Genomic DNA, 56993 nt, shown 5'->3' with positions numbered 1-56993 from the left:
CTCCTCGCCGTACGGCTCGAGGTCCTGAGCGTTCTGATCAAGAATGTCCAGGTTCACCGTATTCGGCCACCACTCGTGGTCAGATCCAGCCATCATAACCCAATTACTACTTTTGCATATTAAGATTTTCTACTTCAGTAACGAGACCTTCGTTAGATGAAAAGAGATCTTATCGAACCGTGAATTCTTATCACTGCCGGACGCAGACCGAGTCTCTAGTATAACTGTAACGACCGTCGCTGAATGAGCTGTTCACCGAATCCAATTGGGCGCTCTTACAGTACCCTGTCTTCGCGTTCGTGTGTTGAGCTGTCATCGCTGATAAATGGGGGATCTGCCTGATGACATCGAATCCGTGACTCCAGTCGAAGGCCAGGAGAAATCAAAACCGAACGGACTGCTATTCCTCTTCTTCGGGTGTGTCGGCAACGTCACTGTCGATCCGGCGGCTGACGTCGACCTGATAGTTCTCGAGGATGTCCCGACCGAGCAAGACGGGATAGTCCATGTGACCGCGGTCCTCGACGCTCGCCGTGACGGTGTGTTGGTTGCCGCCGACGCCGACGACGACGTCGACGACGGGCCGGCTCTTGGCCTGTTTGCTGCTTCCAGATCGAATCCGGGTGATGGATTTGATCGGCCCGGCACCGATATCTGCGGCGAGGCTCGTGTCGATGCTCGTCCGCGTCGCGCCGGTGTCGGATTTGGCCAGTACCGATTTCGAACCGCTCGTGCCAGAGAGGACGACCTCCTCGGTGTAGCCGATCACGGCTGGTTCGGTATCCTGTGCGATCGCTTCCGTCGGCTGGGCCGTCGGCCGGGAGTCGTCGAGAACGTTCGAGAGATCGTGTACGCGGTCGTCGTCGACCTCGCCGCCGGCACGTTCGATCGCCAGTTTGGCAATGTAGGGTGCGGGGCTGACCTGTGTCGCCTCGTAGAGTCCCTTGAAGCCGGCCGTCGGGTTGACCTCGAGGACGAACCAGCCGCCGTCGCCCTCGACGAGATCGACGCCGGCGTAATCGAGATCGACGATGTCAGACGCACGGCGGGCCATCTCGGCAGCTTCCTCGGGGAGGTCGTCGGTCGCGTTTTCGACGGAGCCGCCGAGAGCGACGTTGGTTCGCCAGTCGTTATCCGGCGCGTAGCGATACATCGCGGCGACGACCTCGCCGCCGACGACGTAGACGCGCAGGTCGCGGTGGCGGACGTCCTCCTGATCGACGAGTTCCTGCAGGAACGCATACCGGTTGCCGACCTTGGCGTTGATCGGATCGTCGGGGCCGACCTTCCACGTCCCGCCGCCGTGGGTGCCAATCGCCGTCTTGTAGACCGCCTCCTCGCCGTACCGACTCCGTGCGGCATTCAGTTGATCGCCGCTTAGCGCGAGTGTGACATCGGGTGTCCGGACATCGTTCCCAGCGAGCGCGGTCGCCGTCGAGAGTTTGTGGATCGCGGTCAACACGGAATCCGGCTCGTTGAGCGTCGGCACCAGCTGGGAGAACGTGTTCGCAAGCCCAAGTTCTTCGGCGGGCTGTTCGGTATTCGAGAGTAACATCCGGTTTGCGATCACGTCGACCTCGGGCTCGAGGACGGGAGTGCCGTCGGTGACGCTGATCGACGTATTTTCCGCGCGAAGCCACTCGGTATCGTGTCCGAGATCCTCGACGGCGTTGAGAATTGCTTTCGTTTCCTTGCTCGTATGAAGACTCAATACCCCGACGGTCACGGGATCTGCACCGGCCATACCGGCTAGACTCCCACCCATCGGATAAGTATTGGCAGTTCGGTCAGTCCGCGTCGGGAGGTGAGACCGTCCCACACTGCACTAACTGATGACCGACCGCACCTGTCCCGGATCGACCAGCCCGCTTACCACCGCAAGCAGCGCCCAAGTGATTGCACCGATCGCGATCGCACCACCCAGCATGAACAGACTCGAGACCAGCGGGGTCACGAGCAAGACGGTGACCGCCATTACACCCGTAATCGCACAAATCAGTCCCGTCGTCCGGGCGAGTCGCCCGACGTTCAGTCCGAGTTCGGTGTGGACGACGTAGAGATTCACCGCCACGTACACCGTGTGGGTCGCGACCGTCGCGATCGCCGCACCGACGACGCCGATCCACGGAATCAACAGGATGTTCAGTCCGAAATTAGCGACTGCCGTTGCGCCTTTGGCCATGGCACGCGCTCGAGCACGCCCGAGATAGTCTAAGCTGTCGCTGGTCAGATTCGTAATCGCCTGTAACACGACGAAGCCCGCAAGCACCTGCAACACCGGCACCGCAGCCGCATAGTCGGACCCGAAGATCATCGTCAGAAACGGCCCCGCGACGATCGCCAACCCGACTGCCGCCGGAATGTAGAGCAACAACACGTTCGTCAGCGAGGTCTCGTATATCTGTCTGGCCTTCTCGAGTTCGCCAGCGGCTTTCTGTTCGCCGAAGTTCGGTGAGATGGTAAAGCCAAGCGACTCAGCGGGTGCGAGGACGAAATCCGTAATCTGCTTTGCGAGGGTGTAGAACGCGACTGCAGCAGGGTTGAGGAAGAGTCCGACCAGCACGATGTCGATCTGCTTATCGATGACGTTCGCACTCTGAGTTGCCGTCAGCGGCACGCTGTACTCGAGGAGCCGTTGCGAGAGCCCATCCTCGTACTCGTCGGCCGGGTCGTAGCGCTTGTAGAAGCCGACATAGAGGATGCCCATGCCGACGACGGCAGCCAGCGCGTAGCCGACGATGTATCCGAAAAACGCACCGAGCGCCCCGAAGCCGGCGAGGACGAACGCGACGGCGAAGAGCAGCCGTCCTGCGCCGCTGATCGCCTGGACGATCGCGCTGTAGCCGAGGTGATTGAAGCCCTGAAACGCCACCTGTGAGAAGGTGCTGAACGAGAAGACGACGAGATAGACGACGCCCGCCGCGAGGAAGGGGATCGCGTCCGGTTCGCCCAGCGCGGTCGCGATCCACTCGTGGTAGAGCAAGAGGACGTACGCAACGAACGTGATCAAGACGAGCTTGGCCGCAACCGTCGTCTTGAGGAGGTACGGCACCTGCCCCGGATCAGTCTCGCGATACTCCGAGAGATATCGGGCGACCGACCGCGAGAGCCCGAGATCCGCAAAGAGCTGGATGATCGCCAGCACCCCGATCGCCCAGTACAGCGCGCCGTACCCATCCGGATCGAGCAGGAACCGCGCCAGGACGAACATTAACAGCGCGCTTGAAAGCATGTAGACCGCGCGCGCAACGAGCGTTGCCTTGAAGCCGTGAATGATGTGATCTTCCCTGTTCATTCGACGTACTCACCCCGATGAGACATCCGCAGTCATCCGACGGTGCAGCCGAGAGCGACCCACGTACTTCTCGCAGCGACGGCTCGACCAATTGTAATGCGGAGACAACAGACGGAGCACAGTCGTTACGAGAACAGTGATACTCGATTTTCCAGCACGGGAGCCGCCTCAGATCGCGTTCCGACCTGCCTGGGAACGTAGCCGCTGGTAACGGGGTGCAAACAGCTGAAAGACAACCGTACACATCGAATAGACACTCGTTACAGTGGCTCGCGACCGGTGTGACCGACTGGACAACACACGGATGAGAACGAATTCGAAGTCGTCTAGAGGTGCGCGGAGTCCCACCGGGTCGCTTTTCGCCGGTTCCCGCAGTTGTTACACTCGATCCGCCCCATCGCGTCCATCGCGTTATCGATCGACTCACAGTTCCCACAGAGCCAGGCGTAGCGTTCCGACCGATCTTCGGTCTGGTAGGCCGTGTAAAACGGTGCCTTCGAACCACGGGCCGCTTCGCCGTAGCTCACGTAGACCGTCTCACCGTCGGCCGTGACCTCATCGATCGCACCCCACTCGTCGTCGTCCTCGAGGTCGCTTTCGACGTAGACGTTCTCCGTGAACGTCTCCGAGCCGATCTCGATCTCGCGCTGGCCGGCCTGCTCGAAGCCGTGAGTGCGGTAAAACTCGTTGCCGACCTCGTTGTCCTCGAGCACGAAACACTGGATCTCGTCGGCTCCTTTCTCGAGCAGCGTCTCGCGGGTTCGAACGAGGAGGCGGACGCCGGTGCCGCCGTCGCGGTGGTCGGGATGGACGTGCAACCAGAGGAGATGGCCGGTGTGTGTCTGTTGGCCGATCAGTTCGCTCTGGGAGAACGCGACGACCTCGCCGTCGTCTTCGACGACCAGAAAGACCACGCGGTCGTCATCGAGGTCGTCGACGAACGAATTGCCGTACCATTGCTCGATCGCGTCGTCGATCGTCTCCCCGGCGAGGAACGACGTGTACGTGGAGTTGAGCGAGTCGTGTGCGATGGTGCGAATCGCCTCAGCATCCGATGCTGTCGCCTCTCGAATTTCCATGGGTGCCTATAGCATGGCCTGGTACAAAACGTATGCCCACAACTCCAGATTCTGCTATCCGTTGTTCGAACGAACCTGGCGTTCGCCGCGAAAGTGACACGAAACGGCTCGAGCACCTGTCAACGACGACGTTCTGGGTCGATGGACAGTCACCTCGAGCGACAGAGAAGGGGGAAGATTCACGGTGATGCCCCCGGAGAACCTTCTATGAGCGACGACACGGCGACCGAACCGCCCGACGACGGACGCGAAACCGACGAGATGAACGAGCCGTTTACGTACAACGGCGGACGCGTCGATCCCGGCGAGTCGGCGAACATTCGGTACGGTATCAGCGAAACGTATCTCGGGGACCCTGTCAGAATTCCCGTCACGGTGATCAACGGTGAACACCCGGGGCCGACGGTCTTTCTCTCGGCGGCGGCCCACGGCGACGAACTCAACGGGATCGAGGTCGTCCGGGAGGTCGCCCACGACTGGGACCACTCCATCCTGCATGGGACGCTGGTTTGTCTGCCCGTGATGAACGTCCCCGGCTTCATCGCACAGGAACGGTATCTGCCGATCTACGACCGGGACCTGAACCGGTCATTCCCCGGGCGCGAGGGGTCAACCAGCGCCAGACGGATGGCCCACCAAATCTTCACGAACTTCATCGAACCCTGTGATCTCGGCGTCGACTTCCACACGTCGACCCGCGGGCGGACGAACATGCTCCACGTTCGGGCCAACATGGAGCGACCGGACGTCGCCAGACTCGCCAACGCGTTCAGTTCGAACGTTATCATCGCGGGCGAAGGCCCATCCGGAACGCTGCGCCGTGAAGCCAGCGAAGCCGGCATTCCCACGATCACCGTCGAGATGGGCGAAGCCCACCGCTTCCAGCGCCGGCTGATCGATCGCGCGCTCACTGGCGTCGCAAGCGTGTTCGCCGAGTTCGGCCTCCACCGGGAGTCGTCAGTCCACTGGCCCGGTTGGCGCACCGTCATCGATACCGACGACGAGAAGACCTGGCTCCGCGCCGACGCCGGTGGCATCGTCGACATGAAACGCGGCCGGGGCGCACTCGTCGAGGAAGGCGAAGTGATCTGTGCTATTACCAACCCGTTCAAAGAAGAAGAGGACATCGTCACCGTCGAAGCGCCGTTTACCGGTCTCATCGTCGGCGTCCTCGAGAACCCCGTCGTCTACCCGGGGAACCCGCTCTGCCATCTGGTTGGGCTCTCGCCGGATACGCTCACCGCGCTCTCGCGCGAGCGGACGACCGAGAGTTCGCGATCGGAACTCTGATACGGACTCCTGTCAGTGAGTACCGGTGCAACCGCGACCCGCACTGCGGTCCCACCGAGACATCGGGACAGCAGACCGTATGAGACCGCGCTGGCCGCTGTCGATGGCGATCCCACACAGCGCCAGCAGCGAGTCGACCGCACCGGCCCGAACCGGTTCGGCGCTCGGCGAAAGCTATTATCGCCCCATCATATATTGGGTGGACTGAGAGTGACGGTGACGAGATAAAAGTAACTTCTATACCCCCGCGGTCTAACGGACCATATGAGCGTATGAGTCAGTCTTACAATCGCGGTCTCGTCGAGGACTTCGGGCGCTGGAAGGAGTTCTCGGCCGGGATGTGGGCATGGATCTTCCACAAGTTCACCGGATGGATCCTGATCGGCTACCTGTTTACCCACATTTCCGTGCTGAGCACTTCTCTCGGCGCAGCCGGTAACGAAGCGGCAATCATGAGCGAAACGGACGTCTACACCACGACGCTACAGGGACTCGAGAGTCTGTTCCTCATCCGACTGCTCGAGATCGGCCTGCTCGCGGTGGCCGTCTTCCACATCTTAAACGGCCTCCGCCTGCTGATGGTCGATCTGGGTATCGGACTCGAGGCACAGGACAAGAGTTTCTACGCCTCGCTGATCCTGACGGGTGCGATCACCGTCGCCAGCGTTCCGACCTTCCTGACGGGGGTGGGTCTCTAATGGCAGAACGATACTCCTCGTTTACGCCCGGCGGGACCGGCTGGTTCTTCCAGCGACTGACGGCGGCGTTTCTCGTCGTCGCTCTCGCCTTCCACTTCTTCCTTCTGCACTTCGTCAACCACGCGTACGAGGTAACCTTCTTGGGAACGCAGGCCCGAATGGAGAATATCGGCTACCTCCTGACGATGATCCTGTTCCTGGTCACTGCCGCGTTCCACGGCGTCAACGGCGTCTACAACGCGCTGGTCAACCAGGGTCTCAAGGGCACCCAGAAGAAGGTCATCCTGGCGGTGCTGACCCTTGCCGGGCTTGCACTCGTCGCACAGGGTACCTACGTCGCACTCGTGATGGGGGGAATGATCTAACATGAGCACGCAACAAGCCGAACCCGAAACGCAAGACGCACCGGACGACCCGGCGATGAAAGGCGCGGAGTCGCCGGCAGCCGAGAAACAAAAAGGCGGCGACATGGTCGACGAGCGTGACGAAAGTCAGGCCGAGTTCGATGGGGAGACGGTCCACATCAAGGTGTTCCGCTACGACCCCGAGGTCGAAGCAAAGCAGGAACCCCGGTTCGACGACTTCCACGTCCCCTTCGAGAAGGGGATGACCGTCCTCGACTCGGTCATGTACGCCCGCGACGAGTTCGATTCGTCGCTAACCTTCCGCCACTCCTGTCGGCAGGCGGTCTGTGGTTCCGACGCTTTCTTCGTCAACGGCAAGCAGCGACTGGGCTGTAAGACCCAGATCTCCGATCTCGAGCAGCCGATCCGCATCGAGCCGCTGCCACACCAGGAGGTCGTCAAGGATCTGGTCGTCGATATGGACCACTTCTACGACCAGATGCACGCCGTCGAGCCGTACTTCAAGAGCGAAGATACGCCCGACGCAAGCGAACTCGAAGAACAGCGTCAGTCGCGTGAAAACCGCGAGAAGGTCAAGATGTCCACGCGCTGTATCTGGTGTGCATCTTGTATGTCCTCGTGTAACATCGCGGCCGGCGACAACGAGTACCTCGGCCCTGCGGCGATCAACAAAGCCTACAAGTTCGCGATGGACGACCGCGAGGAAGAAGACATCAAAGAGCACCGACTCCGCATCTTAGAACAGGAACACGGCGTCTGGCGGTGCCAGACGCAGTTCTCCTGTACCGAAGTGTGTCCGAAAGACATTCCGCTCACCGAGCACATTCAGGAGCTCAAGCGGGAAGCAGTCAAGAAAAACCTGAAGTTCTGGTAACCATGTACGAACACGACGTCATCGTGGTCGGCGCCGGCGGTGCCGGCCTCCGAGCCGCGGTCGCAGCGCACGAAGCGGGAGCCGACGTGGCGATGGTCACGAAGCTCCACCCCGTCCGTAGCCACACCGGCGCGGCGGAAGGTGGGATCAACGCCGCCTTACAGGAAGGCGACGACTGGGAACTCCACGCCTACGACACCATGAAGGGGTCGGACTACCTCGGCGACGCGCCGGCGGTCGAGACCCTCGCCCAGGACGCCCCCGAAGAGACGATCAATCTCGAGCACTGGGGGATGCCGTTCTCCCGCGAGGAAGACGGCACCGTCTCACAGCGACCGTTCGGTGGGCTCTCGTACCCACGGACGACCTACGCCGGTGCAGAGACCGGCCATCACCTGCTGCACACGATGTACGAACAGGTCGTCAAACGCGGCATTCAGGTCTACGACGAGTGGTACGTCATGGATCTGGCGACGACCGACGAAGACGACCCCAACGACCGCGAGTGTCACGGTGTCGTCGCCTACGACGTCCAGTCCGGCCAGATTGAAGGGTTCAAGGCCAACGACGGCGTCGTCCTCGCAACCGGTGGCCCCGGCCAGGCGTTCGACCACACGACCAACGCCGTCTCCTGTACCGGCGACGGACAGGCGATGGCCTACCGGGCGGGCGTACCCCTCGAGGACATGGAGTTCATCCAGTTCCACCCGACGTCGCTGCCGTCGACGGGTGTCCTCATCTCCGAGGGTGTTCGTGGCGAAGGTGGCATCCTCTACAACAACGAGGGCGAACGCTTCATGTTCGAGCACGGCTACGCGAACAACTCCGGCGAACTCGCCAGCCGCGACGTCGTCGCTCGAGCAGAGCTCACGGAGGTCAACGAGGGCCGTGGCGTCGACGACGAGTACGTCCACCTCGACATGCGTCACCTCGGTGAAGAGCGCATTATGGACCGCCTCGAGAACATTCTGCACCTCGCGGAGGACTTCGAGGGCGTCGACGGCCTCGTCGAGCCGATGCCGGTCAAACCTGGCCAGCACTACGCGATGGGTGGCATCGAGGTCAACGAGAACGGCCAGACCTGCATCGACGGCCTCTACGCGGCCGGCGAGTGTGCCTGTGTCTCCGTCCACGGCGGCAACCGACTGGGTGGCAACGCCCTGCCGGAACTGATCGTCTTCGGCCGCCGCGCTGGCTACCACGCTGCCGGCGGGGACCTCGGCGAAGCCGAGATCCGGACCGGCTACGGCGACGACGTCGAGGACGAAACCGATACCGAGTTCCCGGTCGCCCCCGGCGCAGCGGGACTCGGGACGAGCGGCGGCGTCGCTGCTGACGGTGGCGTCACGGCCGACGCCGAAGGCGTCCTCGAGCGACACGTCGAGACGGCTCGCGAACGCGTCGACGGGCTGCTGGACAAAGACGACGGCGTCCAGCACTCCGAGATCCGCGCCAAGCTCCAGCAGGCGATGACCGACTACGTGAACGTCTTCCGAACCGAGGACGGCGTCAAGAAGGCGCTGAAGATCATCCGCGAGTGCCGCGAGGAGTATCAGGACGTCTACGTCGACGACCCGTCGCGGACGTTCAACACGGACCTCCAGCAAACCATCGAGACGCGGAACCTGATCGACGTCGCCGAGACGATTGCACTCGGCGCGCTCGTTCGTGACGAGTTCCGTGGCGCTCACTGGCGCAAGGAACACCAGGAACGCAAAGACGACGAGTGGCTCAAGCACACGCTCGTCTCCTGGGACGGCGGCGAACCCTCGATTTTCTACCGCCCGGTCATTCTCGAGGGCCAGAACAAGACCTACGAGCCCAAAGAGCGCAGCTACTAACCGCGACATCGCCGTATCCGTTTTCGCTGTGCGTGGTCCAGCCGTCACCTCGAGTAGAATTGCTTATACCGCTCCCGTCGAATTGTCAATCTATGACTGTCTCGCTGCTCGTCATCGTCGCATCCCTCTTTAGCGGCTCCGTCCTGACCGGCCCGCTGCTGTTCGCAGCGGCCGTGCTCACGCCCGCAGCGATCCTGGTGGCGCTTTGGGTTCTCATGCGATTTCTCTTCAGTTCCGGGTCGGCAGCCTGAGGACGCGGCCACTCCCGTCGTTCAACCGGAGCGCTATAGCCCGAGGCCCTCGAGGAGATCGACGCCGACGCCGAGGTAGTCGATTACTTTGTACCCGAGGTAGATCCCCACGATTCCCATGAGGCCGGGAAGTTCCGGCGGTGCAGGGATCGGAATGTTGAGATATCGGAACAGCGCGCCGGTAGCTAGCCCGGTCAGAAGCGCCAAAACTGCAAGCTGCGTCGACATTGCGTGTCCTATACGACTGGCTGTAAGTCAGTGTAGTGGTTCGTCGGGTCGGCCTCGCGTCCGTTACAGTTCGATCCGTTCGACCAGTTGCTCGTGGTTCTCGTTCGTGTTGACGGCGACGATCCGGATCTGGTCTGCGAGGCCGGAGTCTTTTAGTTTGGCTTTGAGCAGGTTGTCGACCTGATAGACACCGGCGGCGTTGGTCATTGCGATCTCGACCATGACGGGCGTCGTATCGCCCTGCTGGAGCGACACGCGGCTGATCGCCTGACTCGAGAGGGTGTTGATCCCACGACCGCCGGACTCGTAGGGAATGCGAGAGCGACCGTGTTCCATATCGAGGGCGTCGGCGACGCGAATAACGCCGGCTTCGGTCGTCAGCGGCGTCTCGGCGGTGTGATGGCAGAGAATGGCATGGAGGATTTCGCCTTTCATTCGGACAGTCTCGGCGACATCGTAGAATTCGGGGAGGACTCGATCGAGGATGTCTGCCGCCAGCGGGATCGAGTAGTAGGCATGGCTGTCGCGATGGACGACGTGGCCGACGTCGTGGAGCGTCGCCGCAAGGGCGATAATGACCGATTCGTCTTCCTCGGCCAGTCCTTGCTGGCGAGCCCCGTTGAAATCGACGTTGCCGGTCTTGAGCAGGTCGTACAGACACAGTGCCCGGTTACGGACGATCTCGATATGTTTCGTCCCGTGATCGTTGTATCGCATCCGGTCGACCGCGTTGATGTTTTGTGCCTCGAGATAGGCCGCAATCTCGTCGTCGTTCTCGATGTACTCGAGGACCCGATTTAGCTTCTCGTCGGGGAACGCGTGGTCGTCGTCGGGGGAGTAAACACGGCGGGGATCCTCCTCGGCGGCAGAATCGCTCATACTGACCCATCGGCTGCAGACTAAAAAAATTCTGCGACGGTTGTCGGGCTGGTCTGCAGGGAGTCGTTAGGAGAGGTCCTCGACTGCGGCTTCGACCTCGTCGTAGTCGGGTTCGACACCGGGGTCGTCGCTGACCCACGAGTAGGCAACGTCGCCGTCACCGTCGATGACGAACACCGACCGCTTGGCGACGCCGTAGACGCCCAGATCGGCGAAATCCATCTCGATGTCGTAGTCGTCGATGAGCTCTTTATTGTAGTCGCTGAGCAGGCCGAACTCGAGGTCGTTCTGTGCACGGAACTCGTTCAGCGTAAACGGAGAGTCCCGGCTGACACCGTAGACGCTGGCGTCGAGGTCGTTGAAGGTGGCCAGCCGATCCTGGAACGTACACATCTCGGTCGTACAGACGCTTGTGAACGCGCCGGGGAAGAACGCCAGGACGATCGGCGCGTCGTCTTCCAGACGCTCCGAGAGAGTGAATTCCTCGATGTTGCCGTTCGCAAGCGGTGCGGTGAAATCGGGTGCGGCGTCTCCGGTGGTTACCATCGTCAGTCCGTTGCGTCCACGCGGGAAAGACAGTTTCGTTCGCGGAAGGGTTTCGACGGATGGCAGTCGACAAAATCCGAGAAGGGACGAGATTCTAGCCAAACTATGTCGCTTCATTTTTCGGCGAATCTCGTTCGTAGACGGACTGTCGTGGCCACTTGATTACCTGAGTGGTCCAAAAAGGTTATAATTGCCAGTGGACAAGCTGTGCGTAGAAATGCAAGCCGAACTAACACCGCTGTTCATCCCCGGCGGATTCGGACCGATGGAGCTGGGCGTCATCCTGCTCCTTGCCATCTTGCTCTTCGGGGCCAACAAGATTCCGAAGCTGGCACGGTCGACCGGCGAAGCCATGGGTGAGTTCCAGAAGGGGCGCGAAAAGGTCGAGTCGGAACTCGAGGAAATGCGCGAGTCCGGAAACTACGACGACAGTGCTGGCGGTGACGACGAGTTCGTCGACACGGAGCCAGTTACCAACGAAGACGAGACGGACGTCGAAACGGAAACCAACTAACGTTCTTTTCACGCCGGGGCGTGTGGCCTAGCGGAGAGGGCAGGAGGTTCCTAACCTTCTGATCGTGGGTTCGAATCCCGCCACGCCCGTTCTGCGAGGAGCGGATGCGAGGAGCGAACGGGCACGAGGTTCGAGGTAGACCACGAGCGAACGGAGTGAGCGAAGTGGGCGTGGTTCGAATCCCGCCACGCCGGAATGTTCTCAGCAACCTCACTATCACAGTTGTTTCTCGAGCTGTGACCCATCTCGATTCCGTCGGTTCGAAGCGAACCCTGTCGCTAGACGATCGTTCCAATGTGGGTGACTCCCAACTGGGCGGTCCCACTGTTGGCACCACGCTAGTTCGTGAGCCGTTGGTCGAGTCGTGAGTGGCTGGGTGAGCGACTGTCCTATCCAGCCGTCGGCCGCAAGCATCGATCCCGTGATGTACCGAAACATCAACTGTATGAATTGAACAGATCGCCGGCAAGNGAGCGACTGTCCTATCCAGCCGTCGGCCGCAAGCATCGATCCCGTGATGTACCGAAACATCAACTGTATGAATTGAACAGATCGCCGGCAAGTGGGTAGTGATCAGTCGAAAACAGCCGAAGAAAATTATCAGAACTGGTAATGGGCGGATGAATTTTTTGAGGGATGACTTTCAGTATGAATGTAATGGCTATTGACGAAGCCGACCAGTCGGATGCCGGGGGCTTTTCTGAGGGGGAGGCGTCCGAGTCTGCGTCGGAAGAAGCGCAATCCCACGAATCAGGGCCGAGCACGAACTCGGCTGTCCGTGTTGGGGAGTACACGTGGGAGGAGTTTATGACCGAGTATGGGTACGGCAACGAGGTATCCGACCTCTATCCGGACGACCCCACCGGCGGGGACGAACAACTCGGCCTCGATACGGATGCGGGTGCCGGGACGACCGTTCCCAGCGGTGACGACTGGGATCAGGTCGAGTTCGATCCCGAAGCGTATCTGGGCTATCATCCCGACGATCTCGAGGACCAGCTGGTGCCGGTCGCCGGCGACAACGCGGGGACGCTTCAGAAGCTCTTCCTCGAGTACGTCGATCCCGAGACGACGCCGGTCGTCAAAGACATCTGGTCCTGGGAACACTACAAGTGGGAATATTACTACGAAGATGACGGCAGTCGGCCACGCGACAGCAACGGCGAGATCGTCCCCCACGATGCGGAAGAAGCGCTCGGGTTCGATCCAGACACGATCGAACAACGACTTGCAGCCGCAAACGACGTCGCGCTGGAACTCGACGACGTTGTCGAGGAGCGGACCGTCAACGTCCAGGAAGAACTCGAGGAAGACGAGTTCTTCTCGACGGTCGCGGGCAACACCACCGTCACCAACCGCTACGACCTCGAGAAGGCCGTCTCGCTGGAGAAGAAGACCCACTTCCGCGAGGTCGAGCGATACTGGGTGAACAAACCCTACGCCTTCGTCATCATCTTCCATTCGGAGAAAGAAAACGAAAAGAAGTATTACATGATCGAGCCGTACCAGAACGAGATCGAGGCGGAACTTCAGGAGTTCCTCTCGGGCAAGCTCCGGACGGCTATCAAGTACGCCGAAGAGGGAATCAAGGAGAAGGCTACAGAGGACGGCCGTCGGACGGTCATCGAGGACGAGGCCCGACGGCTCCTCAAGCGGTACGATCTCTTCGAGGCGACCGCGGACGACACGTCGAAAGGGGTTCTCGAGACGCTCCAGGGACTCCTTGACGACGAGGACAGCGAGGCCGATGGCGACGATGACGACGGCCCGAGTCAACTCGAGGGTATCGAGGTCCGCCCCGAGCCGGCGGTCCTCGACGACGATCCGGATACCCTGAGCGAGTATCAGGTCGAGAAGTTACTCTACTTGCTCAAACGCGACTTCATCGGCTACGAGCGCATCGACGGCATCAAACACGATATCAACGTCGAGGACATCTCCTGTGACGGCTACAACTCGCCGGTGTTCGTCTACCATTCCGAGTACGAACAGATCATCTCGAACATCTACCACGGTGAGGACGAACTCGACGACTTCGTCGTCAAACTCGCCCAGCGGTCGGGCAAAGGGATCAGCAAGCGACTCCCACAGGTCGACGCGACCCTACCGGACGGCTCGCGTGCCCAGCTCACGCTCGGCAAGGAGGTCTCCGACCACGGGACCAACTACACCATCCGGCAGTTCAAGGACGTCCCCTTCACCCCGATCGACCTCATTAACTGGAACACCTTCAGTCTGGACGAGATGGCGTTTCTCTGGCTCGCCATCGAGAACCACAAGAGCCTGATCTTCGCCGGCGGGACTGCGTCCGGGAAGACGACCTCGCTGAACGCAGTCTCGCTGTTTATTCCCTCGAGCGCGAAAATCGTCTCGATCGAGGACACCCGCGAGGTCGAACTCCCACAGCGCAACTGGATCGCAAGCGTCACCCGGCCGTCGTTTGCCGACGACGAGCAGGGCGACGTCGACGAGTTCGACCTGCTGGAAGCCGCACTGCGACAGCGCCCTGACTACATCGTCATGGGCGAGATCCGTGGTGAGGAAGGCCGGACGCTGTTCCAGGTCATGTCGACCGGTCACACCACCTATACGACCTTCCACGCCGACTCCGTCGACGAGGTCCTCAAACGATTCACGACGGACCCCATCAACGTCTCGAAGACGATGTTCACCGCGCTGGATCTGGTCTCGATTCAGACCCAGACGCGAGTGCAAGGCCGGAAGGTCCGCCGGAACAAGTCGCTTACTGAGATCAACCACTACGACGCCGAACACGACGAGATCAACGTTCAGGACGTCTACCAGTGGCAGGCCGAAACCGACGAGTTCCTCAAGATGGGGGACTCGAACACCTTAGAAGAGATCCAGTTCGACCGCGGCTGGAGCAAAGAGAAACTCGAGGAGGAGCTGTTCAAACGCGAGGTCATCCTCGCGTATCTCATCAAGAACGGACTGAACACGTACGCACAGGTCGCCGCGACGGTGCAGGCCTTTATCAATGATCCCGACACCATCCTCACGCTGATCGCGAACGGCCAACTTGAGGACAGTCTCGAGGACCTCCGTGAGATGGAGAGTGTCTTGATCGACGTCGATCAAGAGAAAGAAGAACTCGTGCCACGGCCCGAGGCGACAAACGAGACGTACAACCTCTCGATGGACATCCTAGAGCGGGCCGAGGAGTCGCTGTTCGAGGAATACCGCGGACAGGTCCCGAGTGGCCTCGCAAGCGCACTCGGTGATGTCGAAGCGGAGGAGCCGATCGATGTCGACCGTGCTGACACCGACGAGTTCGACTTCGTCGGTGCCGTCGACGACGACATCGACGAAGGTGAGTGGGAACTCGGCGACGACTCGACGGCGTTCGCCACCGGGGACGACATCGGCGATGAGCCGGCGTGGCTCAGCGACGATGCCGGATTCGACATCGAGTCCGACGAAGAGACAGCGGCTGCCGGGTCGGCAGCCGAGGCGGAATCCGGCGCTGCGACGACCGGTGTCGATGCTGGAGCCGATGCCGACGATAGTCCAAGCGCACTCGAGCCAGTACCAACCGCTGACGAGGGCAACGCGGCTACCGACTCGAGCGGCGAGTTGCCCGCATCGTCGGAGACCGATCTCGAGTTGACAGATAGTACCCCCGGCGTCGAACCCGAAACGCCAACCGACGAGAACCGACCGAAGTCGGTCGACACCTCGACTGCTTCGAGTCAAGCCACGGCATCGGACGGCCGAACGGACGAAACACACCACGAGACGGCGAACCGTTCGGCGGATACCACTGGCGACGCCGACGACGAGGACCTGATCGGACTGTTCGACGATATGGGCGAGACGATCGACGAACTCGACGATTCGGACGTCGATCGAACAAGCGACAGCGAGGAACCGGTCGGTCACCCGAACACCTCCGGATTCGAGTCGCTGTTCCCAGAGGACGATCTCGATTCGATCTTCGATCCGGAGTCGTCCGATACGGATTCGAGCACCGACTCCGGCATCCAGCGCGACGACGAGCCGGATAAAACCTCGAGCGACGTGGTCGAACCGGAACCACCGACGATCGACATCGACACCGAGTCAGCAACGGATAGAGACGAGACGCCGGAAACTGAGCCGGAGCCACCGACGATCGACATCGACACCGAGTCAGCAACGGATAGAGACGAGACGCCGGAAACTGAGCCGGAGCCACCGACGATCGACGTTGAGACCGACACGTCGGATCCGCCGCGCGATCAGGAGGACGCAGCTGAATCAACGGACCAAGCAGGTGGGACACGGACAACCGAGACAAATACGTCAGCCGACGACTCGACACCAGTCGACGCTGGCGGTGACGATAGCAAGTCGATATTCAGTGACGAGACTGATTCGATCTTCAACGATACCGAGGCGGATACGGACGACAATGACGACGAGTCGCTGTTCGACAGCAGTGAGACGAACAACGGCGGATCGATTTTCAAAGACGACAGCACAGGCAGCGACGACGAACTGACAGACAGCAACACGGGGATCTTCGAGACCGAGACTGACGAAGACGAAGACGAAGATGAAGACGAGGACGAGGACGGAGACGCATGAGTTTGAAAACCGATAGCAGTGGCGGCTCGAGTATGTCAGCGAGGTCTGACGCACTGGGCGATCGCTTCTATCCGCTGTACGATCGGCTGTTCGGCGACGACAGCGAGTTCGTCGCCGACGTGGAGACGAAACTCGCCCAGGCGCGGATGACCGATACGGTCGAACTCTACCTCTCGCGGTCGCTTGGCATCGGCGCAATCAGTGGGTTGAGCCTCTGGCTGATCGGGCTGCTGCTTGGCTACAGTCTCTTCGCGATCGGCATCCTCTCGAACGAGCCGATCATCGGTATGCCTGTCGGCAATGGCCTGATGCTGACGATCATCGAGATGCTTCGCATGCCGGCCATCGTCTTCTTCAGCGGACTGCTCTTTGGCTCGATCGGCTTCGCGGTCGGGTTCGGCTCGATGGTCGCGATCCCCTACTCGCGTGCCTCATCGCGCAAACGCGAGATCAACATGCTACTGACCGATTCCGTCTCGTTCATGTACGCGCTGTCGGTCGGCGGCCTGAACCAACTCGAGATCATCGAGGCGATGGCTCAGGCAGACGACACCTACGGCGAGGTCGCAAAGGAGTTCCAGAGCATCGTCAAAGAGACCGAGTACTTCGATATCGACTACCGGACGGCGATCCGCAAGCAGGCCCTCGAGACGCCAAGTGACGACCTCTCGCAGTTCCTGACCGACATGCTCTCGATCGTCAACAGCGGCGGTGACATGCAGAGCTTCCTCGAAGACAAGAAAGAAAAGCACATGCGGACGGCAAAGCAGGAACAGGAACTCACGCTCGAGACGCTCGAGTTGTTCGGCGAGATGTACATGACGCTGTCGCTGTTCCCGCTGTTGCTCATCATCATCATGGTCGTGATGAAGATGATTCCGAACGCCAGCGTGACTGATCAGATGCTCTATATGGTCGTCTACGCCCTGATTCCGATGATCGGAGTCGGCTTTCTCGTCCTCGTCTCGACGGTCAAACACGACGAGCCCGGCGACGGCTACCTCTCGATGGGATCGACCGAGCAGCGGACCGAAACCGGGCAAAACGACGGGCTGTTGAGTCTCGGCCTCGTCGAGCAGTTTACCGGCGAATACAGCGTATTCGATCGGATCAAAAACCGCGAAGGGACCCACGAGACGATCGAAGTGCTGCGAAACCCCCATCTCTTCTTCCGGGATCATCCGCTGATGACGCTCGTCGTGACCCTTCCGATCTCCTTGCTTATCGTCGTGACGGCGATCGTAACCGGGTCGGCACCCACGTCGTGGGGACAGCTCTTGGCGAAGCCGATCTGGGGGACGGTTATCTACCTCTACTTGCCGCTGTATATCACCACCATCCCGCTTGCGATCTTCCGCGAGTGGAACGTCCGCCACAGAAACGCCGTCCTCAATCAACTCTCCGAGGATCTTCGCAAACTCTCGAGTTCGAACGACACCGGGCTCACGCTCCTCGAGTCGCTCAAGGCAGTCTCCGATACCACGAGCGGCAAATTAGCCCGCGAATTCGAAATGATGCACACGAAAGTCAACTTCGGGATGAGTCTGAAAGAGGCGCTCATCGAGTTCAACAACAAGTACCACATTCCGCGACTCGCCCGGACGACACGCCTGATTACCGAAGCACAGGAGGCGTCAAACCAGATTTCGGCAGTGCTCCGGACGGCCGCACGCGCAAGCGAGAACCACGACGACATCGAACGCGAGCGCAAATCGCGCACGCGCATGCAGATCGTGATCATCATCATGACGTTCATGACGGTGCTGGCGGTGATCGCGATCCTCAAGACGCAGTTCATCGATACGATGGCCGGACTGAGCGCCGATGGTGGCTCCGGCGCGAGCAGTGCCGGCGGTGCTGGTGGTGCCGGCGGTGGCGCGATGAGCGGGGCAAATCTGAGCGAGAACATCGACGTCGATATGCTGTCGGTGTTGTTCTTCCACGCGGTGACGCTTCAGGCGATCATGTCGGGCTTTATCTGTGGCTACATGCGGGATGCCGACCTGCTGAGTGGCCTGAAATACGTCATTGGACTGTCGTCGGTTGCACTCATTGGCTGGACGCTGGTGGCCTAACATGAGTGGGAGACAGGAATCACAACGCGACCAGGACCGCACTCGAGCGCATCGGCCACGAACGATTTCGACAGCATGGCTCGAGCGGGGCCAGACCACCCAGGACTTCGTCGTGGGTATCGGCGTCTTCCTGCTGGCGATCGCCTTCGTCTTCTCGTTTTTCCCGGCGCTCGTCACGCCGTATGACTCCTCTGTCGGCGGCGCTGAGACGGCACAGGCCGATCGGATCGCGGATCGGATCGTGAACGATACGTCGACGGGGACGCCGAATGAACTCAACGAAACCGAGTTCGACAAGAGATACCGCAGCGGCGACCTGACCGAGGAGCTTGGACTGCGATCGAGCAACGATAATGCGATCGATCAAGTGAACGTGACTGTAACAGAACTCAACGAGACGGTTGCCATCGATGACGATTGGACTGCTGGCGATGCGTACGATGATCAGGCGGCGGCAAGCTCAGCCCGCATCGTCACGACCAACGACGGCTCCGACTGTGAGCCAGCGTGCAGACTCGTTGTGAGGGTTTGGTGAGACGATGTGGAAAAGAGACTCACTGAACGGTGATCGTGGACAGGCCTACACCCTCGAGGGGTTCGTCAGTGCGATGGTTGTGTTGATGGCCGTGCTCTTTGCGCTGCAGTCGGTCGTGATTACGCCAACGTCGGGCGGACTGTCCGATCGTTCCGTGCAGGCGCAACTACAACAAGAAGCCAAGGATGCGCTTGTGGTCAGTGATCAGGACGGTAACCTCTCGGAGACGATCCGGAACTGGAACACCGATGAGGACCAGTTTCACAAGGCGTCCGTTCCCGGGCCTGACGGAAACTCCACCTACAATACGACAGCATTCGCGAATCAATCGCGACTTGGGGGGATACTAGAACAGCGGTTCGCAAACAACGGCTACAGTTACAATGTTGAACTTGTCTCCGAAACCGAGGCGCCGAACGAATTCGAGACCACGTATCTGGTCTATCAGGGTGCGCCGTCACCGGATGCCGTGACCGCGAGTTACGTCGTTACGTTGTACGAGGACGACGAACTGACTGCCAACGAGCGAATCAAACTTGAAAACGCTGATGATAGCACGGATTATCCCATTTCTGGAACGACCGAGACGGAACTCGTCTACAACGTCGTGGAGGTGCGAGTGATCGTATGGTAACTCCCACCGCTCGCCGCAATCGGGGCCAGGTGATCCTCATCGGTGCGATCACGCTGGCGTTCATTCTGCTTGGTATCGTCGTTGTCTTCAACGGTGTCCTCTACACAGAGACGATTTCCTCGAGTTCCACGAGTCAGAGCACGGCGGATGCGGAAGTGATCGAGCAAGGACTTGAGCGAAATCTCGTGGAAATCGCTCATCGATGGAATCTCGACGAAAGCGGAGATACCCATCCGAGTGACTTCGATAACGAAGTCATAGACTCCGGTGGCTTCCGTGATCAGTATCAGAGCACGACGGCAAGAAGCCGGTCAGCAGTCGTAGATATTCAGGTTGATGATGTTGACGGTGCGGAGCAAGCTGGAGTCATAACGGACCAAGAAATCAACGATGATGAGATCGATCTGCACAACGAAAGCGTCGGTCACCTCGAACTCGAATTGGGGGGCGCAGATAGTACAGGCACAGTCACTATCAACGCTACGCAGAAGGACGGCACATACGATAAGATCACTCTTAAAGAGACAGGTCGATACGAACTCGACGGAACTTCGTGTGAATTCAACGGACCCGCGAGAGTTGATCTCGTCACCGGCGAAGTCAACGTCTCACCGTATGATTGCGCTGGTCTCGACCTGATAACGGCAACTGACGATTACAAATACGATACGATCGAGATAGAGGGCTCCAGATTCGATGGCAAATATGATCTCGTTGCTGAGTCAAGTTCAGTTGGTACGGATGTGGGCGTGTGGGAGATCACAGCTGACGTAACATACGAATCGAACCAAGTCTCGTACGAACGAACGGACGCTACGATCAAGGTTTACGGTGAGAACGGATGAGGATCAATCCACGGCGCACCGATCGCGGGACATCGATCACGATCACACACGTCCTCACGATTGGGATCACCACGCTATTGATCGCTGCACTGCTGACTAGCTCCGGGACCCTCCTCGAGAACGAAACAGAACGGTCCGCCGAATCGTCACTCGAGACGATCGGCGAGCGTCTCGCCGGCGAAATCGAGAGCGTCGACAGAATGGCGACCGATGATGCGTCCGTAACTGTCACTGCTGATCATCCGCGGACGGTCGCGAACTCGAGATATACTGTTAAACTGTTGGATAGTGACGAGTGCGGAAACGCAGATCTGCTGAGTGATTCGCCTACCAATACCAATGACTGTCTCCGATTGACAGCATCGAACGCCGATACGGAAGTATACGTTCCAGTCGCAATCGATAACCTTGACGATGGACAGCCACCAGTCTCCGGCGGCTCACTCGAGATTTCCAAAGAAAGCGGAACGGTCACGATCGAGAGGGCTGACTAATGAGACAAACGACTGATTCGATCCGGTCAGATGGCCGAACCAACGACCGTGGGGTATCGGAGGTCCTCGGATTCATTCTCGTTTTCGCGATCATCCTCGGGTCGGTTACACTGCTATCGATGACTGGCTTCCAGGCGATGCAAGACTATCAAGAGGGAGAACAGCTCCGGAACGCGGAACGGGCGATGGAAGCGTTTGCGGAGAACGCCAACGACGTCATGCGATACGATGGAATCGACACGCGGCGCGGCGAGCTGTCGCTTCAAGAGGGGACAGTTAGAACGAGCGATGGCGGAACGAAACTCAACATCACGATAGAAAAAACGGGATCCACAGTCGACATACCGGAAGACGAGTTTTCCAGCTATGGAACGGGAGACACAGTCAACATAGGCGAGTTCACGTATATCGTCGATGACGACCGAATCGCATACGAGGGCGGTGGCGTCGTGCGGGGCGACGACTCCGGCAGTGTCTTTCTTAAGCGGCCACAGGTTCGGTGTGATGATGAGACGGCAGTGATCTCTCTCGTCACGATTTCGGCGGACGATCGGTCGATACAGAGTAGCGGCCAAGTCGGTTTCACGATATCTGAAGTAAATCGGACCAGCAAGGCCTACTCCGGGGTAGCTGAAGTTTCCATAGATGTCGATCCAAACTCCCAGAATTCGGATGCATGGAACTCGACGCTCGATGACTGGAGTGGCGGTAATGATGGAACATGTTCCCTCGGCGGCGGCGGCCAAGTTGTCGTCACGCTCACCGAAGTTGATATCGAGTACTGATCGCAGATCCGTCCTGCACTTACTTCGGCTCCCAATCACCAGTCACCATCGCACGTAATCCGGCACGCTCGGTCAAGGCTTCGACGCGAGCTGCCTGCTCATCAATATCTCCTGCAGTCTCGAGATAGAGCCCCCTCGAGAGTGGCTTCGGGTCGTCCATCGGCGATCCGTCGGCGCGGACAGGGGCGTCGTTCAGCACCGTCGTTCCGTCGTCGTCCGGCGCCCATGGGACCTCGACGCCGGCGAGGCCGCGTTCGAGCAGATATTCGGCGGCTTCGACGAGTGCACCGGCCGCACTCGAGTGGCCGACCGCGCCGATCGAGCCGCGCTCGTTGAAAAAGCGGACGACGTACTCGCCGTCGTCGGTCGCGGCAGTGCTGTCGGCCCCGGTCGCGTCGGTGTCGCTGTGGCCGGTCGCGTGGTCCGAATCGGTGGCGTCCGTGTCGGCGGCGTTCTCGTCCGTCCGGGTTTCTGGTTCGGCGTCGCCACTGGCGACATCGTCGTCCTGTTCGGGACCGCTCGAGTCGGAGCGAGCGGACGATACCGATCCGGACGGTGGTGACTGGCTGTCGTCCGTGATCGCCGATTCGCTGAACTGGACCGACACGTCCGCAGCGGTGTCTGTATCGGCGTTGGGGCGGCTCGACTCGTATTCAGCGAAGGTGACGAGCAGTTGCTCGAGGAATCGATCGGTTGCGGACGCGAACTCGTCGGCGTAGACCTCGCCCTGGGCGACGGCGTCCGTGAGGCGATCGGTAATCTCGTCAGTCAGGGCTGGCCGTTCGACGGCGAGTTGCCGGGCGACGTGCGCCCGGGTGTGTCGCCCGAGTTGTTGGCCGAGTGCTGCCCGCGAGTAGGTTGCGATCACTGACTCGTTGGCCTCGAGTTCGGCGAGTTCGAGCGCACAGTAGTCGAGTTCGCTCGAGCCGGCCAGCAAGAGATAGTCGCGGCCGTTCGTGTAGATCGCCCGGTCGACGCCGGACCACGCCATCGCTGACTGGATCGCGTTCGCTCGTGTGCCATCCAACGACTCGGTGGCGGACTCGACAGCGACGAACAGGGCCGGAACCGACTCGACAGTCAGCACGTACTCGAGGTGCGTCTCGTCGACGACCCGATCGGGCAGACACGAGTCGGCACGGACGGTCCAGCCAAGCGTCTCGAGAAACGGTTCGACGAGCCAGCGGCGGGTTTCCTGTTTGGTTGCCGGCGGCGAGGAATCGACCAGCGTCGCGGCGCGGGCAACGAACGAGCCAAGGTCGAAGGAAGGCATTCGGTGGACCTAATCCGTGAGCAGACATGTAACGGTCGGTTGGATTCCAGTTTCCGAACAAACCGCACCAGGGGTCGTCAGGAGTTCGAGCGATGGTCGGGCCAGCCGGCGTGGGCAGCCTTATTGTCTCGCTGATAAATACGCAACCGTGCCTCACAGACAGTAAACGCTGACTTGAGTGTCGGTGGAATCGTCTCGGCTTTCCCGATGACGAGATAGCCGTCGGGTCGCAGTGAGCGCGCGATGGTCTCGAGCATCGACTCCTTGTACGCGTTGTCGATGTAGATAAACAGGTTACGACAGACGACGAGGTCGAACCCCGACTTCGGATCGTCGTTGATCAGGTCGTGACGCCGGAAGCGGACGTTTCGTTTCACGACGTCGCTGATCTGGAAGGTCCGGCCGTCGACATCGACGTAGCGATGGTAGTCGTCGAGAAAAGAAAGCTGGTCATCTAAGTCGACGGTTCGAGATTCCTCGTAGACGCCCGTCCGGGCCGTCTCGAGGGCCGGCTCGCTGATATCGGTTCCGAGGATTGCGACTGACGACTCGTCGATCTCGGGATCGTCGTGGGCGAGCATCGACAGCGAGTACGGTTCCCGACCGTCGGCACAGGCAGCACTCCAGACCCGGACGGTGTCGGTCCGATCGGAGAGTCGCCGGAGGACCGTTCGGATTCCAGACCAGACGTCAGGGTTACGAAAGAAGCCCGTGACGTTAATGCTGAGTGCCTCGAGCAGTGCCTTCTGTTCGTTTGGATCGGTTCGCAGTTTCTCGAAGTATGCTTCGTAGGTCTCACATTGGGTGCGACGCATCCGCGAGGAGACCCGCCGATCGAGATAACTGTCGTTGTAGTGGCTCGTCGCGAAGGCCAGTTCGTTCTCGACGAACGTGAGGACGTCATCGAACGCGTCGTCGTCACCGACGCGATCGGAGTCAAAGCCGGTCTCTTCTGTGCCGTCGATCACAGCTTCGTCACTCCGTTGTCGCTGTTCGAGGACTTGACGATGAGCGTCCCGGTCCCGGGTGTAAACTCGACGGTCCGGCCGTAGTCGCCGCCGACGTCTTCGGCCTCGAGCGGGACGCCGAGTTTCTCGAGTTCGGCTTTCGCGGCCGCGACGTTTCGCTGGCCGACGCCCTCGCCGAAGCTCTCGAACTCGAACATGTCGCTGCCGCCGGCGATCTTCGCCTCGACGTCGGTGTAGTGGGCACCCTGCTCGACCATCCGGCGGAGCAGCGCGCGGATCGCCGTGTCGGCGTATTTGCCGGGTTTGCGGTCGCTGTTTTCGGCGGCATCGCCATCTGGTAACATGGCGTGGGCTAAGCCACCGATCCCCGTTTTCGGATCGTAAAGCGCGATGGCCAGACACGAGCCCAGTCCGTAGGACTTGAGCGTGTCGTCACCGTCGCTGATGGCCAGTTCGGAGATGCCGACCTGGACCGGCGTCGGTGCCCCTGGTTCGGTGCCGTAGGTTTTCATGTGTTATCGACTTCCTGAAACTCCGCCGTCGTCGGCGTCTCCTCGATCCGGTCGACTTCGAGGTTGTTCAGTGCCCGCTCTAAGTCCGACTCGTCAGGGATCGCGTACACCTGACAGTCGAACTCGCGGCCGTCGGCGACGACGATCGTGTCGAAGACGAACGCGAAGTCCTGATTTTCGCCGAGCTGGATGATCACGGGATCGACGGCCGCAGCGCCGATATCGTGGATGAACTCCGGCGTCGAATGGTCGATCGTCGTATCGAGGACGTTCGCCCAGCCGTCGAGGAAGCCACTGGCCATGATGTTGCCCAGCTCTTTGATCGCGCTGGTCCCCATCTCGCCGAAGCCGTCCTCGTCCTCGTCGACTGCCATGGGGACCATCGCGTCGACGATTTCGTGGGCGGACTCCTCGTCGAACAGGAAGAGCAGGTAGCCACTCGGCAGCCCGTCAAACTCGAAGGCAGCGCCGACGAGCGTTTCGTTTGCCACCTGTTCGGGGATCGCCTCGAGCGAGACGAAGTTGAGCCGGCGAATTTCGACGCTTGTGTCGATCCCGGTCAGCGTCGTCGCGGTCTCGGCGACCTCTTTGGCCCCGCGTTCGGCCATCCGGTCGAAGCCCTCGAGCTTGTCGTACTCGATCCCGTCGCTGGTGCGAAGCCGCTCTAGAAGTCGTGACATCGACTCGCGTTTCGGCAGGAGGTAGTGGTTGAAGCCGACCTCGGTGCCGACGGTCTCGATCCGACTCTGGAAGAGCAAGGCGAGGTCGTCATCGGACGGTGCCTCGTCGATGTCGCCGAAAAACGGCTCGGCAGTCTGGCCCTCGACGAATTCCGGTGTCGAGACGTCGATGACCGCCTCGAGGACGTCGGCCCAGCCGTCGATGAAGCCGCTGTTCATGATGTGGCCGACCTCGGTCGCGGCGCTTTCGGTCATCTCGTCGAACGCGTCGACATCGGTGACGTCGGCGTCAACAGCAGCGTCGGGGCCCGCTTCCGAGAGCAGCGTTTCGACGACCTGCAGTGCGCTCTCACGCTCGAAGACGACGATCGAGTAGCCCTCGATTGCGCCGGTCAGCTTGACGCGGACACCGACTTTCTCGGTCGAATCATCGAAATCGTGGCGGATCTCCTCGCCACGCATGAAGTTGAGTTTCGTCACGCCGAGTTGCGTCTCGACGCCGAGCATATGCGTGAGTCGGCCCGCCGCGAGTCCGGCTCCCTCTCGAGCCATCCGGTAGAACGTTCCCAGTGCGTTGACGTCGAGTTTCATGCGGTTTGGACGTCGATATCGTTGACCATTTCGACGAACTCTGCCAAGTCGGGGAAGGCGTAGATCTCGGCTTCGATCTGGTAGCTGGGGACTGCCAGATCCGAATCGAAAAACAGCGCGAGATCGTCGCCGCCGAGACTGGCCGTCCGGGTAACGATGTCGCCAGCGGGTGCGTAGACGAGTTGTGGCGCGGCGATGTCGATCGCACGCCCGAGGACGTCAGCCCAGCCGTCGATAAAGCCGCTGGCCATCATATTGCCCATCTCTTCGACGGCGCTTCTGGCCATCTTGCCGGAGACGTCGCCCATATCGTCGACGACATCGCGCAGCATGATCGCCGTGATCTTCTTTGCGCTCGCCTCGGGAAAGAGGATGAGGATGTGCCCGTGGGGTTCGTCGAGCAGCCGGACGCGGACGCCGACCCGCTTGCCGCCATCGAGCTGGGACTCGATGTCGTCGACGTCGATGAAGTTCGTCTTGGTCACCTCCATCTGGGCGTCCTCGCCGGTCAGTTTACTCATGTTGTCGGCGACGCCGTTCGTTCCGACTTTTGCCATCTCGTTTATGAAACTCAGCTTTCGAATGTCGACCATCATCGTCATGGGTTCCTCCGTAGGGTTGGATGTTCGCGTTCGTTCATAGTGTCGTCACGTCTAGAATGTTGACTACCTCCCCTCGCCCCCGAACCGTCGCACCGCTGATCCCCGGGACGCCGCTCATAAAGCCTTCGAACGGCTTGACGACGACCTCCTGTTGGCCACGGATCTCGTCACAGTGCAAGGCGACCTCGCGGACCTCCCCGCGGATGCGGACGACCATCCCGTCGCCGTTTTCGCCGGCGGCCGGTGTCTCGAGGACGTCGGCCAGCGAGACGACTGGATAGTCGCCGACCTCGCCGGGGAGGACGGCCTCGCCGTCGACAGTCTCGATGGCCCGTGCGGACTCGACATCGCGGACGGCCTTGGTCGGGACGCCGAACTCCTCGCCGCCGCTTTCGACGAACAGGATCTCGTCGATCGCGACTGTCACGGGGAGCGTCATCGTGACGGTCGTCCCCGCGCCTTCCTCGCTGTCTATCGAGACCGTTCCCTCGAGGTCCTCGACCGTCCGCTTGACGACGTCCATCCCAACGCCGCGGCCGCTGACGTCGGTCACCTCGTCGGCCGTCGAGAGGCCGGAATGGAAGATGAGGTCGTAGACCTCCTCGTCGGCCATCGCGGCCGCCTCGTCGTCCGTGAGCACGTCAGCGTCGACTGCCTCAGAGCGCAGGCGATCGGGATCGAGGCCGCTCCCGTCGTCCTCGACCGTGATCGTCACGCGGTCGCGTTCTCGCTCGGCGTGGACCTCGACTGTGCCTTCGGGGGGCTTGCCGGCCGCCTCGCGCACGTCAGGCGATTCGATCCCGTGATCGACGGCGTTGCGAACCAGATGGATCAGCGGATCACCGATCCGATCGAGGATACTCCGGTCGAGTTCGACGTCCTCGCCGATCATCTCGAAGGCGACCTGCTTGTCCTGATCGCGTGCAATGTCGCGGACGACTCGTGGCAGTCGGTTGGTCACCGTCTCGAGTGGCACCAGCCGAATGTCCATCACAGTCTCTTGGAGATCACTCGTCAGATCCGACAGCGCGTCGAGTTCCGTCTGGATGGCAGCCTCATCCTCGTCGACCTCGGCGGCGTGTCGAAGCCGAACGCGGCTCGTCACGAGCCCCTCGACGAGCGTCAGCAGTGAATCGATCTGCTCGATATCGACGCGAACCGACTGGACTTCATCCGTTTCGTCGCCGTCCGGTTGCTCGTCTCGTTCGGGGACGTCGATATCCGGAATCACCAACTCGGGTTCGTCGACGATCCGCACGACACCGTCATCTGCCGCATCGGCATCAGAATCGGCTGCATCGTCACCGAATGACGCCGTCGATGGCGCGCTCGAGTCGTCACCAGCCTCCGAATCGGTCGTCGCGTCGAATCCGACATCGGCGCCGTCGAACGCCTCGGTCCCGTCGAACACGTCGTCGAGGACGTCCTCGAAGTCGTCGTCACCAGCCTCGAAGTCGTCGTCACCAGCCTCGAAGTCGTCGTCACCAGCCTCGAACGAGTCAGTTGTGGGATCGTCGAATCCGCTGTCATCGAACGAGGCAGTCGCCGTCTCGAACGGGTCCGACTCAGCCGTCTCGTCTCCGAGCGCGTCGTCGGCATCCGCGGAGTCGAACGTATCGGCGACAGCCGATTCGCCGAACGTCTCGTCGGTGTCGGTGACGTCCACACCGAACGAGTCGTCAGCGACGGTATCACCGTCGTCGCCGGTCTCGAACTCATCGACGGGCTCGAAGCCACTGTCATCGGTGTCGACGTCACCCTCGTCGGTGTCCGCTGTCTCGAGGTCGTCAGCCGTCGCACTATCGGCGACCGCGTCTTCGACCGTCTCGTCGGCTGGCGCATCGACCAGTACGTCGTCGACTTCGCTTTCGGACGCGTCTTCGTCGAGAAACGAACCGTCGGCAGCGTCATCGCCGAGGAGTTCGTCCATGCCGACTTCCTCCTCGTCATCGAACTCGTCGAACTCGAGTTCGTCGAGTTCGTCTTGGAGTTCGTCGAAGCCGACCATCTCGACTTCGTCTTTGAGTTCGTCGAAGACCGCACTGGCATCGTCGACCTCGTCGGGGTCGTCGTCGACTGCAGCTGCGTCGTCAGTCGTCGCCTCGGTGGAATCGGCGGTCGTCGTCGCGTCGGGAGCAGGGTCAGCAGGTGAGTCGCCCGGCTCGTCGTCGAGTTCGCCGATTTCGTCCTCGCCGAGTAAGTCGTCGAACGAGCCGGCTTCGCCCATGTCGTCGAAGGGCTCGAGCTCGTCGTCGTCGATGTTTTCGACCTGTTCGTCTAAGTTGTCGAACTCGTCGAACTCGTCGAGGAGTTCGTCGACTTCGAGCTCCTGGGCCTCTTCGGACGAAATGTCGTCGCCCGGGTCGGCGTCGGATGCGGACGGAGCCGACCCGTCGGGGATCTCGAACCGGTCGGTCACCTCGACGATCTCGAAGTCATCGACCTCGTCGACCGGCTCGAGCCCGGAGGCGATCGCGGCTTCGCCGACCGCGGTGGCGAAGACGGCATCGAAGCGGCCGTCGTACTCGTCGGCCGCGATCTGGGACTGTGGCGGATCGGTGCCGATCAGATCGAAGGCATCGATCAACGCATCGACGACCAACGTCCCGTTGTTGACGTCCTCGCGCTCGGAGATCGCCAGCCGGGCGAGATAGACGTCGTAGGTGTCGTCTGCCGGCGGATCGAACCGCGAACACACCGCGTCGATCTCGTCGTCCGAGGGGACGGCGAGTCCCGTCGCGGCCTCGTCGTCCGCACCGTCGAGGCGGCTCCGAAGCGCATCGATCGTCGCCGACGGATCGGTCTCGATCTCGTCGTCTGCAGCGACCTCGTCGACCATCGTCTCGAGTTCGTCGACGGCGTCGAAAACGTCGTCCATCAGCCCCGGGGATACCTCGAGGTCGTCACCGCGGACGGCGTCGAGGACGTCCTCGATCGCGTGGGCGAGATCGCTGGCCGATTCGAGCCCCATCGCCCCGCAGTTGCCCTTGAGCGTGTGTGCGATCCGGAAGATGTTCTCCATCGCCGCCTCGTCGTCGGGATCGCGCTCGAGGGTGAGCAAGGCGTTGTTCAGTTCTGTGATCCGTTCTTCGCTTTCCTGCACGAACTCTGTCAGATACTCAGTCATCGTTCTCACCGTCCGTCGTGAACGCGTCGACGATGGCGTCGACGATCCCGTCTGCGGGTGCGACCGTGTCGACACAGCCGGTTTTGATTGCCTGACAGGGGATGCCAAAGACGGGGCTCGTCGCCTTGTCCTGTGCGATCGTATAGCCCTCGACGGCTTTGATCGCCTCAATACCGGCCGCACCATCGAATCCCATCCCGGTCAATACGACCCCACAGAGCGCGTCTGTGACCTCATCGGCGGCGCTTTCCATCGTCACGTCGATCGACGGTCGCACGCCGTGGACTCGCTCGCCGTCGCTGAGTCGCACGCGGAGACAGTCGTCGACCGCGGTGGCAACCTCGAGATGGGAGTCACCCGGTGCGACCGCGACCTCGCCGGGCTCGAGCCACTCGCCGTCGGACGCCTCGAAGACGTCATATGCGCTGTGTGTATCGAGCCGGTCAGCGAACCGCTCCGTGAATCCGGGGGGCATATGCTGGACGACCAGCACTTTCGCCTCGAGGTCGGCCGGCAGCTGCTCGAACAGGCGTTCGACGATCTTCGGGCCACCGGTCGACGCTCCGAGGACGATCGTTGGCGCGGTCGTCCGCTCGGCGGGAAGCGACACTGTGTCTTCGTCGGCCTCCGACAGCGGCTCGATTGCAGAGCGTGCGTTCGGCCCGACCGCTCCATGATTACTGGGTACCTGCACGTCGGCACTGCCGCCGGCGACGGCGTTTCCGGTGGTTGTCCCCTGCCCTGGTCCTGGGTTGCCGGCGACTCTCGAGCGGGTCGCGTGGGCCGTCGCGGTGGCTCGAGCGAGTGCTACCGTCGAGACGTTCGCATCGGCGAGGTCGTCGACTTTCGTGACGACCTCGTCGGTCAACTGGACGATGGTCCGCGAATCGGAGCCATCGGGTTTGTGCAGAAAGTCGACGGCACCACGCTCTAACGCATCGAGTGTTGCCTCCGCCCCGCGTTCGGTGTAGACACTGAGCATGAGAATCGGGGCCGGGTTCGTCGTCATGATCCGTTCGACGGCGTCGATGCCGTCTAACTCGGGCATCTCGACGTCCATCGTGATGACGTCCGGATCGAACGTTCTGGCGAGCGCGACGGCCTCCGAACCGTTCGCAGCCGTTTCGACCTCGTAGCCAGCGTCACCGAGTGCGTTGCCGATGACTGTCCGCATGAACCTCGAGTCGTCGACAACGAGTGCCCTCGTCATGCCGCGACGACGTCTGAAAGGGCCTTTCTGACGCTGGGTTCTTCGAACGGTTTCGTCACGTAGCCGTCCGCACCAGCCTTCACGGCGAGTTTCATCTTCTCACGCTGGCCGACGCTCGTACACATGATGACGCGGGCGTCCGGATCGATCTTCTTGATCGCTGCGGTCGCCTTGATGCCGTTGCATTTGGGCATCACGATGTCCATCATGACGACGTCGGGGTCGTGTTCTTTGTACATTTTGACGGCCTCTGCCCCGTTAGACGCCTCTCCGACGATGCGGTAATCTTGTTCCAGAATCTGGCGCAATAAGTTTCGCATAAAATGAGAGTCGTCCACGATGAGCACCCCTGTCGACATTCAGTAGTACACCAAATTCTGGTAGCGATACAACTACCATAAATGCTGTCTCCCCATTATCAGTCGTGATAAATGTCAGAGACGATCCGGAGATTCCACGCGGACTGCGGTCTCGAACGTGGTCCGGTTGCGGCCGTGCGTGTCCCGCCTGCCGACCGAATTTTTGTATCGATTGAACAGCTTAGCGATAGGGTCTCTTATACGGACTCCTGTCAGTCAGTGTCAGTGGGACCGCAACCCGCACTGCGACCCCACTGGGACATCATACGGTCTGCTGTCAGTCAGTGCCGGTGCAACGGCGACCCGTCCTGCGGGCCCACCGGGACATCGGAACAGCAGACCGTATCAGTACAGCAGCCCGTCTCACTGCTGTCCTGACGCCAACAGCATCCGTTCGACATCGATGAGTGCGGTTGCCTCGACTACGATTTCCTGTGTCACGTCATTGGCCTCGTCGCCGTCGGGTTCGTCGTTGGCGTCTTCAGCCGATTCGATTTCGAACGTCTCGCCGATCGAACCACCGAACCCACCGCTTGCGCCACCACCCGACGACAGCGTCGACGCGTCGCCGATACTGGACTCGGAGCTACCGGTCCCAGCATCTGCGCGGCCGCTCGCGGTCACGTTCGTCGACTCGTCAGACTGCGATCGCTCGTGTTCCTGTGTGATGAGTGCGACGACCAACGGATGCTCGAGGGCATCGCCGGAGAGGGGACTGTCGGCGACACTGTCGTCGTCGATCACGTTGCTCTCGGGGACAACCTCGACGCCGATCACGTTGTCGACGCGGATCGCAGCCGATTGCTGATCGCTCGGGCGGTCGAACACGACCAGTCGCTCACGCCCCGTGTCGATCTCGGGGGTCGGGAAGTGAACCCGCGGATCGATGACTGCAGTAATCTCGCCACGAAGGTCCATCAGCCCCTCGATCGCAGGCGGTGTTCGTGGCACTCGAGTCACCTCCGTTGGCGGTTCCGTGACCGTTCTGACGGCGTCGACCGGCAGCGCGAATCGGTATTCTCCGACGGTGACGAAGACGAACTGAACGACGTCTTCGTCGTCACCATCGGCGTCGGCACTGCCCGACTCGCGGGGTCGATCGGTGCCGTCGATATCGATTCCAAGAAGCTTTTCTGAGAGATCCGGGGCCATCGTCCTGTTCGTGTATCAGAGTCCACCACTAAAACGTTGACTCCGACGTGTGTGTTCATTCGATTTATCTATCGCCATCGTTACCATCCGGTTGAACGATTCGGTGCGTTCATTTTCTCCGTCGACCGTGTTCAAAGTAAATGGGACCGGCACCGAACCACGATGGGGCAACCGCTGACGACAAACGGGTGACCGTCCTCACGTTCGACCTCGAGGATCGACGCTACTGTGTCAGCGCCGAGTCGGTCGCCTCAGTCCTCGGCATCGCGGACGACTCTGCACTCGTGGATGCCGACGATCCGTGGAACGCGGGGGCGATCACCGTCGCCGGCGAGCGGGTCAGGGTGGTCGACCTCCCACGGGTGTTCGGCGCGTCGTTTCGCACAATGGCTCGCGTCGATGCGCCGAAACTGCTCGTCTTCGACGCTACCGACGACACCGGTCGGTATTACGGCTGGCTGATCGACGACGTGGGAACGACCAGCGACGTTCGACCCGCCGCGCTTGAGCCACCGCAGGTGAACACGACCCATATCAAGGGCCGCCTCGAGATCGAGGGGCGGGAAGTCGTCTGGCTCAATGAGCAAACGATGCACGGCTGAGGCCGATTCGAGCGCTCGACTCGAGTGCGTGGCGACGGCTCAGACCGTTTCGAGACGCGGTCAGAAGGGGACGGCCGGTGTCGACAGTGTCTACAGGAGTCCTGGAGGTCCACCGTCGGAATCGTCGTCTGGCTCGAGACCGAACTCATCGCGCTGTTCGCGGAGTCGCTTGACCTGCCGGTAGTAGTATCCGATGCCGATCCCACCGAAGAGGACGACGACACCGGTGAGGCCAAGGAACAACGGAATGTCACGCGCGAGGTAGTATCGTAGCGAGATCGTACGATCCGCGTCGATCTCGTCCCAGGAGAAGCGCACCTGCCCGTCGACGACCTCGCGTTCGTACCCGTTCGGTGAGACTTCGCCGAACAAGAAGTTCGACGCCCGGTGGTTCTCGGGCAGGCGCACCTCATACGAGCCCGTGACGTAAGCCGGCTGGCGGAACGTCTTCCGGCCGGCATCGCCCGAGAACGCGAGCGTGCCGTTCTCGTCGGGGACGGAGACGGTCGTCGCCGACCCGCCCTGTTCGATCTCGAGGTCAGAGCCGTTGACCTCGGTCCCGTTGGGATACCAGTAGCGAACGCTGTAGATATCCAGCGGTTCCTGACTGTAGATCGTCGACTGAGACAGCGAGAGCTCTTCGGTTCCGTTTAAGTCGTAAACAGTTCGGTACTCGCCGCTGTTGAGGAGGTCGCCGTCCTCGAGTGCGATCGTGACGTCGGCGTCGCTGTCGCGAACGTCGCTGTAATCTTGCTCGCGGTCGAGTTCCTCGTCGGAGATGCCGCCGGAAAACGCCGCACAGCCGGCTCCCAGCAACAGCAGGGCGACTGCGACCGTCGCGAACACGAGCCGGCGATTCATACTAGGGAACGACACAGCGCAGTTCGGCCGGGAGGTACTCGCCGACGCTTGCGAGCAGGCCCGGCGGGTCGGTGTCTTCGGTACAAACGACGCTTTGCTCGAGCAAGCCGAGTCGCTCGACGGTGACGTAGTCCTGTGCGTGGCCGGCACGATTGAGCGTGGCCCGCACTTCCGCGCGGGTGGCGCTGTTGACGTTGAGTCGGCCGTCGCCGCGAGTCCACTCGTAGAGACGGTCCTGGGTTTCGTCGGCGAGTCGGGATGGTTCGGTATCCCCGCCGTAGACGAACTGTAGCGGCATGTGTTGGACCAGCCCGTACCGGTCGCGGATCTGCGTTGCCGATCCCGGGCCGAGCCCGAGTTCGTCGGTCGGAATCCGGACGCCGTCGCCCTGTCCTGCATCGAGGACGAACCCGTCGTCGTCCCACGACTCGAGCGTGCCGACGTAGGTCTCGCCGGCCTCGAGATCGGGGACGATCTCGCCGAACTCCTCGCGGAGGACGTTGCGTGCGACGGTGGCGTCGTCGCCCTCGATCGTCACTGACGGGAAGTCGTCGTGGCGCACGCCGATATCGAATTCGACGTCGAGGTCGCCGACCTCGTTGTTGACGAGCGAGCGCAACGAATCCAGCGAGCGCTCGCGGGCGTCACCTTCGACGTACAGTTTGGTTGCGAGTACGACCATTAGGCGTCCGCGTCGATGTTGAGTTCGTCCTCGAGGGCGTCGAGGCGGTCGTCCATCGCATTGACCAGGCGGTCGTTTTCCATCGATTCCAGCGGCGAGCCACATTCGGGACACTCGAAGCCGAAGTCCATCGCTTCGCCGAACTCGAAGCGGATGGAACAGATCTCACAGAGGTAGAACTCGTGGTTGCGCTCGTACTCCTGGCGCTCTTCTAAGGCCTCGTGGAGTCGGTACATCTCCTCTTCTAAGTTCTCCGGGATGTTGTCGTACTCGAAGGTCCAGAGGTAGGTCAGCCACCCCGAGTCCTCATCGCGCAGCCGTCGATAGGTCGCGAGATCGTTCTCGTAGAGAATGAACAGCGCGCGCCGCACGTCGTTTAACTCGAGGTCGAGTTCCTCGGCGAGTTCCTCGTCGGTGACCTCGCCGTCCGGTGGTGCCGCTGCGACGGGCATCCCCGTGGGACCGACCAGCTCGTGCAAATATTTCTGAATTACTGGGTCCTCGAGCAGGTCCTCAAAAGCCATTGCCTACACGTAACGGCATGAAGCCATTAAGTCTTGTTAACTCCCGCGCATCATGTTGCGCCGCGTCGCGAGTAGACAGGGGGCGGCGACCAGTTCACTCGTGGCGATCGTCCGCGTCGTCGGCCGGCACGACCCGCTTGCCAGTCTCCATCGGGACCACCGTCCGATCGGCGTCGTCCCATTCTTGCTCGAGTTCGCGACCCTCAAATAGCCGGTCGAGGAAAACGGCAAGCCCCGCGACTTCGGAGTGGGGCTGGTTGGTGACGCCGACGTTCCAGTCGGCTTCCTCGTAGACATCGAAGGTTACCTTCTCGGAGCCGACCACGAGCAAGAGCGCCTCGCCCTCGCTGTCGTGGGCCGTCCGAATCTCATCGTCGACGTCCTGGACGCGCTCACCGTACATCGTGAGGTGGACGACCTTGCCCTCCCAGTTGCGGATGACGGCGTGGGGTGAGTCGGTCAGTTCGGCCTCGAAGGGGCCGCCAAAGCGGTCGGTGATGTCCCTGACGGTCTCGAGCGATTGGCCGGCGTTATCGGGAAAGAGGACGCGGTCGGCACCCAGTGCCCGCGCGGTCAGGCCGACGTGGGTCGTCATCCGCTCGTCCCGGCCGGGGCGGTGGCCGAGCCGAAGGACGGCGACCTCGCTGTCGTCGTGCATGCTCGCATCCACTCTCGGAGCGGGTTAGGGGGTTTCGCTTTCGATCCGCTCTCTCGTCTCGGACTCGCAGGATCGGTATCGGTAAGGTGGGGCCACCCCACAGGGCGACCATGAACGTCACTCTCACGCCCTCGCGCGTCGCTGGGACGGCGCGAGCACCGCCGTCGAAGAGCTACACCCACCGTGCGATTCTCGCAGCGGGCTACGCCGGCGAGGCGACCGTCCGCGACGCCCTCTGGAGTGCGGACACGCAGGCGACCGCCCGCGCCGTCGAGTTGTTCGGCGGCGATGTCGACCGACACGACGACGGCACCCTCGAGATCGACGGCTTCGACGGCCGCCCCGAGGTGCCAGCAGACGTCATCGACTGTGCGAACAGCGGCACGACGATGCGGCTCGTCACCGCGGCGGCGGCGCTCGCTGACGGCACGACCGTCTTGACTGGCGACGAGTCGCTGCGCTCACGTCCGCAGGGGCCGCTGCTCGAGGCACTTGCCGACCTCGGCGTGGAAGCGGACAGCACGCGCGGAAACGGGCAGGCTCCGCTGGTCATCACCGGCCCGCTCGCCGGCGGCGAGGTCTCGATTCCGGGTGACGTCTCCTCGCAGTACATTACCGCTCTGCTGATGGCCGGTGCGGTCACCGACGAGGGAATCGAACTCGACCTCGAGACCGAGCTCAAGTCCGCGCCCTATGTCGACATCACGCTCGAGGTGCTGGCTGATTTCGGTGTCGACGCCCACACGACCGAGACCGGCTTCGCGGTCGACGGTGGCCAGTCCTACGCGCCAGCTGGTGGCGAGTACGCGGTCCCCGGCGACTTCTCGTCGATCTCCTACCCGCTCGCGGCGGGTGCGATCGCCGCCGCCGAGGATGAGACGGTTCGCATCGAAGGCGCACAACCGAGCGCGCAAGGCGACAGCGCGATCGTCGAGATCGTCGAGCGGATGGGTGCCGACGTCGATTGGGACCGAGAGGCAGGAACGATCGACGTTTCCGGAGCACCACTCTCCGGTGTCGAGGTCGACGTCGAGGACACACCTGACCTGCTCCCGACGATCGCGACGCTGGGGGCCGTCGCCGACGGCGACACACGGATTACGAACGCCGAGCACGTCCGCTACAAGGAGACCGACCGCGTGAGCGCGATGGCCGAGGAACTCGGGAAAATGGGCGTTGAAACCACCGAAGAGCAGGACTCACTGACGATCCACGGCGGCGCGTCGACGCTCGAGGGGGCGACCGTCTCGGGCCGCGACGACCACCGGATTATTATGGCGCTTGCCCTCGCGGGGCTGGTCGCAGACGGCGAGACCACCATCGAGGGAGCTGACCACGTCGACGTCTCCTTCCCCGGCTTCTTCGGCATGCTCGAGGAGTTGGGCGTCGCCCTCGAGCGACGGGCGTAACCGCTGTGTGGCGTCGGGCGGCCGACACACGGCGCAGTGGCGCAGTCAGGGCGCTCTCGACCCAGAGAGTAACGATTCGAAGATCTTCTTCTGTGCGCGCCGGAGGTGCTGATGGAACGTCGCCGGTGCGATCTCGAGCGACGCAGAGACGTCCTCACCGGAGGCGTCGCGGGGCCACTCGAAAAAGCCCGCGTGATAGGCGGCCTCGAGGGCCGCTCGCTGGCGATCGGTAAGCTCGTCCGTCAGCACGTGGCGGATGCGTTCGGCGGTAGTGTCGGGGCGCGTGATCTGGCGGTGTTTCAGCAGTTCCGCGGCCGGATAGGTCGTCTGGACGATGTCGATCGCGCGCCGAACGTCGGCACCCGGTGCGAGGAGGACCGTCATCCGGTAGTCACCGTCTTCGATGACGACGCGCTCGATGGCACCGCCAAGCGAGGCAATCGTCGACAGCACCGGCGGATCGGACAGCCGGAGTTCGAAGTTCGCCGATCCGTTTGCCGTTCGGTAGGTGACGTCCACCCAGTGTGGGATCGCATCGACGAGCGCGTCCATGCCCGCGATCGCATCCTCGGTGAGCGTTCCGTAGACGAGGTATTCGTCGTTCTCGATAGGGACCATATGGTCGATCGTGATCGAACCGCTGGCCGTCGCGTCGGCTCCGACGGCGGCAAAGATGTCGCGAATACGAAACTGAAGTTCGACGACGTCGTCGCTCATCAGCGCCCGCTTGCGCTCGGTGGCAGCGATCGCGTGGCCCACTACCTCTCCAAGTTGACTGACAACCGCCCGTTCCTCACCCTCGAACGCGTTCGGTCGGTCAGCATAAACGTTCAATACCCCGTAGACGGTGTCCTCGTAGACGATCGGAATCGCTGCCGACGAGCGGAAGCCGTACTGTTCGATGTGGTCGCGCCAAGGGTCGTGTCTGCTGTCGGCCTCGATATCCTGTGACGTCTGTGTTTCGCGCTCGAGAATCGCCCGGCCAGTCGGTCCCTGACTGCGCTCGTCGTCGGGATCGGTCGAGATCGTGATCTCGTCGAGATAGCCGTCGACGCCAGCCTCTGCTCGGAGGTTCACCGTCTGTGAGTCGACGTCGACGTCGCCGACCCAGGCGAACAGATACGACTCCGCCTCGGCGAGGCGCTTGCAGACGACGCGCTCGATCTCTTCGCGTGTCGACTGAGCGATTACCTCGTCGGTGATGCTACGGACGACATCGTTGAGATTATTGAGTGCGGCAAGTTGCTCGCGCTGGCGCTCGAGGTCCTGTTCGTGCTCGATCCGTTCAGTGATGTCCTGAAACGCGCCACGGAGGGCAACCACTTCGCCGTCAGTTTGCACGGGGTCACAGATCGACCGGACCCACCGCAGGTCCCCATCGTTCGGCACGATTCGGAGCGTGAGATCGTACGGGCTGCCGTCCTCGATCGCGCGGTCGATCGCCTCACGGAGCTGTAGCTGATCCTCGGGGTGGTAGAACGAGATCGATTCCTCGAGATCGACCGCCTGCTCCGGCGAGAGCCCGTGAATCCGATAGACCTCGTCGGTCCACCGGAGGTCAGCAGGTGTCGTGCTCACGTCGAGTTCCCAGGCCCCGACGCTGGCCAGTTGCTGTGATTGTTCGAGCAGTTCCGTCGTTCGCTCGAGGCTGGCCTCGTGTTCGCGGAGCTGGCGCTCTTTTCGTTTGCGCTCAGTGATGTCCTGACAGATTGCCATACCGCTGAACACGATCCCATCGTCGTCGGTTACGGGGGAGACCTGTATCCACAACTCGCGGCCGTCTTGTGTCACCTCGAGCGTCGTCGTTTCGCCGTCGAGCGCGCGCTGATAGGCTGCTTCGACCTGATCGCAGGTCGCTGGCTCGGTGAACAACGTGCCGGCTGGCGCGCCGACAAGTTGGTCCGGATCAAGACCACACTGTTTGACGAGTTCGCCACCGGCGAGCGTGTACTCGAGGTCGTCGTCGAAGAGTGTGACCATGCCGTTCGGGAAGTTCTCGACGAGAGTGCGATAGCGACGTTCCGATTCTTCGAGGTCGCGTTCGCGCTCTTTTTGCTCGCTGATATCGGTAAAGTAAACCGAGAGCCCGGATTCCGAAGGGAACACCTTGACGATCTCCCAGATGTCGAGCGGCTCAGAGTAGCGTTCGAAACTCGTCGCGGTCTGAGTGGCCAGCGCCGTCTCGTACCGGGTACGGAGTGGATCATCGACGGGGACGGACAGCGCCTGCCAGATGTTTCTGCCCAGCAGTTCGGATTCGGAGTGGCCCAGCAACGTTTCGGCGCGGTCGTTGACGTAGGTAAATCGGAACTCGTCGTCGAGTGCGTAGAACGCGTCATCGATCCGCTCGAAGACCGCATCGAGTTCGGCCTCGAGGTCGTCATGCTGGCGCTCGAGACGTTTCGCCTGCTCTTTCAGTTGCGTAATGTCGTCGACCGTAACGATGACGCCGGCGTCATCGTCAAGTGGCTCAGCGTTTATCGAGAGCCACCGTGTCTGCCCATCGTCTCCGTTGAGTTGACAATGCTGGTCGATGACCGACTCGCCGGTTCCGAGTGCCCGCGCTGCCGGACGTTCGGGGAAGGGGATCACCGCTCCCTCCTCGTCGAGCAGCGGTTGATCGCCGAGGATGTACGTGTCCGGGTCGGCCTCGGATCCGGCCAGTCCAAGGTACTCGATGAACTGCTGGTTGATGCGTCGCGCCTTGCCGTCGGCGTCGAAAATACCGATCCCCGTCGGACTGGCCTCGAGGACGCGCTCGAGGAGGGTTCGTTCCGTGTGACAGGCGTGCGCCGAGCGTTTCCGATCGGTCACGTCGTAGTAGAGGTCGATTCGACCGCCAGCATAATCGCCGGACTCGATCGGCTTGCTCCGGTATTCGAGCCAGCGTTCCTCGCGGTCTTCGCCCGCTGTGACGTGACACTCGAACCGTTCGGCGTACGTCTTGTCCTCGTCGGCCGTCAGCACGGTATCGGCGAACGACGCACCATCGTCGATGACGTCCGAGAGGTGCTCGGTTACGAGCGCTCGGTTGCCCCGACCGAGGGCGCGGCTGCGGTCAAGATCGAAGTACTGCTCGGCCGTCTCGTTGAGCCACACCACCTCGAGGTCCGCATCGAGGACGAAGAGGCCGATCTCGGCGTCATCGATTACGTCGATCAACGGTCCAGCAACGGCGGGACGGTCCTCGCCGGCGGTGGCCCGATCGGCCGCTTTTGGAGGTCGCCACCAGACACGTGCGCTCGCCCCGACTTTCTTCGTCTCGAGCCGGCCGCGCTCAACGAGGCGCTCGAGCCGGTCGTAGGTGCTCCTGCGGCCGAGATCGAGCCTGTCGGCCACCTCGCTTGTCGTCCGCGGGACCCCAGTGTCGTCGAAGCACGCAAGCGTTTCCCGGAGACTATCGGTCAACGCGGAAGCCGTCATTGCGTTCTACAACACGACTCGGTCCCTATAATCACTCCGCCGACGGAGCTGATTCCGGAACGGGAAAACGAGATTCCCGCAGGCAGTCCATCGTGCGGATACGGGACTGTCGTGAGGGCGACATATGGCGCGTTCCCAGCAGAGAATTACCTAATCAGCTCTGTTGAAACCCTATTGGTTCGACACCTTTTCCGCTGGAACAGCCGTTCAGTAGATGTGCATAACGAGCGTCGGCTGATGGGTTCTGCGGCGTAACGTAATTGAGACAGGAGTGAATTCGTCGGAGAGCAGGATTAGTTCGATCTGCGTTTTCTGAGCCACGGTTCTCCGGGAAAGTGACTGCCGCCGATCTCGATCAGTCGAAGCCTGTGAGCGAGCAGATAGACTGCGAGTGCGCCGATAATGGTTGTGGGTGTCGAGATGAGGTGCCAGACGATCATCCAATCAATTGGATAGCTCATTGACTCCAGAGAATCGCGCATAGCTCGCAGGATCGCAAACACGGACGGATGGGTAACGTAGATTCCAACCGCGTAGGTCCCCCACGCGGGGAGTGGCGTATCGGCAAGAAGCGTCGGCCATGAGAGGAGAAACAAGAATAGTGAAGTGCTCAACAGCACGGTGGAAATCCCGTAACTCGGGGCGTAAACGTAGGACCCGAACGGTTCACCACGAAGGGGATAGCCGAGGAGATAGAACTCAACGAATTGCAACACGACGAACAGCACAACGAGACCAAAGAGGAGTCGGCTTTTCTCCTTGGATGCTTCCCAGCCCCGTGTATAAATTGTGTGTCCTAGACTGGTGTAAAAGAAGCCGAAGAAAAGGGCGTCTCGGATCTCGAACGGGACATCAACAAACATCGTGTAGGTCGATCCGAGGAGTCCTACGAGGTGGAAGCACACCGCAACTGGCAGTACATATCTCGGTTTTCCGATCACTATGACGAGGTAAACAAAGAAGAGAGAGAAGAGCAGAGCAGGAAGGAACCAGAGGATCTCGGAAACCGACGTGCCGTAGTATACTAATTCGACTGGATTGAGGTACTGGATAGCGCTACTGACAGCGGTAGCTCGAAGAGATTGACCGGAAAGCTCCGCTCTGGTCAGTTCCACACCGAAGAACGGCGGAATGGTGAGCACGAGCCCGAAGAGGTAGAGGGATACGAGTTTGATGGCTCGCTTAGTGAGGTACGTGGCAGAATCGCGGTGGGCCGTTTTCAGTGCAAAAAAGTAACCAGACGTGATAAAAAAGAAAGGGACGGCGAACCGCGATACCGTTTTTGTCCCGAAGTTTATCATATTCCCGTACTCATTAACACCCTGAAATGGATCAGTGTGTATCAGCACGACGAATGCGATCGCAATGATTCGCATTGCGTCGATACTGTAGATACGATTGGTCACTTTCGGGAATAGGTACAAGTCGGTAATGACCGTTTCGCATCACGTGATCTGATCAATCAACTGGACCGCACTGGAACTCGGCGCGAGAGTGGGTTCGGGACAGTATTCTTGAAATTGCTCGACAACGTTATCGGAAACCAGGTAATTCTACTGCTAGTGGTTATTTATCCCGGCATTTAGTCGTTCGTAGTGTTGCTTTCTTGCTCTTCCATCTGCTCTTGGAGGGCTTGCTGTTGTTCTTGCTGTTGGATATATTGATCGTAGTACTCGCTAGGCAAAACTGCAGCAATATCTCCGTTTTCCAATGAATTCACAAACGTAGCAGCAGGCGCGGTGATACGTAGGATGCCGTACTCTGGTTCTGAGTCATCCACCGAGAGGGCGTCGTCATCTGCCGCAGTTTCTTCGTACTCACTTACAGCTTTTTCTGTTAATTCTGCTTGTTTGCTCTGGAGTTCTTGTTGCGCTTCCGCTTGACTAATCTCCTCGTCTTCAACTTCCCCCTGAAGTTCCTCTTGCAAGGCCCTAAGTTCTTCTTGGTCTGGTTGGACTTGTACCGTCAGTGTTGCTTCTGTATTAGGATTCTCTTCCTCGTTTCCATTGGTTTGAGACTGGGAATTAAGACTAGAGCAACCAGCGAGGGCCGCAGTAGTGCTGGTACCGGTCATTGCGAGGAAAGCTCGGCGGTCTGGACGATATTCCATCGTTCTTACGACCTTGATAAATGATTTCTTATAACTCTTTTCCTTCTGGCTGTTTGCCTTATTCCCCTTCGAGAACGCTGTGTCGCATACACTCTATTGGCTCTGTTGAAATCCTATTCTTCAGACATAAAATAGGATGAAACAGCTGGTCGCTAAAGAGTGCGAACTGACCACTGAGACACCTATCCATTCTCGTACGCTTTCCGAAAGTCGTGCAAGATGCAGGGCGCATATCTCGCGGAGTGGGCTCAAAAATCACATTAGGATCAACCAGAGACAGTAAATAAATCTCATAAATAGGCGAATAGCGTCCCCAAGATAAATAATCCCGTACCAAATGCAGCAAACCAGATGGCCCATCCCGGCTTGATTTCAGTGCCATTTTTCCATTGTGCCGCAGTTGCAGCCACCACGATGGTTCCGCCGATCACAGCAAGCACACGACCAAGATGCATTCCATCGATCAAAATATTCCCGAGGCTAGTAAGAATTACAACGACACCGAAAGCTCCCATCGACACGTAATAGAGCAATTCTCGGTTCATATTCTCAATAGTACTGGGAATGGACAAAATCTTTCTTGTGTGATAACTTCGGCAGCTGTCTGACGGATCTACAAATCAATCGCTGAACTCACGCTCTAAGTCCTGAACTACGTTTCTGGCTAATTTCTGAAAGGTCACTGTCCATCGCGGTATGTGCGTTCCCTGTATTGACCGTAACCGGGTCAGAATATATCACTCGCTGAGGATTTCAACAGAGCCACCTAATCACATCTAGCGCACGCTTACGGAAAGCCGAGAACGAGTGAAAAACGATGACCCAATCGAATCGCTACGCGATCATATGGCGGAGCCTCCCAGCGTGGACGAGCGCTACCGATTGCTCGCATCCCAACGACGTCGACTCGTTCTCGAGCACCTTGCAGGGCGGGCCAACCCCGTCGACCTCACCGCGCTGGCGTCGGCAATCGCTACACGAGAACAGAACCACGACACGGGCCACGAGTGTGTCGGGCACGTCGCGATATCGCTCCACCACGTTCACCTCCCCATGCTGTCTCAGTTCGGCCTTCTCGAGTACGACGCCGGCGCAACCCGGATCGGGTCGTGTCCGAGCCGTGCCGACGCTCGAGCACTCACCGCGCTATGACGGCGCTGGCGCGTCGTACGTCGTCTCGAGATACGTGACCAGCTCCGCGACCAGCTCCGGATCGTACGTCCAGAACCCGTAGAACGACCCCGGATGGCGCTCTTCTGCGAGTAACGCACAGGCTTCCTGGTCGTTGTCACCACCGTCGAAAACGACGAACCAGTAGTCGCCGAGTTCGCTGCCGTACTCTGAGACGACGGCCACATCCTCGGGGACCGGCTCGGTCCACTCGCCGTCTATAAATACCGCGACCGAAAGCGAGTCGTGACGTCCGAATCGCTCGTAGACGTCCGTCTGTGCCGCGAGAGCCGGCGCGCGTTCGAACCCCGCGTACAACCGGCCAGCCCCGACGCGCCACGCTCGGTCTTCGATCTCGCGCGACGTTGCCAGCATCTGCCGACGACTGTACGACGTGAACAACGTCTCCTCGAGGAAGCTGAACAGTTCCGCTCGATCGTCGTCGGTCTCGGCGAGTACCCACGGTGGATGGGTCCGCGGCGAGAGGATCGCCGCAAACTGATCGAGTCCTAACGCACCGCGGAACGTGCCGTCGGCGCTCCGGATGATCACGAACCCAGCCCCGTCGAGCGAGCCAAGCGACTGGCGGCCCACGTCGACGTTTCGCGTCTCGAACTGCCGGCGGAGCCCCTCGAAAATCGCGTCGTCGTCGGTATGGACCTCGAGCGTTTTCCGTTGGCCTTCGACCGTCTCGATTGGATCACCAAGTTCGTTCATGGCTCCGAGTCGGTCTCCCCCAGTGCGGCGCTGACGGACTCCGGGATGTCGGTGTCGGTGACGGTCTTCGCCGCAGTATCGAACGTAATGAATCCCAGGTCCTCGAGTCGAGGCAGGATCGAATGATACAGCCGCAGTCGAATCCGGTCGCGGTCGGACGGTGCGGCGATCGTTCCCGTCTCGCTGGCGTCTGCGGCGGCGACCACATCGGCCAGTTCCTCGAGCGTCGGCGCTGGATGGTCATGGAGGTAGACGAGCACGGGGCGGGCATGGCGGTCCCCGAGCAAGCGGACGACGTCGTCGAACGGCAACTCGTCGGCCGCTGCGCGGAGTGCACGCAGATCGGGTTCGAACGATTCATCGCCCATAGCTAACGTGTGTGTCTGAGTCACAAATAGATATGTACGGCACCTGTCGCGGCATGCAGGTCGGCGAGCCCATATCTGTCCGTCCACGCGTCGGTAGTGACGGACTCCGATCGGGTACACGCCAGCCTCCCCCGCTTGCGAGAATCCTGCAGGGCTAAGTGTCCCCGTCTCTGAGGACGTGATAATGAACGGCAACCGCTTCGGTCGCCTCTTTCAGGTGACCACGTTCGGCGAGAGCCACGGGGAGGCGATGGGCTGTACCATCTCGGGCTGTCCCGCCGGCCTCGAACTCTCCGCAGAGGACATTCAGGAAGACCTCGATCGGCGCAAGCCGGGCCAGTCGATGATCACGACCAGCCGCGGCGAACCCGATGCCGTCTCGATCAAATCCGGAATTCAGGACGGCTACACGACGGGCACGCCGATCGGGCTGGTCATCCAGAACAAAGACGCCCGCTCGGGCAAGTACGAACCCTTCATCACCGCGCCGCGACCGTCCCACGGTGATTTCACGTATTCGGCCAAGTTCGGCACCCGCAACTGGGGCGGCGGCGGCCGTTCCTCCGCGCGTGAGACGGTCAACTGGGTCGCTGCAGGTGCGATCGCGAAGAAGCTCTTAGCGCGCGAGGGGATCGAACTCAAAGCCCACGTCAACCAGATCGGTGACGTCTGCGCCCCCGAGGTGAGCTTCGAGGAGCTGCTCGAACACTCGGAAGAAAACGACGTCCGGTGTGCCCACCCCGAAACTGCCGAGGAGATGCAGGACTTGATCGCGGAGTATCAGGAGGAAGGCGACTCGATCGGCGGCAGCATCTACTTCGAGGCCCAGGGCGTCCCCGTCGGCCTCGGCGCACCCCGGTTCGACTCCCTCTCAGCGCGACTCGGTCAGGCCATGATGGCCGTTCCAGCGGCGACGGCCTTCGAGTTCGGCCTCGGCACCGAGGCTGCCGAGTGGACCGGTAAAGAGCGAAACGACGACTGGGAGTTCGACGACGAGGGCAACCCGACGCCCGTCGAGAACGACCACGGCGGCATCCAGGGTGGCATCTCGAGCGGCGAACCGATCTACGGCGAGGTCACGCTGCACGCGCCGACGTCGATCCCCAAGTCCCAGCAGACTGCCGACTGGGAGACGGGCGAACTCAAAGAGGAGAAGGTCATCGGCCGTCACGACCCCGTCCTCCCGCCGCGTGGGGTCCCCGTCGTCGAGGCGATGCTCGCACTGACACTGGTCGACTTCATGCTCCTGTCGGGCCGGCTCAACCCCGACCGCGTCGACGACCAGCCCGGCGAGTACGACACGGACTACCACCCGAGCAACCCGCGAAACGAGTAACGCTCCGTCACCGGCGTTCCGCCGGCACGCGGCCGCTATATCCGCGCAAGTCAAACGATCACAGTCGAACAGCATGTCGGCTCGAGTGTCATTTCTCGAGCGTAACACCTAACCCGCCCTCGGTGGTCGGCGACGTATGCGGGATTTTCACGTCCACTCGAACTACTCGGACGGCGAATTCCTCCGATCGATGGCCCAAGCCGCCGCGTCGGCTGGTCTCGAGGGCGTTGGCTTCGCCGACCACTGCAACGTGGCCACGCGCGACCACCACGCGTCGATGCGCAGCGTTTACGGGTTCAATCTCGATCTCACCTACGAGCGTCGGCGGCGGGGGATCGAGCGCTTGCGCGAGGAGTTCAGCCTCGAGATCTACGACGCCGTCGAGATGGACTACGATCCGCGCGACGAGGCCGCGATCGACGCCTTCCTCTCGGCGGCGGGCTTCGACTATGCGATCGGCAGCGTCCACGACGTCGATGGCCAAAACGTCCAAGTATCGTCCCACTTCGATTCGATGAGCGAGGCTGAGCGCGACGCGGTCGTCGACACCTATTTCGAGCAACTCGTCGCACTCGTCGAATCGGAACTGTTCGAGATCGCAGCCCACGTCGACTTGCTCGAGCGGACGCCGCCGCTGCGAGGCCGAGCGACCGACGACCACTATCGGCGCGTGGCACGGGCGTTCGCCGAGTCGCGGACGATTCCGGAGGTCAACGCCGGACGGGCGCTATCCGACGCCGACATCGTCCATCCGTCCGATCGGTTCCTGTCTATCTTGCGTGAATACGACGTTGCCGTGACCGTCGGCACCGACTCGCATCGACCGAGCGAACTCCCCGATCGAGCCGCCTTCCTCGCTGATTTCGTCGACGAAACGGGGCTCGAGCCGGTCGATCCCGACGGACTCGCAGCGTAGTCGAGCCGGTCAGTACGGTCCGCACTGTGACGACGGACTCGAGTTGCAGCAGCCAGTAGCCGAGCCGGAACAGCAATCGACGGTCGCTGGACTGGCCCACCAACTGCAATCACCAACACAAATTCGTCCATCATCGGCGACGTTCATGCATCTCGACCGGTTCTCTGGGTGGTACCAGGTGAAGATAGCTGCTAGATATATGTGTGATGGTACCGTACCACAGTAGTGGCACAATGGCAGAGTTAGACCTTGACAGTGCGGACGGCAGGCGAGAGGCGTTACGCCGGATGGTAACGATCCGGGCGTTCGACCAGGAGGCGGGGAATCGGTTCGCAGACGGGGAGATACCGGGGTTCGTCCATCTCTATATCGGCGAGGAGGCGGTCGGTGTCGGCACCTGTGCGTCGCTCGAGTCCGACGACTATATCGCGAGTACACATCGCGGGCACGGCCACTGTATCGCGAAGGGGCTCGATCCGAAGTACATGATGGCCGAGCTCTACGGCAAGGCCGAGGGGTACTGTAACGGCAAGGGTGGCTCGATGCACATCGCGGACGTCGACGCCGGGATGCTCGGTGCGAACGGGATCGTCGGTGCAGGGCCGCCGTTGGCGACCGGTGCGGCTCTCTCGATCGACTATCAGGACCGCGACCAGGTCGCGGTCGGCTTCCTCGGCGACGGCGCGGTCGCCCAGGGACAGGTCCACGAGGCGATCAACCTCGCCTCGACGTGGGACCTGCCGGCGATCTTCGTCGTCGAGAACAACCACTACGGGGAGGGCACCCCAGTCGAGAAACAGCACAATCTCGACAACCTGAGCGATACGGCCCAGGCCTACGACATCCCCGGCGTGACCGTTGACGGCATGGATATCACTGCTGTCGCGGAAGCGGTCGCCGAAGCCCGGGAGCGAGCGCGCGCCGGCGACGGGCCGACGATGGTCGAGGCCCAGACGTACCGCTACCGCGGTCACTACGAGGGCGACGAGGAGCCCTACCGCGACGACGAGGAGGTCGAGCGCTGGCGGGATCAGGACCCGATCGAATCGTTCAAAGACCGACTGATCGAGCGCGGCGAACTGACCCAAGAGGAGTTTGACGACCTTCGAGCCGAGATCGAGGCGTCGATCGACGACGCCGTCGAGTACGCACAGGAGACGGACGCACCGGAACCGAGCGCAGCCTACGAAGACATGTTCGTCGAACAGCCCCCAGAACTCGAGCGATTCGCGAACGTTGCCCGGACTGACGGCGGCGCGAACGGAGGTGACCACCGATGACTGCACAGGCAGAACTCGAACAGGAGACCGAGACGATGACCGTCCGGGAGGCGATCCGACAGGGCCTCCGCGAAGAACTCGAGCGCGACGAGGACGTCTACCTCATAGGCGAAGACGTCGGCGTCTTCGGCGGCGTCCTCGAGGTAACCGGCGGTCTCTACGAGGAGTTCGGCGAGGAACGCGTCCGAGATACGCCGATCAGCGAGGCAGGCTTCATGGGCGCGGCGACCGGCGCGGCGGCGACCGGCACGCGGCCGGTCGTCGAACTCATGTTCTCGGATTTCATGGGTGTCTCGATGGAGCAGATCATGAATCAGATGGCGAAGATGCACTACATGTTCGGCGGAAAAGCCGAACTGCCGGTCACCGTCCGGACAACCGAGGGCGGTGGCATGGGTGCCGCCAGCCAGCACTCGGGGACGGTCCACACATGGATCGCCCACTTCCCGGGGCTGAAAGCGGTCGCGCCGGGCACCGCCGCGAGCGCGAAGGGGCTGACGAAGGCCGCCATCCGGTCGAACGATCCCGTCTTCGTCTTCGAGAACAAGATGATCTACGAGCAGTCGGGCGAAGTGCCGACCGACGAGGACTATACGGTTCCGATCGGCGAGGCGGCCGTCGAACGCGAAGGTGAAGACGTCACCGTCGTCGCCACCCAGCGACTCGTCGGCGAGTCCCTCGGCGTGGCCGACTCCCTCGAGGGCGACGTGAGCGTCGAGGTCATCGACCCACGCTCGCTGTACCCGCTCGATACCGACACGATCGTCGAGAGCGTCGAGAAGACCGGCCGGCTGGTCGTCGCCGACGAGAGCCCGCTTTCGTATGGCACCCACGCGGAGATCGCCACGCGCGTCCAAGAAGAGGCGTTCTTCAGCCTCGATGCACCGATCCAGCGGGTCGGCACGCCGGATACGCACATGCCGTTCAGCCCGCCGCTCGAGCAAGAGGTCCTGCCCGGTGACGACGACGTCAGAGCCGCAATCGAGCGGATCGCGTAGCGGGGGCTCCACGTGGCGACTATCGGACTGATCGTCAACCCCGCTGCGGGCCGCGACATCCGCCGGCTCACCGGCGGCGCGAGCGTCGTCGACAACTACGCGAAGCGCCGGGTCGCCGAGTGTGTCTGTGACGGCCTGACCATCACGGGCGAGCCCCTCGATGTGCTCGTCATGCCCGACCGGACGGGGATCGCCGACCACGCGGTCGCGGAAGCACCCGCGGAGATAGATGCAACGACGCTCGAGCTGCCGATCGAGGAGAGTCCAGCCGACACCCGACGGGCAGCAGCCCGCTTTCGTGAGGAAGCCGACGCTGCAGTCGTCCTCGGCGGCGACGGCACGACCCGCGATGCCGCGCTCGAACTCGGCGACGTGCCACTGGTCGCGGTTTCGACGGGGACAAACAATGTCGTGCCGTCGGCCGTCGACGGCACCGTTGCGGGCGCAGCGGCGGGGCTCATCGCGACCGGAATGGTCTCGGTCGAAGCGGTGACGACGCGACACGGCATGGTCGACGCACGCGCCGAGACGCCGGTCGGCGAGCGGCGGCTGACCGGGCTCGCGGCTGCCGAGGTCTCTTCGCAGTCGTTTATCGGGACCCGCGCGCTGCTCGATCCGTCCGATCTCCGCGGCGGGGTCGTCTCACAGGCTCACCCCGGAAATATCGGGCTCCCAGCCGTTGCAGGCAGCCTCGAGCCGCTGTCACCGACCGAGCCCGGCGGCGTCGCCGTCCGACTCACCGATCCCGAGGACGCGCCCCGATGCGTCCGCGCGATCGTCGCGCCGGGCGTCACCGCAACGATCGGTGTCACGGCGTGCGAGCGACTCGAGCCCAACGAGTCCGTCGCGTTCGACGTGCCCGATGGCGTCGTCGGTGCCGACGGCGAGCGCGAGCTCGAACTGACCGACGCGACGGTCGAACTGATGCCCGTTCCGGAGGGACCGCGACTCGTCGATATCGACGCGACGCTCGAGGCGGGCTCACGGGCCGGCGGCTTCGAGATCGACGCCGTCGACGAGCGGCAAATGGAGTAGCCCACGCTGAGCCGGCGGGCAAACCATTACTTCGACGGTCGTGGTAGCGATGGTCGCTACAATGGTGTCAGATAACATCCCACAAGTAGAAGTCGAAATTCCGGAACTATCGCAGGTCGCGTTCGTCGTCGAGGACATCGACGACGGGATGGACCGGTTCGGCTCGATCCTCGGGGTTGGCCCCTGGGAAGTCTACCGATTCGAGCCGCCAACGCTCACCGAACGAACCTATCATGGTGAGTCCCACGAGTATTCGATGGTGCTCGCGCTCACCCAGCTCGGCGAGACGATGATCGAATTAATCGAACCGCTCGAGGGGGAGAGCATCTATACGGAGCACCTCGCCGAACACGGCGAAGGGCTGCATCACGTGGCCTGTTTCGCCTTCGACGATCCACACGCGGTCGTCGAGGAATTCGAAGATGCCGGCCTGCCGGTCATCCAGAGTGGCAACTACGGCGGCACCGAATACTGGTACTTCGACACGGCCGACGAACTCAACGGCGCGATCTTCGAGACTGCGGCGAACGTCGACGCGATGCCGGAACCGGACCGGACGTATCCGGAGTAACGGACCGCCGAACGGCTCCTCAGGTTCTAGAGCCGTTCCCAGGAGAGATCGAGTTCCAACTCCTCCCGAAGCATCTGCGAGACGTGACAGCCCCGCTCTCCGAGGTCGACGAGCCGGTCGACGGCCTCGTCGTCTTCGTCGGTTGCAAGGCGGATCGTCGCCGCGATGTCCTCGACTGGCCCCTCCTCTGGGGTCGCATCCACATCGACCTGGATCTCTTCAACCGACATGTCGCGTTTGCTCGTCTGGAATCGGGTACTCAACGAGAGACAGGAGGCGAGGCCGCCGAGTGCGACATCGACCGGGGTCGGGCCGGTCTCGGTGCCACCGCTGGATTCGGGTTCGTCGTACGTCCACTCGAATGAGCCGGCCTCGATGCGACCGTGCATTCCCTCGGGGTTCGTGGCGGTAACCGATCGGCCGGGCATCTCCGTCTCTGCCCCGACAGCCCCGCGGTCGGCCGCGTCGGCGACGTCCTCGGGAAGGAGCGGCCACGGGTTTTCGACATAATCGACGAGCGTCTCGAGGAAGCGAGCCGCGTCAGCGCCGTCGACGACCCGATGGTCGAACGAGAGATCGAACGGGAGGTGGCGTCGCCACTCGAGACCGTCATCGTCGCTGCGGGTCGGCTGCTCGTCGATGGCGTCGACGCCGAGGATGGCGACCTGCGGTGGGTTAATGATCGGATCGAACGCCTCGACGCCGAGGACGCCGAGATTCGTTACAGTGAACGTCCCGCCTTGGAGGTCGTCCATGGTGTAGTCGCCGCTGATCGCGCGGTCGACAAGCGCTCGTCGCTCGTCGGCGAGTTCGGCGAGCGATTTGCTTTCGACATCCGGGAGTACCGGCGCGATCAGCCCCTGTTCGATATCGACGGCGAGGCCGACGTTGTGTTCCTCCCAGAGTTCGTGGACGTCGTCCTCGAACGTCGCATTGAACGCGGGATGGTCCGCAAGCGTCGCCGAGACGGCCCGGAGGAGGACGTCTTGGACCGAGATGTCGGTCTCGAGGGTCGCATCGGCGGCGTCGGCAGCCGAAAGCAGTGCCTCGGCGTCGGCCTCGCGGTGGACGGTCACGTGGACGGCCTCACGATCGCTCTCGCTCAACCGCGCGGCGATCGTCTTGCGCATCCCGCCGAACGGCCGCTCTTCGGCGAGGGTCCTGCTCGTCCCGCCGGTCCCCGCTGTGGCCGCTTCGACGTCCTCTTCGGTGATCGCGCCCTGATAGCCAGTTCCTTCGACGGTTGTGAGATCGACGCCCAACTCGTCCGCGCGGGAGCGCGCTCGCGGCGACGCGTTCAGCTCGCTGGTACCTTCATCCGCACCCTTGCTGGCCGCCCGTTCGACGTCTTCCTCGGTGATCGATCCCTGATAGCCGGTTCCCTCGACTGTCGTCAGCTCAACACCCAGCTCGTCCGCCCGGTCTCGAGCGCGGGGCGAGGCCGTGATCTCGTCGGCTGTCGTGCCGCCAGCGCTCGTGCCGGCCCCGCTTACGGCCGGTTCAGCCGTTCCCTCGTCCGGTTCTGGCTCGGGTTCGCCCTCCTCGACCTCGACGTCGGCTTCAAGATCGGCCGTCGCTTCGGCCTCGAGATCGCCGATGTCGGCCTCCGCCGGCGCGACGATCCCGATGGGGGTTCCCGGCGGCACCGTCTCGTCGACCTCGAGGTAGGTTCGTCGCAACACGCCGTCTTCGCGAGCCTCGATCTCCCCGATACTCTTTTCGGACTCCACTTCCGCGATCAGTTCTCCCTCGGAGACCGAGTCGCCCTCGTCGATCGCCCATTCGAGGAGCGTCCCGCGTTCCATCTCGAGCCCGAGTTTCGGCATCCGAACGATGTAACCCATGGGACTGGATAGCATGAATAGGGTATAAAAAGTATCGCCGGTCGATTCCTCGGCACTGATAGATTACCCTGACGTGATTAGGGCAGAACGCGGCGTCGGCTTATCGATAATGATCTTCCATGCCATATTGTTCAATGGATGTTCATTCTTCACGAAAGATACTTGTCAATCCATAGCAAAGGCTTTAGGCACGGTAGTCCGAAATTTGGATACGGTTGGCCCATCGGCCACTGATCCACTATGAGTAGCGACGAACTTATCTGGCGAATCGCGGGCGGTTCCGGCGACGGGATCGACTCGACGAGCCAGAACTTCGCCAAGGCGCTGATGCGCTCGGGGCTCGACGTATTCACTCACCGGCACTATCCGTCGCGGATTCGCGGCGGCCACACGTACGTCGAGATTCGTGCCGCAGACCACGAGGTACAGTCACGTGGAGACGGCTACAACTTCTTGCTCGCACTGGGCGACTCCTTCGCCCGGAACCCGCAGGAAGACGCCTTCTACGGCAACGAAGAGATCAAGCCCCTCTCGGAGAACCTCGATGAACTCCGCGAGGGCGGGATCATCATCTACGACGAGGGCCTCATCAGCGAGGAAGACGTCGAAGCGCTCGATCTCGAGGCCCGTGCCGAGGAAAACGGCTGGCACGTCTTCCCGATGGACCTCCGGGGACTCGCCCGCGAGCACGGCCGCGAGGTCATGCGTAACACCGCCGGCGTCGGCGCGACGGCCGCGCTGCTCGAGATGGATCTCGAACACATCGAGGACCTGATGTCCGACGCGATGGGCGGCGACGTGCTCGAGGCGAACCTCGAGATCCTCCACGAGGCATACGATACCGTTACCGAGGAATACGACTTCGAGCACGACCTGCGAGCCCCCGAAGGCTCGCACGAGACTGAGCAGGCGCTGTTGTCGGGCTCGAACGCGATCGCCTACGGCGCGATCGACGCCGGCTGTCGGTTCATCTCCGGCTACCCGATGACGCCGTGGACCGACGTGTTCACCATCCTCAGCCAGAACTTCCCCGACATGGGTGGCATCTCCGAGCAGGTCGAAGACGAAATCGCCGCTGCGGCGCTGGCCGTCGGTGCGAGCCACGCCGGCGTCAAGGCGATGTCCGGCTCTTCGGGAGGTGGCTTCGCACTGATGAGTGAACCGCTCGGCTTAGCCGAGATGACCGAGACCCCGGTGGTCCTCATCGAAGCCATGCGTGCCGGCCCCTCGACCGGGATGCCGACCAAGCCCGAACAGTCCGACCTCGAACACATCCTCTATACGAGTCAGGGCGACTCCCAACGCGTCGTCTTCGCGCCCGGGACCATCGAGGAAGCCTACGAACAGACCCGGCTGGCCTTCGAGATCGCCTGGGACTACCAGCTCCCGGCGATCATCATCTACGACCAGAAGCTCTCCGGTGAGAACACCAACGTCGACGTCGACTTTTTCGACCGCGAACCCGCGCCGGATCTCGGATCGACGCTCACCGAGGAGGAACTCCGGGAGGCCGCCCACGACAACTCCGGGAAGTTCAAGCGCTTCAACTACGAGGACGCCGAAAACGGCGTCGCATCGCGCTCGATCCCCGGCCAGAAGGGCGGGCGCTTCCTCGCGACCGGCAACGAACACAGCCCCGTCGGCCACATCAGCGAAGACCCCGACAACCGCGTCGCCCAGATGGACCGCCGCCTCGAGAAACTCGAGTCGATCCGCGAAGACCTCGACAGCCGAGAGTCGTCGACCCAGACCTACTTCGGCGACGAAACTGCCGACCACGGGATCATTACGTGGGGCTCGAGTCAGGGTGCCGTCGAGGAGGCCGTCGAGCGGCTCAACGACGCCGGCCACTCGGTGAAAGGCATCAGCGTCTCTGACATGATGCCGTTCGCGGAGGCCGACGTAACCGAGTTCTTAGAGAGCGTCGACGAGGCGATGGTCGTCGAGATGAACGCCACCGCGCAGTTCCGTGGCCTGCTCCAGAAGGAACTGGGCCGGTTCGGCGAGAAACTGACCAGCCTGCTGAAGTACAACGGCGAGCCGTTCGAGCCCGCCGAGATCGTCGAGGGCTACGAGGTCAACTTCGTCGAGGAAGAGCGCGAACCGACCGCACAGGTACGAATCGAACCAGCTGCAGGTGACTGACCAATGAGTGCATTCAACGCGATCGGAGAGGAACGGGAAATCGACCGGGACGAGTACACGCCCGGTGTCGAACCACAGCCAACCTGGTGTCCGGGCTGTGGCGACTTCGGCGTCCTGAAGGCGCTGAAACAGGCGCTGCCGGAGGCCGGCAAGACGCCCGAAGAAGTGCTGACCGTCACTGGGATCGGCTGTTCGGGCAAGCTCAACAGCTATCTCGACACCTACGGCTTCCACACGATCCACGGCCGCTCGCTGCCCGTGGCTCGAGCCGCCAAACTCGCCAATCCCGAACTCGAGGTCATCGCCGCCGGCGGTGACGGCGACGGCTACGGAATCGGTGGCAACCACTTCATCCACTCGGCCCGGGAGAACCACGACATCACGTACATCGTCTTCAACAACGAGATCTTCGGCCTGACGAAAGGTCAGACCTCGCCGACGAGTCCCAAGGGCCACAAGTCCAAGACCCAGCCCTCGGGCAGCGCGAAGACGCCGATCCGACCGCTGTCGCAGTCGCTGACAGCCGGTGCGAGCTACGTCGCCCGCACTGCCGCCGTCAACCCCAACCAGGCCAAAGAGATCATCAAGGAAGCCATCGAACACGACGGCTTCGCCCACATCGACTTCCTGACCCAGTGTCCGACCTGGAACAAAGACGCCCGCCAGTACGTCCCCTACGTCGACGTCCAGGAGTCCGACGACTACGACTTCGACGTCACGGACCGAGCCGAAGCCGCCGAGATGATGCGCGAGACCGAGGACGTCTTAAACGAAGGGACCGTCCTCACTGGCCGCTACTACGTCGACGAGGACCGACCGTCCTACACCGAGGAGAAACGGGCCGTCGGCGAACTGCCTGACCAGCCGCTGGCCGAACGGTACTTCGACGACGACGCCGAGTGGGAACGCAGCTACGACCTGCTCGAGCGACACACGTAAGTCAACCGTCGACGCCGACCCAGAGCTGACGGTCGGCTGCCGTCTCGAGCCTACCTGTCCTCATACGGTCCGCTGTCACTGGTTTTCGACACTGACTGACAGCAATCGAGAGATGAATGGGATTCGACTGACCGACGAACAGCAGCAGGACGCACTGATCCTCGATCGCAACGTTGCGATCACCGCCAGCGCCGGGATCGGAAAGACGACGACGTTGGCTGAACGGTCCGTACGCATCTCGGAGGAGAACCCGGATGTGACGCTTGAGAATATTGCCACGAGTGTGACAGAATCGTTCGACTGGGAACCGCAGATCACAGACCTCGAGTATGAACGCCGATCGCTGGTGAGAGAACGGGATAAGTAAGCAATAGCTCTGAAAGAGCCGATTATGAGTTCACACGTCGGCGTGACCTGAGTTCGAGAAAAGTGTTCTTCCCAAGCTTTTACACAGTATTTCGAGTGTATCCGTTATGACTTAGGGCTGGACCCGACAGAGGTCTACGACGGTTCGATTATCGTCCGACTCTTGGATGACCGAACTGGAACGGAGACAGTCACCTGTTCCTCGTACATTTCAAATAGGAATACTGATGTCATCTTCACGTCTGCAAACATGGATATTGATGACTGGGAAAGTATCTGGTATCGGGAGAAACTCCGTCAGTCTGCCGACGGAGACGAGTACGACTGTCCCTACGATAGCGTTTCGTGTTTTGCTGACGACTTGTGCGTCCAGTGTGAAATCGACAAAGTGCAAAGGCAGTCTTGACCGAATTCGGCTGTCTACTCGGTCGAGTGTTATTTAGTTATGATTGTAAAACTTACCGATCAAGTCGCGTAGAAGTTTACTCAAAGTCAAGAAATAGCGGGAAGTAGATTTGAACTACTGATCTGCGGGTTATGAGCCCGCCGGAATCTCCTGGCTATCCCATCCCGCTATCTAACCGTTTCTGCCGATCATCATTAAGGATTGCTATCTGGGTGCTGTCTCTGGAATATTCAGGTGCATTTGTCGAATCGTCTGGCCGGATTCAATCTCAATCTTATCCTCTATCTGTGAAACTGGAGAAGAGTGAACTACTAGTCGTAGTTACTCTTCGGATAGGAGTATGA

53 protein-coding genes, 2 tRNA genes and 1 pseudogene (1 of these 56 running past the window's edge) are annotated in these 56993 nt (G+C 61.4%); 28 read left to right on the top strand and 28 right to left on the bottom strand.

The window, feature by feature from the left end; genetic code table 11:
- From katG to C476_RS04420, 4 genes are all read right to left on the bottom strand, one after another.
- Positions 1-93, bottom strand: the 5' portion of a protein-coding gene (gene katG, locus C476_RS04435; protein ID WP_008010272.1) for a catalase/peroxidase HPI. It extends 2049 nt beyond the left edge of the window; 93 of the gene's 2142 nt are visible here — the first part of the coding sequence; the start codon lies at positions 91-93; its stop codon lies off the left edge, out of view.
- 307 nt (positions 94-400) lie between these two features.
- Positions 401-1744: a RimK family alpha-L-glutamate ligase gene (locus C476_RS04430; RefSeq protein WP_008010270.1), complete on the bottom strand. Its 1344-nt coding sequence runs from the start codon at positions 1742-1744 to the stop codon at positions 401-403.
- 81 nt (positions 1745-1825) lie between these two features.
- The gene (locus tag C476_RS04425; RefSeq protein WP_008010269.1) at positions 1826-3295 is read right to left on the bottom strand and encodes a flippase; all 1470 of its coding nucleotides are present in this window, start codon (positions 3293-3295) and stop codon (positions 1826-1828) included.
- 326 nt (positions 3296-3621) lie between these two features.
- Positions 3622-4374: a GNAT family N-acetyltransferase gene (locus C476_RS04420; RefSeq protein WP_008010267.1), complete on the bottom strand. Its 753-nt coding sequence runs from the start codon at positions 4372-4374 to the stop codon at positions 3622-3624.
- Between the two features lie 207 nt (positions 4375-4581).
- On the opposite strand from C476_RS04420, the gene C476_RS04415 reads away from it, so the two are divergent.
- From C476_RS04415 to C476_RS18655, 6 genes are all read left to right on the top strand, one after another.
- Positions 4582-5664, top strand: a complete 1083-nt coding sequence (locus tag C476_RS04415) for a succinylglutamate desuccinylase/aspartoacylase family protein (protein ID WP_008010266.1) — start codon at positions 4582-4584, stop codon at positions 5662-5664.
- 272 nt (positions 5665-5936) lie between these two features.
- Positions 5937-6362 carry a succinate dehydrogenase, cytochrome b556 subunit gene (sdhC, locus tag C476_RS04410; protein WP_008010264.1) on the top strand — a complete coding sequence of 142 codons (426 nt, stop codon included), beginning with the start codon at positions 5937-5939 and terminating at the stop codon, positions 6360-6362.
- Positions 6362-6727, top strand: coding sequence for a succinate dehydrogenase subunit D (locus C476_RS04405; protein WP_008010262.1), 366 nt, complete (start codon positions 6362-6364; stop codon positions 6725-6727). The genes sdhC and C476_RS04405 overlap by 1 nt, the downstream gene beginning before the upstream one ends.
- A 1-nt stretch (position 6728) precedes the next feature.
- Entirely contained in the window at positions 6729-7601 is an 873-nt protein-coding gene (locus tag C476_RS04400) for a succinate dehydrogenase/fumarate reductase iron-sulfur subunit (protein WP_008010260.1), read from the top strand.
- Between the two features lie 2 nt (positions 7602-7603).
- A complete protein-coding gene (locus C476_RS04395; protein ID WP_008010257.1) occupies positions 7604-9442 on the top strand; it encodes an FAD-binding protein in 1839 nt (612 codons plus the stop codon).
- A 92-nt stretch (positions 9443-9534) separates the two neighbouring features.
- Positions 9535-9693 carry a hypothetical protein gene (locus C476_RS18655; protein WP_160162887.1) on the top strand — a complete coding sequence of 53 codons (159 nt, stop codon included), beginning with the start codon at positions 9535-9537 and terminating at the stop codon, positions 9691-9693.
- Between the two features lie 33 nt (positions 9694-9726).
- On the opposite strand, the gene C476_RS04390 is transcribed toward C476_RS18655, so the two are convergent.
- The 3 genes from C476_RS04390 to C476_RS04380 form a co-directional block, all read right to left on the bottom strand.
- On the bottom strand, positions 9727-9921 hold the full coding sequence (locus C476_RS04390; RefSeq protein WP_008010256.1) for a XapX domain-containing protein: 195 nt from the start codon (positions 9919-9921) through the stop codon (positions 9727-9729).
- Between the two features lie 63 nt (positions 9922-9984).
- Positions 9985-10800: an HD domain-containing protein gene (locus C476_RS04385; RefSeq protein ID WP_008010253.1), complete on the bottom strand. Its 816-nt coding sequence runs from the start codon at positions 10798-10800 to the stop codon at positions 9985-9987.
- 66 nt (positions 10801-10866) lie between these two features.
- Positions 10867-11346, bottom strand: coding sequence for a redoxin domain-containing protein (locus C476_RS04380; protein ID WP_008010251.1), 480 nt, complete (start codon positions 11344-11346; stop codon positions 10867-10869).
- A gap of 217 nt (positions 11347-11563) precedes the next feature.
- On the opposite strand from C476_RS04380, the gene C476_RS04375 reads away from it, so the two are divergent.
- The 9 genes from C476_RS04375 (at position 11564) to C476_RS04335 (ending at position 21815) form a co-directional block, all read left to right on the top strand.
- Entirely contained in the window at positions 11564-11860 is a 297-nt protein-coding gene (locus C476_RS04375) for a Sec-independent protein translocase subunit TatA/TatB (RefSeq protein WP_008010250.1), read from the top strand.
- A 16-nt stretch (positions 11861-11876) separates the two neighbouring features.
- Positions 11877-11949: transfer RNA gene (locus tag C476_RS04370), tRNA-Arg, on the top strand.
- A gap of 568 nt (positions 11950-12517) precedes the next feature.
- Positions 12518-16447: an ATPase, T2SS/T4P/T4SS family gene (locus tag C476_RS04365; RefSeq protein ID WP_008010248.1), complete on the top strand. Its 3930-nt coding sequence runs from the start codon at positions 12518-12520 to the stop codon at positions 16445-16447.
- Complete coding sequence (locus C476_RS04360) at positions 16444-18522, top strand: type II secretion system F family protein (RefSeq protein WP_049911588.1); 2079 nt, start codon at positions 16444-16446, stop codon at positions 18520-18522. Before C476_RS04365 ends, C476_RS04360 begins: the two co-directional genes overlap by 4 nt.
- A 1-nt stretch (position 18523) precedes the next feature.
- The gene (locus C476_RS04355) at positions 18524-19057 is read left to right on the top strand and encodes a DUF7287 family protein (protein ID WP_008010245.1); all 534 of its coding nucleotides are present in this window, start codon (positions 18524-18526) and stop codon (positions 19055-19057) included.
- A 4-nt stretch (positions 19058-19061) separates the two neighbouring features.
- Positions 19062-19691, top strand: coding sequence for a DUF7288 family protein (locus C476_RS04350; protein ID WP_008010244.1), 630 nt, complete (start codon positions 19062-19064; stop codon positions 19689-19691).
- The gene (locus C476_RS04345; RefSeq protein WP_152418174.1) at positions 19685-20536 is read left to right on the top strand and encodes a DUF7261 family protein; all 852 of its coding nucleotides are present in this window, start codon (positions 19685-19687) and stop codon (positions 20534-20536) included. The genes C476_RS04350 and C476_RS04345 overlap by 7 nt, the downstream gene beginning before the upstream one ends.
- Positions 20533-21030 carry a DUF7266 family protein gene (locus C476_RS04340; RefSeq protein ID WP_008010242.1) on the top strand — a complete coding sequence of 166 codons (498 nt, stop codon included), beginning with the start codon at positions 20533-20535 and terminating at the stop codon, positions 21028-21030. Before C476_RS04345 ends, C476_RS04340 begins: the two co-directional genes overlap by 4 nt.
- Positions 21030-21815, top strand: a complete 786-nt coding sequence (locus C476_RS04335; RefSeq protein ID WP_008010241.1) for a type IV pilus modification PilV family protein — start codon at positions 21030-21032, stop codon at positions 21813-21815. The genes C476_RS04340 and C476_RS04335 overlap by 1 nt, the downstream gene beginning before the upstream one ends.
- Positions 21816-21834: 19 nt before the next feature.
- On the opposite strand, the gene C476_RS04330 is transcribed toward C476_RS04335, so the two are convergent.
- The 9 genes from C476_RS04330 to C476_RS04290 form a co-directional block, all read right to left on the bottom strand.
- Positions 21835-23088, bottom strand: coding sequence for a hypothetical protein (locus C476_RS04330; protein ID WP_008010240.1), 1254 nt, complete (start codon positions 23086-23088; stop codon positions 21835-21837).
- Between the two features lie 77 nt (positions 23089-23165).
- Entirely contained in the window at positions 23166-24056 is an 891-nt protein-coding gene (locus C476_RS04325) for a CheR family methyltransferase (RefSeq protein WP_008010239.1), read from the bottom strand.
- Positions 24053-24568, bottom strand: coding sequence for a chemotaxis protein CheD (locus C476_RS04320; protein ID WP_008010238.1), 516 nt, complete (start codon positions 24566-24568; stop codon positions 24053-24055). Before C476_RS04320 ends, C476_RS04325 begins: the two co-directional genes overlap by 4 nt.
- On the bottom strand, positions 24565-25839 hold the full coding sequence (locus C476_RS04315; RefSeq protein ID WP_008010237.1) for a chemotaxis protein CheC: 1275 nt from the start codon (positions 25837-25839) through the stop codon (positions 24565-24567). Before C476_RS04315 ends, C476_RS04320 begins: the two co-directional genes overlap by 4 nt.
- Positions 25836-26441 carry a chemotaxis protein CheC gene (locus C476_RS04310; RefSeq protein WP_008010236.1) on the bottom strand — a complete coding sequence of 202 codons (606 nt, stop codon included), beginning with the start codon at positions 26439-26441 and terminating at the stop codon, positions 25836-25838. Before C476_RS04310 ends, C476_RS04315 begins: the two co-directional genes overlap by 4 nt.
- A gap of 34 nt (positions 26442-26475) precedes the next feature.
- The gene (locus C476_RS04305; RefSeq protein ID WP_008010235.1) at positions 26476-29568 is read right to left on the bottom strand and encodes a chemotaxis protein CheA; all 3093 of its coding nucleotides are present in this window, start codon (positions 29566-29568) and stop codon (positions 26476-26478) included.
- Positions 29561-30778: a chemotaxis-specific protein-glutamate methyltransferase CheB gene (gene cheB, locus C476_RS04300; protein WP_008010234.1), complete on the bottom strand. Its 1218-nt coding sequence runs from the start codon at positions 30776-30778 to the stop codon at positions 29561-29563. The genes C476_RS04305 and cheB overlap by 8 nt, the downstream gene beginning before the upstream one ends.
- A complete protein-coding gene (gene cheY / locus C476_RS04295) occupies positions 30775-31137 on the bottom strand; it encodes a chemotaxis protein CheY (protein WP_008010233.1) in 363 nt (120 codons plus the stop codon). The genes cheB and cheY overlap by 4 nt, the downstream gene beginning before the upstream one ends.
- Before the next feature lie 363 nt (positions 31138-31500).
- Positions 31501-32289 (bottom strand): chemotaxis protein CheW, encoded by a 789-nt coding sequence (locus C476_RS04290; RefSeq protein ID WP_008010231.1) that lies wholly within the window; start codon positions 32287-32289, stop codon positions 31501-31503.
- Positions 32290-32429: 140 nt separating this feature from the next.
- Here C476_RS04290 and C476_RS04285 point away from each other — a divergent pair, with 140 nt between their 5' ends.
- On the top strand, positions 32430-32891 hold the full coding sequence (locus C476_RS04285; RefSeq protein WP_008010230.1) for a chemotaxis protein CheW: 462 nt from the start codon (positions 32430-32432) through the stop codon (positions 32889-32891).
- 90 nt (positions 32892-32981) lie between these two features.
- Here the strand turns inward: C476_RS04285 and C476_RS04280 are convergent, their stop codons facing one another.
- The 4 genes from C476_RS04280 to C476_RS04265 all read right to left on the bottom strand — a co-directional run bounded on the left by C476_RS04280 (position 32982) and on the right by C476_RS04265 (position 35616).
- Positions 32982-33752 (bottom strand): DUF5803 family protein, encoded by a 771-nt coding sequence (locus C476_RS04280; RefSeq protein WP_008010229.1) that lies wholly within the window; start codon positions 33750-33752, stop codon positions 32982-32984.
- A 1-nt stretch (position 33753) separates the two neighbouring features.
- Positions 33754-34434: a DUF2110 family protein gene (locus tag C476_RS04275; protein ID WP_008010227.1), complete on the bottom strand. Its 681-nt coding sequence runs from the start codon at positions 34432-34434 to the stop codon at positions 33754-33756.
- Positions 34434-34958, bottom strand: a complete 525-nt coding sequence (locus C476_RS04270; RefSeq protein WP_008010224.1) for a transcription factor TFIIE subunit alpha — start codon at positions 34956-34958, stop codon at positions 34434-34436. Before C476_RS04270 ends, C476_RS04275 begins: the two co-directional genes overlap by 1 nt.
- A gap of 94 nt (positions 34959-35052) precedes the next feature.
- Entirely contained in the window at positions 35053-35616 is a 564-nt protein-coding gene (locus tag C476_RS04265; protein ID WP_008010220.1) for a tRNA (cytidine(56)-2'-O)-methyltransferase, read from the bottom strand.
- A 110-nt stretch (positions 35617-35726) separates the two neighbouring features.
- On the opposite strand from C476_RS04265, the gene aroA reads away from it, so the two are divergent.
- On the top strand, positions 35727-37025 hold the full coding sequence (gene aroA, locus C476_RS04260; RefSeq protein WP_008010218.1) for a 3-phosphoshikimate 1-carboxyvinyltransferase: 1299 nt from the start codon (positions 35727-35729) through the stop codon (positions 37023-37025).
- Between the two features lie 45 nt (positions 37026-37070).
- Here aroA and C476_RS17705 read toward each other — a convergent pair whose 3' ends face one another.
- The 4 genes from C476_RS17705 to C476_RS04240 all read right to left on the bottom strand — a co-directional run bounded on the left by C476_RS17705 (position 37071) and on the right by C476_RS04240 (position 43103).
- Positions 37071-40448 (bottom strand): PAS domain S-box protein, encoded by a 3378-nt coding sequence (locus C476_RS17705; protein WP_008010216.1) that lies wholly within the window; start codon positions 40446-40448, stop codon positions 37071-37073.
- A 293-nt stretch (positions 40449-40741) separates the two neighbouring features.
- Positions 40742-41854, bottom strand: coding sequence for an acyltransferase family protein (locus C476_RS04250; RefSeq protein ID WP_152418173.1), 1113 nt, complete (start codon positions 41852-41854; stop codon positions 40742-40744).
- Positions 41855-42030: 176 nt separating this feature from the next.
- Positions 42031-42558 carry a hypothetical protein gene (locus tag C476_RS04245; protein ID WP_152418172.1) on the bottom strand — a complete coding sequence of 176 codons (528 nt, stop codon included), beginning with the start codon at positions 42556-42558 and terminating at the stop codon, positions 42031-42033.
- Between the two features lie 290 nt (positions 42559-42848).
- A complete protein-coding gene (locus tag C476_RS04240; protein ID WP_008010211.1) occupies positions 42849-43103 on the bottom strand; it encodes a hypothetical protein in 255 nt (84 codons plus the stop codon).
- A 301-nt stretch (positions 43104-43404) separates the two neighbouring features.
- Between C476_RS04240 and C476_RS04235 the strand changes: the two genes are divergently transcribed.
- Positions 43405-43710, top strand: coding sequence for a DUF7344 domain-containing protein (locus C476_RS04235; protein WP_008010209.1), 306 nt, complete (start codon positions 43405-43407; stop codon positions 43708-43710).
- Here C476_RS04235 and C476_RS04230 read toward each other — a convergent pair.
- Positions 43705-44445, bottom strand: coding sequence for a DICT sensory domain-containing protein (locus C476_RS04230; protein WP_008010207.1), 741 nt, complete (start codon positions 44443-44445; stop codon positions 43705-43707). The two genes, C476_RS04235 and C476_RS04230, sit on opposite strands and share 6 nt — an antisense overlap.
- Positions 44442-44813, bottom strand: coding sequence for a DUF7344 domain-containing protein (locus C476_RS04225; RefSeq protein ID WP_008010205.1), 372 nt, complete (start codon positions 44811-44813; stop codon positions 44442-44444). Before C476_RS04225 ends, C476_RS04230 begins: the two co-directional genes overlap by 4 nt.
- A gap of 184 nt (positions 44814-44997) precedes the next feature.
- Between C476_RS04225 and aroC the strand changes: the two genes are divergently transcribed.
- From aroC to C476_RS04195, 6 genes are all read left to right on the top strand, one after another.
- Complete coding sequence (aroC, locus tag C476_RS04220) at positions 44998-46149, top strand: chorismate synthase (RefSeq protein WP_008010203.1); 1152 nt, start codon at positions 44998-45000, stop codon at positions 46147-46149.
- A 136-nt stretch (positions 46150-46285) separates the two neighbouring features.
- Positions 46286-47065 carry a PHP domain-containing protein gene (locus C476_RS04215; protein WP_008010201.1) on the top strand — a complete coding sequence of 260 codons (780 nt, stop codon included), beginning with the start codon at positions 46286-46288 and terminating at the stop codon, positions 47063-47065.
- Between the two features lie 233 nt (positions 47066-47298).
- On the top strand, positions 47299-48345 hold the full coding sequence (locus C476_RS04210; protein WP_049911587.1) for a thiamine pyrophosphate-dependent dehydrogenase E1 component subunit alpha: 1047 nt from the start codon (positions 47299-47301) through the stop codon (positions 48343-48345).
- Positions 48342-49343, top strand: coding sequence for an alpha-ketoacid dehydrogenase subunit beta (locus tag C476_RS04205; RefSeq protein ID WP_008010197.1), 1002 nt, complete (start codon positions 48342-48344; stop codon positions 49341-49343). Before C476_RS04210 ends, C476_RS04205 begins: the two co-directional genes overlap by 4 nt.
- A 12-nt stretch (positions 49344-49355) precedes the next feature.
- Complete coding sequence (locus C476_RS04200) at positions 49356-50378, top strand: NAD(+)/NADH kinase (RefSeq protein WP_008010195.1); 1023 nt, start codon at positions 49356-49358, stop codon at positions 50376-50378.
- A gap of 61 nt (positions 50379-50439) precedes the next feature.
- A complete protein-coding gene (locus C476_RS04195) occupies positions 50440-50949 on the top strand; it encodes a VOC family protein (protein ID WP_008010193.1) in 510 nt (169 codons plus the stop codon).
- 26 nt (positions 50950-50975) lie between these two features.
- Here the strand turns inward: C476_RS04195 and C476_RS04190 are convergent, their stop codons facing one another.
- Positions 50976-52793: a 2-oxo acid dehydrogenase subunit E2 gene (locus C476_RS04190; protein ID WP_008010191.1), complete on the bottom strand. Its 1818-nt coding sequence runs from the start codon at positions 52791-52793 to the stop codon at positions 50976-50978.
- 240 nt (positions 52794-53033) lie between these two features.
- Here C476_RS04190 and C476_RS04185 point away from each other — a divergent pair, with 240 nt between their 5' ends.
- The 4 genes and pseudogenes from C476_RS04185 to C476_RS19340 all read left to right on the top strand — a co-directional run bounded on the left by C476_RS04185 (position 53034) and on the right by C476_RS19340 (position 56649).
- Positions 53034-54938, top strand: coding sequence for a 2-oxoacid:acceptor oxidoreductase subunit alpha (locus C476_RS04185; RefSeq protein ID WP_008010189.1), 1905 nt, complete (start codon positions 53034-53036; stop codon positions 54936-54938).
- Positions 54939-54941: 3 nt separating this feature from the next.
- Positions 54942-55877 (top strand): thiamine pyrophosphate-dependent enzyme, encoded by a 936-nt coding sequence (locus C476_RS04180; protein ID WP_008010187.1) that lies wholly within the window; start codon positions 54942-54944, stop codon positions 55875-55877.
- A 112-nt stretch (positions 55878-55989) separates the two neighbouring features.
- Positions 55990-56157: pseudogene (locus C476_RS04175) on the top strand (UvrD-helicase domain-containing protein); the annotation flags it as partial.
- A 186-nt stretch (positions 56158-56343) separates the two neighbouring features.
- The gene (locus tag C476_RS19340; RefSeq protein ID WP_241430468.1) at positions 56344-56649 is read left to right on the top strand and encodes a hypothetical protein; all 306 of its coding nucleotides are present in this window, start codon (positions 56344-56346) and stop codon (positions 56647-56649) included.
- Between the two features lie 94 nt (positions 56650-56743).
- Here C476_RS19340 and C476_RS04165 read toward each other — a convergent pair.
- Positions 56744-56818, bottom strand: a tRNA-Met gene (locus tag C476_RS04165).
- Positions 56819-56993: the final 175 nt, after the last annotated feature.

Origin of the sequence: Natrinema limicola JCM 13563 (genome assembly GCF_000337475.1) — an archaeon.
GTDB lineage: Archaea > Halobacteriota > Halobacteria > Halobacteriales > Natrialbaceae > Natrinema > Natrinema limicola.
Note: the sequence above shows the minus strand (reverse complement) of the source record. Positions and strands in the feature narration are given on the sequence as shown.

Excerpts from the sequence above, each read along its gene's own strand:
- C476_RS04430 (WP_008010270.1), bottom strand. The coding sequence starts at position 1,744 with ATGGCCGGTGCAGATCCCGTGACCGTCGGGGTATTGAGTCTTCATACG.
- C476_RS04425 (WP_008010269.1), bottom strand. The coding sequence starts at position 3,295 with ATGAACAGGGAAGATCACATCATTCACGGCTTCAAGGCAACGCTCGTT.
- C476_RS04420 (WP_008010267.1), bottom strand. The coding sequence starts at position 4,374 with ATGGAAATTCGAGAGGCGACAGCATCGGATGCTGAGGCGATTCGCACC.
- C476_RS04415 (WP_008010266.1), top strand. The coding sequence starts at position 4,582 with ATGAGCGACGACACGGCGACCGAACCGCCCGACGACGGACGCGAAACC.
- sdhC (WP_008010264.1), top strand. The coding sequence starts at position 5,937 with ATGAGTCAGTCTTACAATCGCGGTCTCGTCGAGGACTTCGGGCGCTGG.
- C476_RS04405 (WP_008010262.1), top strand. The coding sequence starts at position 6,362 with ATGGCAGAACGATACTCCTCGTTTACGCCCGGCGGGACCGGCTGGTTC.
- C476_RS04400 (WP_008010260.1), top strand. The coding sequence starts at position 6,729 with ATGAGCACGCAACAAGCCGAACCCGAAACGCAAGACGCACCGGACGAC.
- C476_RS04395 (WP_008010257.1), top strand. The coding sequence starts at position 7,604 with ATGTACGAACACGACGTCATCGTGGTCGGCGCCGGCGGTGCCGGCCTC.
- C476_RS18655 (WP_160162887.1), top strand. The coding sequence starts at position 9,535 with ATGACTGTCTCGCTGCTCGTCATCGTCGCATCCCTCTTTAGCGGCTCC.
- C476_RS04390 (WP_008010256.1), bottom strand. The coding sequence starts at position 9,921 with ATGTCGACGCAGCTTGCAGTTTTGGCGCTTCTGACCGGGCTAGCTACC.
- C476_RS04385 (WP_008010253.1), bottom strand. The coding sequence starts at position 10,800 with ATGAGCGATTCTGCCGCCGAGGAGGATCCCCGCCGTGTTTACTCCCCC.
- C476_RS04380 (WP_008010251.1), bottom strand. The coding sequence starts at position 11,346 with ATGGTAACCACCGGAGACGCCGCACCCGATTTCACCGCACCGCTTGCG.
- C476_RS04375 (WP_008010250.1), top strand. The coding sequence starts at position 11,564 with ATGCAAGCCGAACTAACACCGCTGTTCATCCCCGGCGGATTCGGACCG.
- C476_RS04365 (WP_008010248.1), top strand. The coding sequence starts at position 12,518 with ATGGCTATTGACGAAGCCGACCAGTCGGATGCCGGGGGCTTTTCTGAG.
- C476_RS04360 (WP_049911588.1), top strand. The coding sequence starts at position 16,444 with ATGAGTTTGAAAACCGATAGCAGTGGCGGCTCGAGTATGTCAGCGAGG.
- C476_RS04355 (WP_008010245.1), top strand. The coding sequence starts at position 18,524 with ATGAGTGGGAGACAGGAATCACAACGCGACCAGGACCGCACTCGAGCG.
- C476_RS04350 (WP_008010244.1), top strand. The coding sequence starts at position 19,062 with ATGTGGAAAAGAGACTCACTGAACGGTGATCGTGGACAGGCCTACACC.
- C476_RS04345 (WP_152418174.1), top strand. The coding sequence starts at position 19,685 with ATGGTAACTCCCACCGCTCGCCGCAATCGGGGCCAGGTGATCCTCATC.
- C476_RS04340 (WP_008010242.1), top strand. The coding sequence starts at position 20,533 with ATGAGGATCAATCCACGGCGCACCGATCGCGGGACATCGATCACGATC.
- C476_RS04335 (WP_008010241.1), top strand. The coding sequence starts at position 21,030 with ATGAGACAAACGACTGATTCGATCCGGTCAGATGGCCGAACCAACGAC.
- C476_RS04330 (WP_008010240.1), bottom strand. The coding sequence starts at position 23,088 with ATGCCTTCCTTCGACCTTGGCTCGTTCGTTGCCCGCGCCGCGACGCTG.
- C476_RS04320 (WP_008010238.1), bottom strand. The coding sequence starts at position 24,568 with ATGAAAACCTACGGCACCGAACCAGGGGCACCGACGCCGGTCCAGGTC.
- C476_RS04315 (WP_008010237.1), bottom strand. The coding sequence starts at position 25,839 with ATGAAACTCGACGTCAACGCACTGGGAACGTTCTACCGGATGGCTCGA.
- C476_RS04310 (WP_008010236.1), bottom strand. The coding sequence starts at position 26,441 with ATGACGATGATGGTCGACATTCGAAAGCTGAGTTTCATAAACGAGATG.
- C476_RS04305 (WP_008010235.1), bottom strand. The coding sequence starts at position 29,568 with ATGACTGAGTATCTGACAGAGTTCGTGCAGGAAAGCGAAGAACGGATC.
- cheB (WP_008010234.1), bottom strand. The coding sequence starts at position 30,778 with ATGACGAGGGCACTCGTTGTCGACGACTCGAGGTTCATGCGGACAGTC.
- cheY (WP_008010233.1), bottom strand. The coding sequence starts at position 31,137 with ATGTCGACAGGGGTGCTCATCGTGGACGACTCTCATTTTATGCGAAAC.
- C476_RS04290 (WP_008010231.1), bottom strand. The coding sequence starts at position 32,289 with ATGGCCCCGGATCTCTCAGAAAAGCTTCTTGGAATCGATATCGACGGC.
- C476_RS04285 (WP_008010230.1), top strand. The coding sequence starts at position 32,430 with ATGGGACCGGCACCGAACCACGATGGGGCAACCGCTGACGACAAACGG.
- C476_RS04280 (WP_008010229.1), bottom strand. The coding sequence starts at position 33,752 with ATGAATCGCCGGCTCGTGTTCGCGACGGTCGCAGTCGCCCTGCTGTTG.
- C476_RS04275 (WP_008010227.1), bottom strand. The coding sequence starts at position 34,434 with ATGGTCGTACTCGCAACCAAACTGTACGTCGAAGGTGACGCCCGCGAG.
- C476_RS04270 (WP_008010224.1), bottom strand. The coding sequence starts at position 34,958 with ATGGCTTTTGAGGACCTGCTCGAGGACCCAGTAATTCAGAAATATTTG.
- C476_RS04265 (WP_008010220.1), bottom strand. The coding sequence starts at position 35,616 with ATGCACGACGACAGCGAGGTCGCCGTCCTTCGGCTCGGCCACCGCCCC.
- aroA (WP_008010218.1), top strand. The coding sequence starts at position 35,727 with ATGAACGTCACTCTCACGCCCTCGCGCGTCGCTGGGACGGCGCGAGCA.
- C476_RS17705 (WP_008010216.1), bottom strand. The coding sequence starts at position 40,448 with ATGACGGCTTCCGCGTTGACCGATAGTCTCCGGGAAACGCTTGCGTGC.
- C476_RS04245 (WP_152418172.1), bottom strand. The coding sequence starts at position 42,558 with ATGGAATATCGTCCAGACCGCCGAGCTTTCCTCGCAATGACCGGTACC.
- C476_RS04240 (WP_008010211.1), bottom strand. The coding sequence starts at position 43,103 with ATGAACCGAGAATTGCTCTATTACGTGTCGATGGGAGCTTTCGGTGTC.
- C476_RS04235 (WP_008010209.1), top strand. The coding sequence starts at position 43,405 with ATGGCGGAGCCTCCCAGCGTGGACGAGCGCTACCGATTGCTCGCATCC.
- C476_RS04230 (WP_008010207.1), bottom strand. The coding sequence starts at position 44,445 with ATGAACGAACTTGGTGATCCAATCGAGACGGTCGAAGGCCAACGGAAA.
- C476_RS04225 (WP_008010205.1), bottom strand. The coding sequence starts at position 44,813 with ATGGGCGATGAATCGTTCGAACCCGATCTGCGTGCACTCCGCGCAGCG.
- aroC (WP_008010203.1), top strand. The coding sequence starts at position 44,998 with ATGAACGGCAACCGCTTCGGTCGCCTCTTTCAGGTGACCACGTTCGGC.
- C476_RS04215 (WP_008010201.1), top strand. The coding sequence starts at position 46,286 with ATGCGGGATTTTCACGTCCACTCGAACTACTCGGACGGCGAATTCCTC.
- C476_RS04210 (WP_049911587.1), top strand. The coding sequence starts at position 47,299 with ATGGCAGAGTTAGACCTTGACAGTGCGGACGGCAGGCGAGAGGCGTTA.
- C476_RS04205 (WP_008010197.1), top strand. The coding sequence starts at position 48,342 with ATGACTGCACAGGCAGAACTCGAACAGGAGACCGAGACGATGACCGTC.
- C476_RS04195 (WP_008010193.1), top strand. The coding sequence starts at position 50,440 with ATGGTGTCAGATAACATCCCACAAGTAGAAGTCGAAATTCCGGAACTA.
- C476_RS04190 (WP_008010191.1), bottom strand. The coding sequence starts at position 52,793 with ATGGGTTACATCGTTCGGATGCCGAAACTCGGGCTCGAGATGGAACGC.
- C476_RS04185 (WP_008010189.1), top strand. The coding sequence starts at position 53,034 with ATGAGTAGCGACGAACTTATCTGGCGAATCGCGGGCGGTTCCGGCGAC.
- C476_RS04180 (WP_008010187.1), top strand. The coding sequence starts at position 54,942 with ATGAGTGCATTCAACGCGATCGGAGAGGAACGGGAAATCGACCGGGAC.